Origin of the sequence: Actinoplanes sp. CA-030573 (assembly GCF_050951115.1) — a bacterium.
Lineage (GTDB): Bacteria > Actinomycetota > Actinomycetes > Mycobacteriales > Micromonosporaceae > Actinoplanes.
The window spans coordinates 5924907-5982577 of record NZ_CP192038.1 but is presented as its reverse complement, the minus strand read 5'-3'; the positions used below and the strand labels follow the sequence as shown (position 1 = coordinate 5982577).

Annotated in this window: 43 protein-coding genes (2 of these 43 cut by a window edge); 16 read left to right on the top strand and 27 right to left on the bottom strand. The window is 73.0% G+C overall.

Annotated features, from left to right (window positions below; translation table 11 throughout):
- The 8 genes from ACQP2F_RS27690 to ACQP2F_RS27655 form a co-directional block, all read right to left on the bottom strand.
- Positions 1-406, bottom strand: the start of a protein-coding gene (locus ACQP2F_RS27690) for a response regulator (protein ID WP_433292318.1). The gene continues 1586 nt to the left of window position 1, outside the view; 406 of the gene's 1992 nt are visible here — the first part of the coding sequence; it begins with the start codon at positions 404-406; its stop codon lies beyond the left edge, outside the window.
- Positions 403-1473 (bottom strand): chemotaxis-specific protein-glutamate methyltransferase CheB, encoded by a 1071-nt coding sequence (cheB, locus tag ACQP2F_RS27685; protein ID WP_433292316.1) that lies wholly within the window; start codon positions 1471-1473, stop codon positions 403-405. Before cheB ends, ACQP2F_RS27690 begins: the two co-directional genes overlap by 4 nt.
- On the bottom strand, positions 1470-3725 hold the full coding sequence (locus ACQP2F_RS27680) for a hybrid sensor histidine kinase/response regulator (protein ID WP_433292314.1): 2256 nt from the start codon (positions 3723-3725) through the stop codon (positions 1470-1472). The genes cheB and ACQP2F_RS27680 overlap by 4 nt, the downstream gene beginning before the upstream one ends.
- Positions 3725-5197: a methyl-accepting chemotaxis protein gene (locus tag ACQP2F_RS27675; protein ID WP_433292312.1), complete on the bottom strand. Its 1473-nt coding sequence runs from the start codon at positions 5195-5197 to the stop codon at positions 3725-3727. The genes ACQP2F_RS27680 and ACQP2F_RS27675 overlap by 1 nt, the downstream gene beginning before the upstream one ends.
- On the bottom strand, positions 5194-5790 hold the full coding sequence (locus ACQP2F_RS27670) for a chemotaxis protein CheW (protein WP_433292310.1): 597 nt from the start codon (positions 5788-5790) through the stop codon (positions 5194-5196). Before ACQP2F_RS27670 ends, ACQP2F_RS27675 begins: the two co-directional genes overlap by 4 nt.
- Positions 5787-7166 (bottom strand): CheR family methyltransferase, encoded by a 1380-nt coding sequence (locus tag ACQP2F_RS27665; protein WP_433292308.1) that lies wholly within the window; start codon positions 7164-7166, stop codon positions 5787-5789. Before ACQP2F_RS27665 ends, ACQP2F_RS27670 begins: the two co-directional genes overlap by 4 nt.
- Positions 7163-7657: a chemotaxis protein CheW gene (locus ACQP2F_RS27660; RefSeq protein WP_433292306.1), complete on the bottom strand. Its 495-nt coding sequence runs from the start codon at positions 7655-7657 to the stop codon at positions 7163-7165. The genes ACQP2F_RS27665 and ACQP2F_RS27660 overlap by 4 nt, the downstream gene beginning before the upstream one ends.
- A gap of 313 nt (positions 7658-7970) precedes the next feature.
- Positions 7971-8291 carry a hypothetical protein gene (locus tag ACQP2F_RS27655; protein ID WP_433292304.1) on the bottom strand — a complete coding sequence of 107 codons (321 nt, stop codon included), beginning with the start codon at positions 8289-8291 and terminating at the stop codon, positions 7971-7973.
- Between the two features lie 212 nt (positions 8292-8503).
- On the opposite strand from ACQP2F_RS27655, the gene fxsT reads away from it, so the two are divergent.
- From fxsT to ACQP2F_RS27640, 3 genes are read left to right on the top strand one after another with little or no spacing between them, the layout of a single operon-like run.
- On the top strand, positions 8504-11338 hold the full coding sequence (gene fxsT / locus ACQP2F_RS27650; protein ID WP_433292302.1) for an FxSxx-COOH system tetratricopeptide repeat protein: 2835 nt from the start codon (positions 8504-8506) through the stop codon (positions 11336-11338).
- A 36-nt stretch (positions 11339-11374) separates the two neighbouring features.
- Positions 11375-12595: an FxsB family cyclophane-forming radical SAM/SPASM peptide maturase gene (locus tag ACQP2F_RS27645; protein ID WP_433292300.1), complete on the top strand. Its 1221-nt coding sequence runs from the start codon at positions 11375-11377 to the stop codon at positions 12593-12595.
- Positions 12592-13857 carry an HEXXH motif domain-containing protein gene (locus ACQP2F_RS27640; RefSeq protein ID WP_433292298.1) on the top strand — a complete coding sequence of 422 codons (1266 nt, stop codon included), beginning with the start codon at positions 12592-12594 and terminating at the stop codon, positions 13855-13857. The genes ACQP2F_RS27645 and ACQP2F_RS27640 overlap by 4 nt, the downstream gene beginning before the upstream one ends.
- A 30-nt stretch (positions 13858-13887) precedes the next feature.
- Here the strand turns inward: ACQP2F_RS27640 and ACQP2F_RS27635 are convergent, their stop codons facing one another.
- The 5 genes from ACQP2F_RS27635 to ACQP2F_RS27615 all read right to left on the bottom strand — a co-directional run bounded on the left by ACQP2F_RS27635 (position 13888) and on the right by ACQP2F_RS27615 (position 19099).
- Positions 13888-15072, bottom strand: coding sequence for an ABC transporter permease (locus ACQP2F_RS27635; protein ID WP_433292296.1), 1185 nt, complete (start codon positions 15070-15072; stop codon positions 13888-13890).
- Positions 15069-15758 (bottom strand): ABC transporter ATP-binding protein, encoded by a 690-nt coding sequence (locus ACQP2F_RS27630; RefSeq protein WP_433292294.1) that lies wholly within the window; start codon positions 15756-15758, stop codon positions 15069-15071. Before ACQP2F_RS27630 ends, ACQP2F_RS27635 begins: the two co-directional genes overlap by 4 nt.
- Positions 15755-17104 carry an efflux RND transporter periplasmic adaptor subunit gene (locus ACQP2F_RS27625; RefSeq protein WP_433292292.1) on the bottom strand — a complete coding sequence of 450 codons (1350 nt, stop codon included), beginning with the start codon at positions 17102-17104 and terminating at the stop codon, positions 15755-15757. Before ACQP2F_RS27625 ends, ACQP2F_RS27630 begins: the two co-directional genes overlap by 4 nt.
- Before the next feature lie 86 nt (positions 17105-17190).
- Positions 17191-17949: a L,D-transpeptidase family protein gene (locus ACQP2F_RS27620; RefSeq protein ID WP_433292290.1), complete on the bottom strand. Its 759-nt coding sequence runs from the start codon at positions 17947-17949 to the stop codon at positions 17191-17193.
- 160 nt (positions 17950-18109) lie between these two features.
- On the bottom strand, positions 18110-19099 hold the full coding sequence (locus tag ACQP2F_RS27615) for a CAP domain-containing protein (protein ID WP_433292288.1): 990 nt from the start codon (positions 19097-19099) through the stop codon (positions 18110-18112).
- 226 nt (positions 19100-19325) lie between these two features.
- On the opposite strand from ACQP2F_RS27615, the gene ACQP2F_RS27610 reads away from it, so the two are divergent.
- A complete protein-coding gene (locus ACQP2F_RS27610) occupies positions 19326-20645 on the top strand; it encodes an acyltransferase family protein (protein ID WP_433292286.1) in 1320 nt (439 codons plus the stop codon).
- Here the strand turns inward: ACQP2F_RS27610 and ACQP2F_RS27605 are convergent.
- Positions 20642-22417: a GMC oxidoreductase gene (locus ACQP2F_RS27605; RefSeq protein WP_433292284.1), complete on the bottom strand. Its 1776-nt coding sequence runs from the start codon at positions 22415-22417 to the stop codon at positions 20642-20644. The two genes, ACQP2F_RS27610 and ACQP2F_RS27605, sit on opposite strands and share 4 nt — an antisense overlap.
- Positions 22418-22505: 88 nt before the next feature.
- Between ACQP2F_RS27605 and ACQP2F_RS27600 the strand changes: the two genes are divergently transcribed.
- The 5 genes from ACQP2F_RS27600 to ACQP2F_RS27580 are packed head-to-tail and all read left to right on the top strand — an operon-like array spanning position 22506 to position 31293.
- On the top strand, positions 22506-23594 hold the full coding sequence (locus ACQP2F_RS27600; RefSeq protein ID WP_433292283.1) for a hypothetical protein: 1089 nt from the start codon (positions 22506-22508) through the stop codon (positions 23592-23594).
- Complete coding sequence (locus ACQP2F_RS27595; protein WP_433292281.1) at positions 23591-26926, top strand: trypsin-like peptidase domain-containing protein; 3336 nt, start codon at positions 23591-23593, stop codon at positions 26924-26926. Before ACQP2F_RS27600 ends, ACQP2F_RS27595 begins: the two co-directional genes overlap by 4 nt.
- Positions 26927-27976 carry a trypsin-like peptidase domain-containing protein gene (locus ACQP2F_RS27590; protein WP_433292279.1) on the top strand — a complete coding sequence of 350 codons (1050 nt, stop codon included), beginning with the start codon at positions 26927-26929 and terminating at the stop codon, positions 27974-27976.
- Positions 27977-28031: 55 nt separating this feature from the next.
- Entirely contained in the window at positions 28032-29300 is a 1269-nt protein-coding gene (locus ACQP2F_RS27585) for a vanadium-dependent haloperoxidase (RefSeq protein ID WP_433292277.1), read from the top strand.
- A gap of 37 nt (positions 29301-29337) precedes the next feature.
- Positions 29338-31293, top strand: coding sequence for an acyl-CoA dehydrogenase family protein (locus tag ACQP2F_RS27580; RefSeq protein ID WP_433292275.1), 1956 nt, complete (start codon positions 29338-29340; stop codon positions 31291-31293).
- A 96-nt stretch (positions 31294-31389) separates the two neighbouring features.
- Here ACQP2F_RS27580 and ACQP2F_RS27575 read toward each other — a convergent pair whose 3' ends face one another.
- The gene (locus ACQP2F_RS27575; protein ID WP_433292273.1) at positions 31390-32409 is read right to left on the bottom strand and encodes a M48 family metallopeptidase; all 1020 of its coding nucleotides are present in this window, start codon (positions 32407-32409) and stop codon (positions 31390-31392) included.
- Between the two features lie 226 nt (positions 32410-32635).
- Here ACQP2F_RS27575 and ACQP2F_RS27570 point away from each other — a divergent pair, with 226 nt between their 5' ends.
- The 3 genes from ACQP2F_RS27570 to ACQP2F_RS27560 all read left to right on the top strand — a co-directional run bounded on the left by ACQP2F_RS27570 (position 32636) and on the right by ACQP2F_RS27560 (position 36288).
- On the top strand, positions 32636-34213 hold the full coding sequence (locus ACQP2F_RS27570) for a lysyl oxidase family protein (protein WP_433292271.1): 1578 nt from the start codon (positions 32636-32638) through the stop codon (positions 34211-34213).
- 87 nt (positions 34214-34300) lie between these two features.
- Positions 34301-35170: an EamA family transporter gene (locus ACQP2F_RS27565; RefSeq protein ID WP_433292269.1), complete on the top strand. Its 870-nt coding sequence runs from the start codon at positions 34301-34303 to the stop codon at positions 35168-35170.
- Between the two features lie 59 nt (positions 35171-35229).
- Positions 35230-36288, top strand: coding sequence for a diguanylate cyclase domain-containing protein (locus tag ACQP2F_RS27560; RefSeq protein ID WP_433292267.1), 1059 nt, complete (start codon positions 35230-35232; stop codon positions 36286-36288).
- On the opposite strand, the gene ACQP2F_RS27555 is transcribed toward ACQP2F_RS27560, so the two are convergent.
- Positions 36275-37309, bottom strand: a complete 1035-nt coding sequence (locus tag ACQP2F_RS27555; RefSeq protein ID WP_433292265.1) for a tetratricopeptide repeat protein — start codon at positions 37307-37309, stop codon at positions 36275-36277. The genes ACQP2F_RS27560 and ACQP2F_RS27555 overlap by 14 nt on opposite strands.
- 740 nt (positions 37310-38049) lie before the next feature.
- Between ACQP2F_RS27555 and ACQP2F_RS27550 the strand changes: the two genes are divergently transcribed.
- Positions 38050-38535 (top strand): hypothetical protein, encoded by a 486-nt coding sequence (locus ACQP2F_RS27550; RefSeq protein WP_433292263.1) that lies wholly within the window; start codon positions 38050-38052, stop codon positions 38533-38535.
- A gap of 1513 nt (positions 38536-40048) precedes the next feature.
- Positions 40049-40669 (top strand): hypothetical protein, encoded by a 621-nt coding sequence (locus ACQP2F_RS27545; RefSeq protein WP_433292261.1) that lies wholly within the window; start codon positions 40049-40051, stop codon positions 40667-40669.
- Between the two features lie 1711 nt (positions 40670-42380).
- Here ACQP2F_RS27545 and ACQP2F_RS27540 read toward each other — a convergent pair.
- The 6 genes from ACQP2F_RS27540 to ACQP2F_RS27515 all read right to left on the bottom strand — a co-directional run bounded on the left by ACQP2F_RS27540 (position 42381) and on the right by ACQP2F_RS27515 (position 48418).
- Positions 42381-42818, bottom strand: a complete 438-nt coding sequence (locus tag ACQP2F_RS27540; protein WP_433292259.1) for a hypothetical protein — start codon at positions 42816-42818, stop codon at positions 42381-42383.
- Between the two features lie 65 nt (positions 42819-42883).
- Complete coding sequence (locus ACQP2F_RS27535; protein WP_433292257.1) at positions 42884-43798, bottom strand: pirin family protein; 915 nt, start codon at positions 43796-43798, stop codon at positions 42884-42886.
- Positions 43799-43808: 10 nt separating this feature from the next.
- Complete coding sequence (locus ACQP2F_RS27530; RefSeq protein ID WP_433292255.1) at positions 43809-44207, bottom strand: pyridoxamine 5'-phosphate oxidase family protein; 399 nt, start codon at positions 44205-44207, stop codon at positions 43809-43811.
- Positions 44204-45619: a DUF2252 domain-containing protein gene (locus ACQP2F_RS27525; protein WP_433292253.1), complete on the bottom strand. Its 1416-nt coding sequence runs from the start codon at positions 45617-45619 to the stop codon at positions 44204-44206. Before ACQP2F_RS27525 ends, ACQP2F_RS27530 begins: the two co-directional genes overlap by 4 nt.
- A gap of 22 nt (positions 45620-45641) precedes the next feature.
- Positions 45642-46889, bottom strand: a complete 1248-nt coding sequence (locus ACQP2F_RS27520) for a DUF1501 domain-containing protein (protein WP_433292251.1) — start codon at positions 46887-46889, stop codon at positions 45642-45644.
- Positions 46890-46891: 2 nt separating this feature from the next.
- Complete coding sequence (locus tag ACQP2F_RS27515; RefSeq protein ID WP_433292249.1) at positions 46892-48418, bottom strand: DUF1800 domain-containing protein; 1527 nt, start codon at positions 48416-48418, stop codon at positions 46892-46894.
- A 116-nt stretch (positions 48419-48534) separates the two neighbouring features.
- Between ACQP2F_RS27515 and ACQP2F_RS27510 the strand changes: the two genes are divergently transcribed.
- Both ACQP2F_RS27510 and ACQP2F_RS27505 read left to right on the top strand, forming a co-directional pair.
- The gene (locus ACQP2F_RS27510) at positions 48535-49578 is read left to right on the top strand and encodes an ROK family protein (protein ID WP_433292247.1); all 1044 of its coding nucleotides are present in this window, start codon (positions 48535-48537) and stop codon (positions 49576-49578) included.
- A gap of 110 nt (positions 49579-49688) precedes the next feature.
- Complete coding sequence (locus ACQP2F_RS27505) at positions 49689-51668, top strand: pre-peptidase C-terminal domain-containing protein (RefSeq protein ID WP_433292245.1); 1980 nt, start codon at positions 49689-49691, stop codon at positions 51666-51668.
- A gap of 57 nt (positions 51669-51725) precedes the next feature.
- On the opposite strand, the gene ACQP2F_RS27500 is transcribed toward ACQP2F_RS27505, so the two are convergent.
- The 5 genes from ACQP2F_RS27500 to ACQP2F_RS27480 form a co-directional block, all read right to left on the bottom strand.
- Positions 51726-55337 (bottom strand): WD40 repeat domain-containing protein, encoded by a 3612-nt coding sequence (locus ACQP2F_RS27500; protein ID WP_433292244.1) that lies wholly within the window; start codon positions 55335-55337, stop codon positions 51726-51728.
- A gap of 5 nt (positions 55338-55342) precedes the next feature.
- Positions 55343-55675, bottom strand: a complete 333-nt coding sequence (locus ACQP2F_RS27495; protein WP_433292242.1) for an STAS domain-containing protein — start codon at positions 55673-55675, stop codon at positions 55343-55345.
- Between the two features lie 81 nt (positions 55676-55756).
- A complete protein-coding gene (locus tag ACQP2F_RS27490) occupies positions 55757-56965 on the bottom strand; it encodes a S1C family serine protease (RefSeq protein WP_433292240.1) in 1209 nt (402 codons plus the stop codon).
- A gap of 1 nt (position 56966) precedes the next feature.
- On the bottom strand, positions 56967-57623 hold the full coding sequence (locus ACQP2F_RS27485; RefSeq protein WP_433292238.1) for a MarC family protein: 657 nt from the start codon (positions 57621-57623) through the stop codon (positions 56967-56969).
- Between the two features lie 8 nt (positions 57624-57631).
- A protein-coding gene (locus tag ACQP2F_RS27480) for an arginine deiminase (protein ID WP_433292236.1) crosses the window boundary here: on the bottom strand, positions 57632-57671 show its end. It continues 1196 nt past the right edge of the window; the window shows 40 of its 1236 coding nt (coding positions 1197-1236); its start codon lies beyond the right edge, outside the window; it ends in the stop codon at positions 57632-57634.

The following is a 57671-nucleotide window of genomic DNA, read 5'->3' as shown; positions in this document are numbered from 1 at the left end:
TCACCAGGACCAGGGTGCGGTCGCCGCCCGCGGCCGGGCCGTCGCCGAGCAGCTGCCGGACCCGGGCCACCACGTACCCGGCGTCGTACGGCTTGCCCACGTACTCGTCGGCGCCGATGCGCAGCCCGGCCAGCCGGTCGGCGACCTCGTCCTCGCTGGACAGCAGCACGGTGGCGACGCCCTCCCGGCCCGGCGTGCGGCGCAGCTCGGTGAGCAGCTCCAGCCCGTCCGCGTCGGGCAGCATCACGTCCAGCACGGCGGCGTCGAAGCTCGCGCCCGCGAACGCCTCCCGCGCCTCGTCGCCGGTCGCGCAGAGCAGCGTGACGAAGCCGTCCGCGCTGAACGCGTCGTGCAGGTCCATCCGCACGGTCAGGCTGTCGTCGACGATCAGCACCCGGTGGTTCATCGGCGGCTCCCGGCCGGGTGCAGCTCGGCCAGGCGGGCCGCGATCCGGGCCGGCGGCAGCACGTACGCGGCCGCGCCGAGCAGCGCCGCCTCCCGGGGCATGCCGTAGACCACGCAGCTCGCCTCGTCCTGCGCGAACGTGACGCCGCCGTGGGTGCGCATCTTGAGCAGCCCGTCGGCGCCGTCCCGGCCCATCCCGGTGAGCAGGCAGCCGGCCGCGAACGCGCCGAGCTCGGTCGCCACCGACTCGAACAGGACGTCCACCGACGGCCGGCAGGAGTAGCGCGGCGGCTCGTCGGAGAGCCGCAGCACCCCGTCGCGCACGAGCAAGTGCCGGTCGGGCGGCGCGAGCACCACCCGGCCGGCGAGAGCCTCGACCGGGGTCCAGTCGCGGGCGTAGGAGATGTCGCGGCCGGTCTGCCCGGCCAGCCAGTCCGAGAACGCCTCGGCGAACGGCTCGCTGGCCGCGATGTGCTGCACGCACAGCACCGGCGGGCGGAACCCGGCGGGCAGCGAGCACAGCAGATCGGTCAGCGCCCGCGGACCGCCGGTCGAGGCGCCGACCGCCACCAGCCGCAGCGTGCCGGCGGTGGGCAGGGGAGCGGCCGGCGCCGGAGGCGGCGGCGCCATCCCGGCCGGGCGGCGGCGGTCGAGCCGGGCCCGCGGGTGGGTGATCACCCGGATGCGGGAGACCAGGCGTACGGCCGAGCGCAGCCGCCGCCCCCAGTCCGCGTCGGAGTCGTCGCCGCGCGGCTTCTCCAGCACGTCGACCGCGCCCGCGGCGAGCGCGTTGTAGGTGCTGAACAGCTCCTGCCGGTCGGCCGAGGAGACCACCAGGATCGGGGTCGGATGCTCGGCCATGATGTGCTCGGTGGCGACCAGGCCGCTCATCGTCGGCAGCATCATGTCCATGGTCACGACGTCGGGCCGCAGCCGCCCGACCATCTCGACGGCCTGGCCCCCGTCGGTCGCCTCGCCGACCACGTGCAGCTCCGGGTCGGCGGCCAGCGACTCCCGAAGGTGGCCGCGCATCGTCGCGGAGTCCTCGACCAGCAGCACGCGAATCATCGGACGATCAGCCTCCGGATGTGCGCGAGCAGCTCCTCCTGGTTGAACTCGCCCTTGACCACGTAGGCGGCGGCCCCGGCCTCCTCGCCGCGGCGGCGGTCCTCGGCCGACGACCGGGAGCTGACCAGGATGGCCGGGATCGACGCCAGCGCCGGCTCGGCCCGGGTGGCGGCCACGAACTCGAAGCCGTTCATGCCGGGCATGTCGATGTCGGTGAGGAACAGCCCGTACTCGCGGGCGGCCGCCTTCTCCAGCCCCTCCTCGGCCGAGGCGGCCAGGTCGACGTCGTAGCCGGCCGACTCGAGGATGCTGCGCTCCAGCATCCGGGTGGTGAGCGAGTCGTCGACGACCAGGATCGGCCGGCGCGGCGCGGCCGGCCCGGGCGGCGCGGCCACCCCCACCGGGTCGCGGCCGGCGGCGGCGACCAGACCGTGCGCGTCCAGCACCAGGCGCGGGTTGCCGTCGAGGTCGATCGCGACGCCGCCGATCACGGCGGCGGCCGGGGCGAGGTCGGGCAGCGGGCGGGCGACCAGCGTGGCGGTGCCGGCCAGGCGGTCCACGCCGACGGCGACCGTGCCCCCGTCGGCGTTGACCACCACGGCGACCCGGGCGGTCGGGTTGCCGGCGGCCGCCTGGAGGGTCCGCGCCAGCGGCAGGAACGGCACGACCTGGCCCTCGTGGGCGAGGCGCCCGCTGGCCAGCGCCGCGGCGGCGTCCTCGCCGGGCAGCCGCACGCAGCGCCGGACGGCGTCCATCGGCATCGTCACCACGGTGTCGCCGGCCTCGACGATCAGCCCGTTCATGCTGAGCAGGGTCAGCGGAAGGATCAGCTCCACGGTCGCGCCCCGGCCCGGCCGGTTGCGGATCAGCACCTCGCCGCCGTTGCTGACGGCGACGTCGCGGGCCACGTCCATGCCGATGCCCCGGCCGGCGACCTCGGTGACCGCGCCCGAGGTGCTGATCCCGCCGTGCAGCACCAGCCGCAGCAATTCGTCCGGGTCGGGCTCGTGGCCGGGCGTGAGCAGCCCGCGCGCCTCGGCCACCCGGCGCAGCGCCGTCAGGTCGAAGCCGCGGCCGTCGTCCGTACAGCGGAAATGGGCGAACCGGCCGCGCCGCTCGACATCGACGGTGACCGTTCCCTCGGCCGGCTTGCCGGCCGCCTCGCGCGCGGCGGCCGGCTCGATGCCGTGCACCACCGCGTTGCGCACCACGTGCAGCAGCGCCCCGTTGGCCGCGTTGAGCCGGCCCGGTCCCATCCGCACGTCGGCGCCCCGGGAGACGAACCGGACCCGCTTCTCCTCGGCCACCGCGGCGTCGTGCACGGCTCGGTGCAGGCCGGTGAAGATCGTGCCGGCCGGCACCAGACGCAGGCTCTCGGCCCGGCCGCGCACCTCGTCCATCTCCCGTTCGACCTGGTCGACGGCGTCCACGAGGCGGCGGCCGAGCGCGCCGAGCTCGGCCGCCAGGCGCTGCACGGTGGCCCGGGTGTCGGCCGGCCGCTGCTGGGTGGTGCGCAACCGGTCGGCGAGCAGCTCGGCGCCGCGCTGGATCTGGCCGAGCGTGCGGCCGCCCTCGCGCAGCGGGGCGATCCGGGCGTTGGCCTCGCCGATCGCGTCGAGCAGCTCGTCCAGGTCGGCCGTCGGCGCGCGCGGCGGGGGCTCCGCGGCCGGCTCCTCGTCCTCCGCGTCGGGGTTCTCCGCGGCCGGTGGCTCGTGCGCCGACGCCGGCGTCCCGCTTGCCGATGTCCCGCCGGCCGGCGGTCCCGCCGGCCCCGGTGGTCCCGCGGGTCCCGCCGGTCCCGCCGGCCCGGCCGGTCCGGCCGGGCCGGCCTGTCCCGCGGGTCCTGCTCGTCCGGCCGGGCCGGCCTGTCCCGCGGGTCCTGCTCGTCCGGCCGGGCCGGCCTGCCCGGCCGGTCCGGCCGGTCCGGTTCTCGCCGGGTTCTCCAACACCTCGACGAATCCGGCTATCTCGTCGTTGAGGCGCAGCAGCTCCCGCATCTCCCCGGCCGCGATCGGCCCCGGCCCGCCGCGGTGCGGAACCAGCACCTCCTCGAACTCGTGCGCGCGGTCGGCGATCTGGGTCTGCTTCACCACCCGGGCCGCGCCCTTGAGCGTGTGCGCGAAGCGCAGCAGCCGCGCCACCAGTTCCGGACCCGGCTGCTGGTCCAGATCGAGAACGGCCGCACTGATCTGGTCGACCAGCTCGCGCGCCTCGATCCGGAAGTAGCGCAGCGGGTCCCGGCCCTCGCTCATCAATGCTTCCCGGTTCCCACCAGGTCGAGCAGGTCGCCGGAGAGTGTGCTCAGGTGCGCGGCCGTCTGCTTGGTCTGCACCGCGCTGGCCTCGGTCTCGCGGCTGGCCCGGGCCGTGTCCGAGGCGGCCGAGTTGACCTGCTCCACGGCCGTGGTCTGCTGCTTGGTCGACAGCTCGATCTCCCGGGTGGCGTCGCTGGTGGTGGCCACGAGCTGGGCGATGCGGCGGAACGAGCTGGTGGCGTCGTCGAACTGCCGGGATCCGGCGTCCACCGCCTTGGCCCCGATCTCGGTGGCCATCACGGTCGTGTTCACCGCGCCGCGTACGTCCTCGATGAGCGCCCGGATCTCCTTGGCCGAGCCCGCCGTCCGGTCGGCCAGCTTCCGGATCTCCTCGGCCACCACCGCGAACCGCCGGCCCCATTCACCGGCGCCGCTCGCCTCGATGGTCGCGTTGATCGCCAGGATGTTCGTCTGCTCGGCGAGCTCCGACACCAGGTCGACGACCACGCCGATCTGCTGCGACTTCTCGCCGAGCGCAAGCATGTGCTGCACGATCTGGTCGACCTGGGTGCGGATCGCGGCGATCGAGGCCCGGGTCTGGTCGATCGTCGCGTCGCCGGTGCGGGCCGCGTCGGCCGTGTCCTCGGCGATCTTCGAGACCCGCTGGGCGCTGTCCGCGATCTGCCGCGAGGTGATCAGCAGCTCGCTGATCGTCGTGGTGATCTCGTTCATCGCGCTGGCCTGGTCCCGCCCGCCCGACGCCTGCTGGGCCGCGGCCGCCTCCAGCTGCGCCGACGAGCTCTGGATGTGCCCGACCGCGGCGCCCACCTCGCGGCGCAGGTCGCGGCTGAGCCGCCAGGCCACCGCCGCGGCGCCGAGGATCAACAGGGTCCCGATCCCGATGATGAAGATGATCGCGACGGTCACCCGGGTCGAGGACAGCTTGCGCGTTTTGTCGACGTGCTTGTTGACCTGGGTGACCAGGGCGTTGATCGAGCCGAGCAACGCCAGCCGGGTCGGCTTCACCCGGGAGGTGTCGAGCTGCGCGACGCTGACCAGAGTGTCGATCTTCTGGCGCTGGGCGATCAGATCGTCCAGTGCGGCCGAGTTGGCGGTCTCGTTCTGCGCCACCGTGTCGAGCAGCTTCAGCGAGGCGGGGTCGTCGCTGAGTGCCGCCCGGAGCCGGGCCAGCCGGTCGAGGAACTCGGCGCGGTCGGCGTTGGTGGCGTTCAGCCATTCCGCGTCCTTCGTCAGCATGTACGCGCGGTAGTCGCCGATCCGCCGTTCCATGGTCTTGCTGAGCTGCTCGGCGCCGACCAGCGCCTCGGACGCCGACTTGATCACGGCGTCCTTCGAGGTCAGCACGTAGCGCAGCGCGATCACCGAGGTCGCGGTCATGAGCAGGGTGAGCAGCAGGGTCAGTCCGAACCCGGCCGCCAGCTTGAAGCCGAACGTCCGTCCCGCCATCATCGTGCCGCCTCCTCGTCTCCTTGGGCGTGTCCGGCCATGGCGTGCACGGCCGCGCGGGCCGCGGGCACGTCGATGATGGGCCGGTTGAGGCCGTCGAGCTCGACCATGCCGCGCAGGATGTCCCGCCGGCTCGCCGCCGCGTCGTCGGCCACGATCACCCCGGCCGCGACCCGTACGTGCCCGTCCAGCTCGTGGAACGCGAGTCCGAGCGGTGGCGACCCGATGGCCAGCACGAGCCATCGGGGCCGGTCGGCGACCGGGTGGCCGAGCAGGGCGGCGAGGTCGTAGACCGGGACCACGGTCCCGGCGAACCCGGCCAGGCCGAGCAGGGCGGGCAGCGGTCCGGGCAGGGGGGTGACCGGGCGGTCGGGGTGCAGGCCGGAGGTCTGGGCGAGCCGGATCGCGTACGGGCGCCCGCCGGCCCGGATCGACAGCAGCTCGGCGTGCGCCTCGTCGTGGTCGCGGACCGGTTCGGTGAACGACCGGTCGAACTCCGACCGCAGCTCGTCGATCCGCGCCTCCACGCCGCGGCCGGAGGCGTGCCAGAGCTCGATCCGCGGCAGCCGCGACAGCTCGTCGATCGGCGTGGTCACGGCCGCACCCCGCAGGCGTCGAGCTCGGCCCGGCAGAGCACGGTCAGCGCGATCCGCCCGAACCCGCCACCGAACAGCAGGATCCGGGTGTCGTCCTCGCCGGCCAGCAGCCGCAGGGCCTGGTCGAGCTCGCCGGCCGCGGCCCGCCCGTCGCCCCGCCGCCGGGCCAGCTGACCCAGCCGCAGCCGGGGCTGCGCGAACCCGTGGTCGAGGAAGGCGGCCAGCCGGTACTGGGTGATCGCCTCCTCGGTCGCCGAGACGCCCTCGAGGCAGAGCCCGAGCAGCTGGTGCGCGTCGGCGTTGAGCCCGTCGTCGTCGATCAGCCGGCGGGCCGCGTCGGTGGCCTCCTCGAGGCGCCCGGCCTGGGCCAGCAGCACGCCGTGCAGCAGCCGGTCGCGGCCGGTCCGGGGCCCGGGCACGCGGGTCACCAGGTCGAGCGCGTCGGCGAAGCGCTCCTCGCCGAGCAGCACCAGGGCCCGGTGGTAGAGGTCGTCCCGGGTCTCGCGGACGGCCGGTGCGGGCTCGGGGCGGGGAGCGGGCCGCTGGGCCGGGGGACACCCGGCCGGTGGGCGGCGGTAGTAGAACGCGTGGTGGCTCTGCCGCAGCTCGAGCCCGGGCGGGGTGGTGCCGAGCGAGTCGGTGTGGCCGAGGAACAGGTAGCCGCCGGGAACCAGCGCCTCGGTCATCCGGGACACCAGCGACGACGCGAGCGCCGGGGTCAGGTACATCAGCAGGTTGCGGCAGAAGATCACGTCGTACTGGTCGGGGCGCCACAGCTCGGGGTCGGGCTCGGCGACGTTGCTCCGGCGGAACCGGGTCAGGCGTACGACGTCCTCGGCGATCCGGTAGCCGCCGCTCTCCTGGTGGAACCACCGTCGGCGTACGGCGTCCGAGGTCTCGCGCAGCGACCACGCGGAATAGCGACCCGCGGTCGCCTGCGCGAGCACCGCCGGGTTGGCGTCCACCCCGACCACCCGGACCAGCCAGTCGGGTCCCACCGCCTCGCGCGCCGTGATCGCCAGGCTGTACGCCTCCTCGCCCGACGAGCACGCCACCGACAGCATCTTGAGCACGCGCTGCCCCGACCGGGCCGCGATCCGCTCCGGCAGCGCCTCCTCGCGCAGGGCCCGGAACTGCTCGCCGTGCCGGAAGAAGTACGTCTCGGTGATGCTCAGCCGCTCGATCAGCGCGGTCAGCTCGTCCGGCCACGGGCGCGCGGCCAGCCGGTGCAGGTAGTCGTCACGGCTCAGCCGGTGCGCCCGCGCCCGCTCGTCCAGCAGCGGGCCGAGCTGTTCCGCGTCCCGATCGCTGAACGCCCAGCCCAGCTGCCCGGCAAGCTGCTCGCGGAACCGGCCGAGCTCCTCGCCGGGGGTCACGGGGCGCCCACCCCGGCGGCGGCTTCCCAGACCTCGTCGGGCACCGCGCGCATGCTCTGCAACAGCAGCAACGGCTCCGAGCCGACGGTGCCCACGCCCGCGACGAGCCGGCTCGACCGGGTGCCGAGCAGGGCCGGGTGGCCGCCGGTCGCGCTCGCGTCGACGTTGCGGATGCCGATCACCGGCCCGACGGCCAGGGCCACCGCGCCGCGCTCGGTCCGTACGGCGATGTAGCGCCGCGGCTTGGCGCCGTTTCCGCCGCTTGCGCCGTTCCCGCTGCTTGGGCCGTTTCCGCCGCTTGGGCCGCTTCCGCCGAGCAGGCGGGCGACGTCGATGACCGGCGTCGGCACGCCACGCAGCACGCTGATGCCGAGAACGAAGGCCGGCGTCCCGGCCAGCGGCTGGATCTCGAGCGGCCGCATCGTCTCGATCACCTCGTCCAGCCGCAGCGCGCACAGCAGCGGTCCGGCACGGAAAACGAGCGCCGCCATGGCAGCGTCGATCTCCGGTGCCAGTCCGTATTGCCGCACAAGCACACATTAGCGAGAGTTCGTGGGCTTTCCTCGCGTTTCATGGGATCGACCGGGATCGTTGCGGTGGCAGGCCCGACCCCGGGCGACGGCCCGCGCTGCGTCTGAGCGCCGGTCATCTGCCCCCTGGGACTGATCACAAAAGGGCAGTCAGATGACCGCGTCGCCAGCCGGTCGGATCGAAACCCCGATAGGGTGTCGGACGATGAACAACGAGGTTGAGGCCGGGCCCATCGCCGGCGCGGCGGACGGCGGCCTGTTGGATCTGACCGCGCTACGGGCGTCTGACGTGCTCGTCGCCGATGACTCCGCTCTCGCGCACGCCCTCCGGCGACTCGCTGCTGACCTCGGCGACAGCTCTGTCACGCCCATCCTTGCGGGCTTCGGCAACTTCGCGCCGCCGGACCCAGAGCCGTTCTGACCTCGGTCTGACCGCAAACGATCGGCAGGCCCGCCAGATCGAGTAGACCATGACGAGGTACGACACCGTGTCGACGGCGTTGACCACCTCGGCATCGGGGCGCAGCACGAACCACCATGTCAGCAGCGCGCCGGCCAGGGTTGCCTTGTCCGCATGCCGCACTGCTACCCGCATCAACCACCGCCAAAGCCGCATTGTCCGCGCCCTCCGCTCCCGCTGTCCTCCTTCTCCAGCGTGGAAGGCCGGTGAAGGTCAAGACCGCAAGCTGTCAGATCGCGACGCAAATTGACGGCTGTTGATCAGGAGGTCTTCTGTGCGAGGCTGAGGCTTGACGAAAGCTGACGCTCGCTGACGCATCGTCATGCGGGGCTCGCAGGAGGTCTTTCATGGCGGTGGCGGAGGAGCCGACGGCCCGTCTCGCCCAAGCCATCCGGGATCTCCACCGTGATGCCGGTAAGCCCGGGCTGAGGCGGATCAGCTCGGCGATCCGCGAGCGCGACGACCTCAAGGACACCGTCAGCCATCAGGCCGTCAGCGACATCCTGCGCGGCGGCAGCCTTCCGCGTTGGCTCAAGCTCGAATGCGTCGTCCGGCAGTTGGCCGCATGGTCCGTCAACCGGCCCGAACCCGACGCGGAGGTCCGTCGTTTTCATGCCATGTGGCTGGCGGCGGCCGACGGCAAGACGTCGGTGGCCACCATGGGTGACGCACCGGCCGCCGAGGGCGTTCCGGCCGTCGACAGCCCGCCGGCCGGTCCGTCGGGGGTGGCCGGCGGTGTCCTCAATGTTCCCGCGCGCAACAGCGCGTTCGTGGGCCGGAGGGAAACCCTGGCCACGATGCGGCGCTTGCTCGATGGCGTTCCCCGGCGTCCGCTGGTGATCCGCGGAATCGGCGGCGTCGGCAAGACGCAGCTGGCCGTCGAGTTCGCACACCGGCACGCCGCCCGATATGACGTGGTGTGGTGGGTCCCCGCGGCCGGACCGGCACAGGCGCGGGCCGCGCTCGCCTCGCTCGCCGAACGGCTCGACCTGCCGCGGGGCCGGGATCCCTACCAGACCGCGCTCACGGCGGTCGACGCGCTGGGCGAGAGCGCCCTGCGCTGGCTGCTTGTCTTCGACAACGCCGACGATCCGGCGGCAATCCGGATGATGCTGCCACCGGGCGGGGACGTGATCGTCACCAGTCGCGTGCACGGCTGGTCGTCGATGGGACACGTGCTCGACCTGGAGGTCTTCTCCCGGCCGGAGAGCGTCGAGCTGCTCTGCCGCCGCGGCGCGGGCATCTCACCAGCCGACGCCGACCCGCTCGCGGAGCGTCTGGGCGACCTGCCGCTCGCTCTCGGGCAGGTGGCGGCCGTGCAGTCGGCGACCGGCATGCCGGTCCAGGAGTACCTACGACTGTTCGCGGAACACCTCAACGATCTACTGGGTCCTCAGCCGCACGACGCGCACGCGACCAGCGTCGCGGCGTTCGTGATGGTCGCCATCCAGGCTCTTCGCGAGCGTTCGCCGGCGGCGGCGCAGCTGTTCGAGCTTTTCGCGTTCCTCGGTTCCGAGCCGGTGCCGGTCACCCTGTTCCGCCTCGGCCAGCAGGCCGACATCGATCCACCGCTCGGGCGCGCCCTGTACCAGTACGACTTCATCGAGCGGGTGGTGAATCCGCTGGTGCGCTACGGTGTTGCCCGCCTCGAGCCGGCCGGCCAGCGTATCCAGGTTCATCGCCTGATCCGGTCGGTGTTGCGCGAGCAGATCGGACCGGAGCGGGCGGAGAAGGTGCGCCGCACGACCCACCGGCTGCTCGGCGCGGCCAACCCCGGCGACCCCGACGACCCGCGTACGTGGTCGCTGCATGCGGCGATCGGGCCCAACCTGATCGCCAGCGAGGCGCTGCGCTCCGACGATCTGTCCGTGCGCCAGGCGATCGTCGACCAGATCAGATATCTCGAACGGCGCGGCGAGTACGAGGAGTCGTGGCAGCTCGGCGAGCTGGCCGTCAGCGAGTGGGGCCGGCCGCCCGGTACCGGGGGCGCGACGGCCGCGGACGACCTGACCTTCCGAGCCATCCGGGACACGGCGAACGCCCTACGAGCCCTCGGCCGCTACGAGGACGCACGCACGATGACGCGGGTTGCCTTCGACCGGCTGCGCGACGATCCGCAGTACGGCGAGGACCACCCGCTCACCCTGGACTTCGCCGGTGCCCTGGGGATCTACCTCCGGATCACCGGCGCGTACCGAGAGGCGCTGGAGATCGACCGCGCCGTCGTCGGCCGCCGGGACCGCCCCGGCACGGACGAGGCGGCGAAGCTGCGCGCCATGGGCAACCTGGCGGTGAGCCTGCGCATGAACGGTATGTTCGCCGAGGCCTACACGGTCGACCTGCAGACGCGGGACGGCTATACCCGGCGACTCGGGGCGGACCATCCCCGGACCCTGCTGGCGACCGCGAATCTGACCAAGGACCTCTATGGCCTCGGCCGGTTCCGGGAAAGCCTGAACCTTGTCGAGTCCATCCTGCCGGTGCAGGTCCGGCTGCACGGCGAGGGTCACGAGAACGTCCTGTGGTCGAGCCGGATGCGGGTACTGGGTCTCCGCCAAGCGGGGCGGGACGGCGAAGCGGTCAGTCTGGCCGTACTGAACCGCGATGCCGTCGACCGGCGCTTCGGTCCGTCTCATGAGAGCACGCTGCTGAGCATGATCACGCTGGCCAACACGCTGTGGCGGGCCGGCGATCTGGACGAGGCGCGAACCCTCGCGGACGAAACCGCATACCGGTGCCGCACCGCGCTGGGCCGGCGGCACCCGATGGCGCTGGCGGCAGCGGTGAACACGGCCGCGATCAACCGCCTCGCCGGCGCTCGTGACGACGTCTACCTCAGTGACCAGCTGACCGTGCGTGAGCTGACCCAGGTCGTCGGCGAGTCTCACCCGTACACCCTGGCGGCCTCCAACGGGCTGGCCATCGACCTGATGCTTCGCCACGGTTCCGGCGTGGCACTAGACATCTCGCGCTCGGTCGTCGAGCGGGCATACGTCGCCCTCGGACGGGACCATCCGTACACGCTCGCCTATGAGGCCAATCTTGGGACCTTCCTGACCGCAGCCGGTGACAGCGCCCAGGGGCACGCGCTTCACGCCGAGGCCCTTGCCGGCCTGGCGGCACAGGGCGTAGCGGTCTCCGGCGTACTGCTCGAATGTGAGATAGAGCCGCCCGAGTCGTGAGCCCTCTGCCGGGCCCACCCGCGCTAGCGTGCTCAGGTGCGTTTCACAGCTTCACCTGCGACGCGGCCGGGCCATCCGGACTGGCCGCACCGGCGCCTCGACCTGGACGAGCTGCGCCGATCTGGGTGGCGGTCCACGCCCTTCCACGACTTCGTGCTCAAGGTGCATCAACGTTGCAACCTCGCCTGCGACTACTGCTATGTGTACGAGTCGGCCGACCAGAGCTGGCGTGGTCGCCCGAAGCTCATGCCGGCGGAGATCCGGGAGGCGGCGGTACGCGCCATTGCCCGGCATGTGCGCGATCACGGCCTGACCCGGGTGAGCGTCGTTCTGCACGGGGGTGAGCCACTGCTGGCCGGTCCCGACATTCTCGTCGGGCTGGCGAGCGACTTGCGGAACGCGTTGCCCGGCTCCTGCCGGTTGTCCGTCGGGATGCAGACCAACGGCGTCGCGCTGACCCCACCGGTGCTCGAGCGGCTGGCCGCGGCCCGCATCAGGATCGGCGTGAGCGTCGACGGCGCAGCGGAAAGCCATGACCGGCATCGTCGCTTCCGGAGTGGCGCCGGTAGTCACGCCGCGGTCGCCCGGGCGTTGCGAGCACTCGCTGAGCCGAGGTTCCGCCACGCTTATGCGGGTCTGTTGTGCACGGTCGACGTGGCGGCGGACCCGATCGAGGCGTTCGAGTTCCTGCTGTCCTACCACCCGCCCGCGATCGACTTCCTGCTGCCCCACGCGAACTGGGAGAATCCACCGACGGTCCGGTACGCCGATTGGCTGACGGCGGTCTTCGACCGGTGGTACGGCGCGCCGCGGCGGGAGACCGGGATCCGGCTCTTCGACGACATCATCAGTCTTCTCCTGGGCGGGTCCAGCCGGTCCGAGCAGGTCGGTCTCAGCCCGGTCGCCGTTGCCGTGGTGGAGTCGGACGGCGACATCGAACTGGTGGACTCGCTCAAGACCGCCTATCCGGGTGCCTGCGGGACCGGCCTGACCGTGCTGTCCGACCCCTTCGACGCCGCGCTGGACCATCCTGGTGTCGCGGCCCGCCAGATCGGCGAGGATGCTCTCGGAGACGAATGCCGCGGCTGTTCCATACGGCGAGTTTGCGGTGGCGGCCATTTTGCTCACCGGTACCGGGCGGTCAGCGGCTTCCAGAACCCGTCGGTGTACTGCGCCGATATGCAGATCCTGATCCACCACATCGGCCGGCGGGTGGCTGCTGATCTAGGCCGTCTACGTCCAGGAGACCCGCGGTGACCGCGCAGATCGCTACGCCCCGCCACGAATTGGACGACGAAACCCTCGATGCCCTTGCCACCAGCCATGGCGGCCCTGGGGCGGTCGCGCAGCTGATCGCCGCGCAGCACAGCCGCCGGCTTCTCCTTCTACGGCTGGTGAGCGATCGCATCCGGCCGGTCGCCGACCGGGACGCCGCGATTGCGGCCATCTCCGCGGCCGACTACCGGGCGCCCGACGTCGTGCGGTCGATCGTGACCGGACCGATGGCCGGGCTGTGGGCCGCGCGCACGGCGCGCACCATGGTGGAGCGGGGCGACGCCGTCCCCGGAGCCGCCGGGCATCTCGGCGCGCTGGCCGCGGCCGTGGCGATGCGGACGGGGAGCAGCGCCGACGTGTGCGGCTACGTCGGCGACGGGTGGCTCGGCCTTCCCTCGATCGGCCGGGTCCGGCTCGCCGAGGGCAGCCGGCGGGTACGGCTGTCCGTAGCCGGTGGCCGGCTGCGGATCGACGGGTCGGATGTCGCGGAGTACGAGTGGCAGCGGCTGCGGGCGTTGACCCTCGATGACGGCTTCAGCGTGCTGTTCGACGACGTGGACCCGTACCGGGATGTCTTCCACGTCCCGGCGTCCGATCGCCTGTCCGGGACGGAGTGGGACGCCTGGCGGCGAAGCATGCGGGAAGCCTGGCGAGTTCTGACGGCGTACGCCCCCGAGCGAGCCGCCGAGCTGGCGGCGGGGCTGCATTCCCTCGTGCCGTTGCGCCGTCCGGCGGGCAACGCCGCGCACAGTGCGACGACGCGCGACGCGGTTGGCGTGGTCGCCCTGGACCTCCCGAAGACAGCCGCGGACTTCGCCGTGGCGCTCGTGCACGAGTTCCAGCATTCGAAACTGTCCGCCGTTCTGGACATGGTGGAGCTCTACCGGTCGTCGGACCGGCTCTTCTTCGCGCCGTGGCGTACCGACGCGCGGCCGGTCGGCGGCCTGTTCCATGGCCTGTACGCCTTCATCGGCGTCGCGGACATGTGGCGTTCGCTGAGCGCCGACCCGGAGAGCTTTCCGCAGGCCCGGCAGGAGTTCGCCGAGGCGCGGGCGCAAGTGTCGGACGCGTGGGAGACCCTCGCCGGTTCCGGGCTTCTGACGCCGGCCGGCGAACGTTTCCTGCGCGGGATGCGCCAGGCGGTCGAGCAGCTGTACGCCGTGGCCGTTCCGGCCGCGACCGAAGCGGCGGCGCAGCGGTTGCTCGCCGGCCGGCGGTCGACGTGGACCGTGGCCAACGCCTGAGCCCTACCCTTCTCCTGGTGACACCGCCGGCTACTCGGTGCGCAGGGCGACGACCGGGTCGAGGCGGCCCGCTCGCTGGGCCGGTACCACGCCGAAGACGATGCCGACCGCGGCCGAGACGCCGAAGGCCAGGGCCAGCGACCACCAGGTGATGGCGGCCGGCACCGGGGTCAGGCGGTCGACCAGCAGGGCGGCCGTGGTGCCCAGGGCCATGCCCAGCACGCCGCCGATCGTGGTGAGCAGGACGGCCTCCAGGAGGAACTGGATGCCGATGTCGCGCGGGCGGGCGCCCACCGCCTTGCGCAGGCCGATCTCCTTCGTGCGCTCGCGGACCGAGACCAGCATGATGTTGGAGACGCCGACGCCGCCCACCAGCAGGCTGATCCCGGCGATCGCGGCCAGCACGCCGGTCAGGACGCCGAGGATGTCGCCGAGCACGCCGAGGATCTGTTCCTGGGTGACGGCGCTGAAGTCGGTGTCGGGGTGGCGTTTGACCAGCGTGGCGACCACCGCAGCGCCGAGCTTGTCGATCGTGTCGCGGTCGGGGGCGCGGATCGCCAGGCCGTCGATGCGCTCGGTGCCGAGCAGGCGCTGGGCGGCGGTCACTGGGATGTGGATCTCGCTGTCGCGGTCCACGCCCAGGCTCTGGCCGAGGCGCTCGAAGGTGCCGATCACCCGGAACCGGACGCCGCCGATGGTGATCTGCCGGCCGATCGGGTCGCGGTCGCCGAAGAGCTGGGTGGCGATGCCGGCGCCGAGCACCGCCACGCGGCGGCCGGTGGTCACGTCCGTACGGGTGAGGTAGGCGCCGCGGTCGAGCCGGCGCACGAAGACGCTCGGTGTGGTCTCGAGGACGCCCTGCATGCTGGCGTAGGCCGACCGCGACCCGGCCCGGACCGTCTCGCCCGAGCTGATCGTGACCGCCACCCGGGACCGGTCGCCGACCACCCGGGTCACGGCGTCGACGTCGTCGAGCGTCATGGTCGAGGCGGTGGGCGCGGCGCCGGGGTCGAGGCGGCCGGGCACGACGATCAGCAGGTTCGAGCCGAGGCCCTCGACCTGCTGCTCGATCTGCCGCTTGGTGCCGGTGCCGATGGAGACCAGCGCGACCACGGCGCCGACGCCGATGACCACGCCGAGCATGGTGAGGATGCTGCGCAGCCGGTTGGCGCGCAGGGCGTCGACGGCGACCCGCCACGCTTCGGCGATCCTCACGCGACGGCCCCCGAGACGATCAGGCCGTCCTTCATCACGATCTGGCGGCGCGCGCGGGCGGCCACGTCCCGGTCGTGGGTGACCAGCACGATGGCGACGCCGTCGGCGTTGAGCGACTCCAGCAGCGTCAGCACCGACTCGCCGGTCGCCGAGTCGAGGTTGCCGGTCGGCTCGTCGGCCAGCAGCACCGACGGGCCCGTGACCAGGGCGCGGGCGATCGCCACCCGCTGCTGCTCGCCGCCGGACATCTGGTTGGGGCGGTGGTCCAGGCGGTGGCCGAGGCCGACCCGGATGAGCATCGCGTCGGCGCGGGCCCGCCGCTCGCGCCGGCCCACGCCGCGGTAGACCAGCGGCAGCGCCACGTTGTCGCGGGCCGACGTGCGGGCCAGCAGGTGGAACGACTGGAACACGAAGCCGATCGTCTCGTTCCGCAGGTGGGCCATCTCGGCCGGGCTCAGCGTCGCCACGTCGCGGCCGCCGATCAGCAGGGTGCCGCTGGTCGGGCGGTCGAGGGCGCCGAGCAGGTGCATCAGCGTCGACTTCCCGGAGCCGGAGGTGCCGACGATCGCCACATAGTCGGTGGCGGACACGGTCAGCGACACCCCGCGCAGCGCCGGCACCGAGACCCCGTCCAGCTCGTAGGTGCGGGTGACGTCGGTGGCGACGATCGCGTCGGGCGAGCTCAAGACGCCTTGTCACCCGCGTGGACCGCGTCCGCCCCGCCCACGACGATGCGCTCGCCGGGCGACAGGCCGTCCGTCACCTGCACCACGTCCTCGCCCTGCACGCCGACCGTCACGGCGGTCCGCCGGTACCGCCCGTCCCGGACCGCCCACACCGTGTCCTTGCCGTCCACGTTGACGATCGCCGAGGCCGGCACGGTCACCGCATCCGACGCCTGGCGTACCTTCAGTCGCACGACCGCGCTCATCCCGGGCCGGGGCACGGGACGGCCGGCCGTCAGGTCGAGGCGCACCCGGTAGGACACGCCGCCGCGCGCCGACGTGGTCGGAAGGAGATCGATCGCGCGTACGGTCGCCTGGTAGTCCGCGCCCGACGCCGCGTCGAGCTCGACGGCCGCCGCGACGCCCGGCTTCACCAGCAGCACGTCGGTCTCGTCGACCTCGGCCACCAGCCCGAGCCGGCTCACGTCCACGATCGTCACGATCGGCGTGCCGGCCGCCACGTAGGCGCCCTCGGGCAGGGCCGAGTCGACGCCCGGCAGCGACGACGAGTCCCCGGCCGCCGCGGTCGGCACCGTGCCCGAGGCGAGCAGCGAGCTCAGCGACGAGCCGCTCGCGCCCGCGGACGGGCCGCCGAGCTGCACGATCCCGGCGACCGGCGCCTTGAGGGTCAGCGCGTCCACGGCGGCGTCGGCCAGCTCGTACGCCTGCCGGGCCTGGAGCCGCTGCGCGGCGGAGAGCGCACCCACCGCGTCGGAGAGCGACGCCACCCCGCGCTGCACCGAGCGAAGGGCCGCGGCGGCGGCCGACGAGGCCGCCTGATACTGCTTCTCGGCCGAGTCGACCTGCTTGAGCAGCACGCCCCGCAGCTGGGCGTCGGTGACCTTGGCCGCCGCGCCGCGGGCCTCGTCGAACGCGGTGGCCGCCTGCTTGTCGGTGCGCCGCCGGACCGCCGTGTAGCCGGAGAGCCCGACCGACGGGGTGCCGCCCCGGGAGGCCTGGTCGAGGGCGTCGGCCGCCGCGTCCCGCCGGGCGGTGACGTCGGGCGCGTCGATGATCGCCACGACGTCGCCCTTGCGCACCTGGTCACCGGCGGAGACCCGGAGGTCGGCCAGGGTGCCGGCGGCCGGGGCACTGAGCGTGGCGGCGGCCCGGGCGGTCACCGAGCCGGGGGCCTCGACGATCTCGTCGACCGTGCCGCGGGTCGCCGTGCCGACCGTGACGCCGCTGTCGTGGCTGTCGCAGGAGGCCGCGGTGAGCGAGACCAGCATGACGATCCCGAGCGCGAGAACGCCCGGCCGGGGCCGGGCGCGGACGGGCCGGGTTGCGGAGCGCTGCACGCTCGCCACTCTATGCCTGCGATCGATGGGCGGCCGCGGAGGCGGCCGGGGAAACAGAAACGGCGCCCGGAGGCGCCGTTTCGCAGTACCGGGGATCAGGTGCCGGGACGGCGCCCGAACACCTTCACCGTGGAGCCGATCTTCCCGAGGCCGTAGTACGCCTTCGCGTCCTGCGGCAGCAGGTTGACGCAGCCGTGCGAACCGCGCCACTTGTCGTGGATGTAGGTGGTGGTCTGGTGGAAGCCGCGCCCACCGATGAACCGCTGCCAGTACGGCAGCCAGACCTTGTACGGGTCCGACCACTCCTTCTTGGTCCGCTTATTGATCTTGAAGGTGCCGGCCGGCGTGCGGTAGCCCTTCATCCCGGTCCGGGTGACCGTCGGCTTGAGGTACACCTTGCCGTTCTTCATCACCCACGTGGTCTGGTGGGTGAGGTCGACGCAGAAGGTGAGCCCGGACTTCTTCGCCTTGCAGGCCGCCGTGTTCGTCGACGCGAGCCGCTTGGCCACGTCGAACGTCGTGGGGCCCGCCAGCCCCTGGGCCGGCTTGATGCCGAACCGGTTCTGGAACTTCTTGATCGCCGCGCAGTCGGCGGCGGACTGCTTGCCGTCGACCGTGACGGCGCCGTAGCCGCCGATCTTCTTGAGGTAGCCCTCGACCTGCTTCTGGTATTTACCGGTGGCGCAGCCCGCGGCCGCCGCCTTCGTGACCACCGTGGTGGTCACGACCTTGGCCGCCGGGGTGGTGCGCGCCGCCGCGCCGGCGCCCGCAGGCGACAACGCCAGCGCGCCGAGACCGCCGCCCACCAGGGTCGCCAACGCGGCCCCGGCGAGGCGGGCGGAAACCCGTCTCACTCGCAACTTGGTCCTCCCCAGGACATGTGTTCGCACATCGAAGCACAACCGCGCTCGCCGCGGTGTATGGGGAACGACCGTGGCGCGAATCCGGGAGGAGAATCGGTTCGCGCCCTATCGAGTTGAGACTTTGCCCGCCACTTTCACGAAGCGGGGCAAATCAGGTCATCGGCGTGGCGAAGTCCTGCACCCAGTACGGAGTGTCATCCGAGATCGCGAGGCCGACGCCCATCTGCTCCAGCCGGCAATCCATGATGTTCTCCCGGTGCTCGGGGCTGTGCATCCAGCCGTCGACCACCTCGTAGGGGCTGTCGGCGCCACGGGCGATGTTCTCGCCGTAGCGCTTCCATTTATACCCATTGTCCCGTACGCGATCCCCGGCCCCGTCTCCGTTGGGCGACTCGTGGGCGAAGTAGCGGCGCCGCGCCATGTCGGCGGCGTGCTCGTTGGCGGCGTCGATCAACCGGCGGTCCAGCGACACCGAGTCGCAGCCGCCACGCCGCCGGTTCTGGTTGATCAGGGCGAGGATCTGCTGCTGGAACGGCGCGCCCGGGCTGGCCGAGACGTCGGCCGCGGTCACCTCCCGCTTGGCCGCGGCGACCAGGCCGGTGCCGGCGGCCGGTCGCTGGGCCGAGAACCCGGAGAACCCGGGGGAGGCCTGCGAGTCATGCGAGTCGTGCGAGTCGCCGGCGGCCGTGGCCGGCCGGCGCTGGGGTGCCGGTCGCTCGCGGACGGGGTCGCCGTCTGCCGCCGGGGCGATCGGGCCGACCCCGGCCGGAGCCTGGTGAGCGGTCGCGGACCCGGGGGCTGCGGCGTCGCCGGCCGCGGGCTTGCGGTCGTCGTCGGCGGTGACCGGCTGGTCCGCCGTACCGGAAAGGTGGTCTTGGTTGTCTCCGGAGCCGAAGGCCGAGCCGGAACCGAGGGAATCGCCGGCGCCGGAGGAATCGGCCTGGTCCGCGGAGTCGTCGCCGGCCCAGGCCGGATCGTCATCCGATGCGGAATCGGCGCCGGAGTCGTCGGCGCCCCACCCGAAGAACGGGAGCGCGAAGCCCGGAAAGCCCGGGATGTCGGGCGTCTCCCCGGCGTCGGCCGTGGTGGCCGCTATGCCGCCCGTGAGCAGCAGCGCCGCCGCGGCCGCTCCGACCACCACCAGACGCTTCCGCGCACCCTTCGCTCCCGTCCGTCGCCGTCGCCTGCCAGTTCGGTTCGCCTCCATGCCAGGGGTCAACGGCGCAGACCGGTCATGGTCACCATGGACGTCGCACAAGCGCACAGACAATTCGGACAGTTCATTCCTTCGGGGTAAGCCTGCGAGGCGTTCTTGCCGACCGGCCGGACGGTCCCGCCCAGGCAAGATCCGCCGCTACCGTCTCCCGGTGCGAAACCGCTACCTGGACCTGCTCCGTGCCGCTGCGATCGTCCGGGTGATCGTCTACCACCTGTTCGGCTGGCCCTGGCTGTCCATCGTGCTGCCCGCGATGGGCATCATGTTCGCCCTGGCCGGCTCCCTCACCGCCGCCTCGCTGGAGAAGCGCGCCGCCACCAAGGTGGTCACCTCCCGGCTGCGGCGGTTGCTGCCTCCCCTGTGGCTGCTCGGCCTGGTCGCCGTGCCGGTCATGCTGGTCGCCGGCTGGCAGCACGAGGTGGACGGCGAACACCCGTTCAGCCTCCCGCGGCTGGCGTTCTGGATCTTCCCGATCGGCGACCCGCCGGGCAGCGACGCCGGCATCGACGCCTGGGAGCCGCTCTGGTACATCCGGGCGTACGTCTGGTTCATCCTCCTCTCGCCGGCGATGTACGCGTGCTACCGCCGCCTCGGGTGGGCCGCCGTCGCCGCGCCGCTCGCGCTGCTGGCCGTGCTCGACGTGACCGGGCTGACCCTGCCCGACACCGCCGACGCCGCCCTGTGGGACTTCGTCACCTACGGCGCCTGCTGGATCGCCGGCTTCGCCCACCACGACGGCCGCCTGCGCCGGCTGCCGGCCTGGATCGCGTGGCCGGTCGCGATCGCGCTGGGCGCCGCCGCGCTCTACTGGCTGAGCGGCCACCAGGGCGAGGACCCGTGGGACCTCAACGACGTCTCCGAGTCGCAGGCGCTGTGGTCGATCGCGTTCGTGCTGATCGTGCTGCGCTGGCAGCCGCCGATGGGGTGGCTGGCCCGGGCGCGGCCGCTGGACAAGCTGGTCACGGTGCTCAACGCGCGCGCGGTGACGGTCTATCTCTGGCACAACCTCGCGATCGCGGCCGTGTGGCCGGTGCTGACCGTGGTCGCCCTCGACGACCTGGCCGGCGACCTCGGCGCCGCCGCCGACCTGACGACGGCGCTGGCGCTCACGCTGCTGGCGGTGCTGCTCTTCGGCTGGGTCGAGGACCTGGCGGCCCGGAGGGCGCCCCGGCTGTGGCCGGCGGGGGAGCGCGCGCTGCGCCCCGAGGAGCCGGTGGCGCCGCCGCCCGCGCCGGTGGTGCCGCCATCCCGGGCCGATGCGCGGTCGTACAGCGCCGCGGCCGCGATGAACCGCCTGCCGTCGTCCTGGCCGCCGCCCGCGCCGCGCACGGCCGAGCCGTTCGCCGGGCGGCACGCGGCGGACGCCGACACCCGGCTGGACCTGCCGGTGGTCGGGCGCCGCCCGGCCGACGCGATAACCGGCGAGATCGTCGAGTTGGAGCCGCCCGACCGGTTCCGCGACCGCGACTAGTTTGCGGTCAGGTGGCGGGCCAGGCGCAGGCTCAGGGCGGCCAAAGTCAGCGTCGGGTTGGCCGCCGGCGACGTCGGGAAGACCGAGTTGTCGCAGGCGTAGAGGTTCTCGTAGGCGAGGAACCGCAGATCGGCGTCCACCACCCCGCCGGCGCCGGCCGTCATCCGCAGGGTGCCGACCTCGTGCGCGACCCCGCCGAGCTTGGCCGTGGCCAGCTCGAGGTTCTCCCCGGTGATCGCCTCGGCGCCGAAGCCGTCGAGGACCTGCTTGCCGATGGCGCGCACCTCGTCCTGGACGGCGCCGCTGAGCGGGGCCGGTCGCACGTCGACGCTGACCGGCAGGTGCGGCGGCCCGGCCAGCTCGACGCGGTTGCCGTCCACCAGCGGCGCGTGGAAGAGGAACACGACCTCGCCGAGCGTGGCGTCGTGCTTCTCGGCCCGGTGCCGGGCGAGGTTGTCGGGGTCGATGTAACGGCCCTGGTTGAAGTCGGCGCCGAGCTCGAGCACCACGTTGTACGGATGCTGCTCCGCGCTCGTCTCGCGGTGGCGCGACCAGACCTTGGCCGACGCCTGCACGGCCGACCACGGCGAGCCGGCCGGGATCGAGAAGTGCGTGTAGAGGATCGGATGGTCGGTGATGCCGCGCCCGATGAGGCCGGCCGGGTCGGTCAGCCCCGACTGCAGGGCGATCTTCGCGGACTCGATCGTGCCGGCCGACAGCACCACCTTGTCCGCCCGGTACTGCCGCTGCACCCGGCCGAGCAGGTCGTAGCAGTCGACCCCGGTCGCGCGGCCGTTGGCGTGCCGGACCCGCTGGACGGCGTGGTTCAGGTTGATCTGCGGCGTCCGGCCACCGCCGCCGACGACCAGCCGGTCCTCGGCGAGCAGGTCGGCGGTCGAGAACATGCCGCCCGGTATCGACAGCGGCGTGTACCCCTCGTACTGCACGGCGACCGGCGCGTCCAGGTGGTCGTAGTCGGGCAGGATCTCGCCCAGCCGCTTCTTGGTCGCCTCCTGATAGGGCGAGCCGAGCGGCCCGTTGCGGTTGAGCGCGTCCTCGGCGAGCCGGTACCCGGTGGACAGCAGGTAGTCGCGCACCGGCTGCGGCCAGGTCGCCAGCTCCCAGGACCCCATCCGGGGGATCAGGCCACCCCAGAACACCGAGCGCCCGCCGAGGTTGAACGCCTGCGCGCCGCCGAAGAACGAGCCCGGCACATTCACGTAGTTGGCGAAGCTGAAGTCGGGGAACAGCCCCCAGACGTTCTTGTCGAACTTCCCGATCCGCAGCCGCCGCGGCAGGTTGGCCACGTGCGTCGGGAACAGATAGGACCCCGCTTCCAGTACGAGGACGTCCGCGCCCGCGTCGCTGAGCTGATCGGCGAGCAGGCCGCCGCCCATCCCCGAGCCGACCACGATGACGTCGTAGAGGTGGTTCTCGTCATGATCGGGCCGGAAGAACAGCTGCTGCACACGCCCGTTCTCGGTGACCACGGCCGGCATCGGGCTGAACCGTACGGCCGCGTCGTCGAAATCGAACCGCCCACCCGGCGCCGGACGCACCACCAGATCGGGACCGTCCATCCAGGTCCCGTCGAGCACGAACTTGAACGTGAACGCGCCCTGCGCGTCGACCTCGTCGTCGTCGAAGCCGAACCGCCACGCGCCGTCGTCGAAAACGCCCGCCCGGTCCGCCGTCCAGCCGTCGCGGGCCGTGCGCACCACCACCGACTCGTCCGGTGGGTGAAGCTCCGTGCGGAAACGCAGCTCGAACATGTGGTCACGCTATTCGGTTCGTCCGGCCGGGCGCTGTCGTTGATTTGCTGCTTTAGGCTGTCCATCCCAGATCCGGACGGGAGAGTCGATGCCGGGGAATCATCCGTTCTTCGACGCCGCGCGCTTTCCCTGGGACCGTCCCGACGCCCGAGCGTTCCACGATGTCCTGCCCACGCTGGTCGCCAGCCAGGCCGACATCGGCCGCCTCTACCACTCCAGCGCACCCGGCCTCGAGCCGCTGGTGCCGGACGCCGCGCATCGCATGTGGAAGGAGGCGCTGGACCGGCTCGCCCCGGCCGGCGGCCTCGGCGCCCTCTGTGAGCTGCTGCTCGCGCGGCAGCTCAACCCCGCCGTCCGGTCCCGCATCGAGGCCGTCCGGCAGGCCCGGCCCAGCGTCGACAGCCTGGTCGGCCCGCCCGGCGGCGGCGTGGTCATCCTCGACCGGGCGGTGCTGCGCGGCCACATCCGCCAGCTGGCGCCCGCCGGCAACCCGCTGAAGGTGATCGTCGTGCGCGGCGGGCCGGACAGCGGCAAGAGCCACGGCCGCTACCTGTTCGAGCTGGCCGCCCGCGACCACGGCGCCGACGTGATCTATCTGAGCGCCGACATGGTGGCGACCGTCGAGGAGGTGGTCGAGGAGCTGTTCGGCGCGCTCGACGCGTTCGGCGAGATCCCGCCGCCGGGGGAGACGACCACCAGCGCGTACTACCGCCAGGTCTGGCTCAAGCTGCGGGCCGTCGTCTCCCGCCGCCAGCGTCAGCTCTGGATCGCCATCGACGACCTCGGGCTGGCCGAGGACGAGGCGCCGCTGCTCGACCCCGAGGTGCGCGACCTGCTCGACCAGCTGGTGCTGCGGCTGCCCAACCCGGTCTACCGTCAGTGGTTCCGGCTCATGCTCATCCACTACCCGGAGGGCAAGCTGCCCACCAAGTGGAGCCGGGACGTGGTCGCCGAGGAGCGCACGGCCGAGGCCGACGTGACCGCCGACCACGTCGTCGAGGTGCTGCGCTCGTGGACCGCGAGTGCGGGCCGCACGGTCATCGACGCGGAGATCGAGGCATTGGCTCAGCACATCGTGGCCGAGTCGGACGCGCCGCCGGCCGGCTGCTGCCGCCTCCAGCGCCTGCACGACCTGGTCAGCGACACGCTGGAGAGCCTGGTGGGTGAGCGCCCGTGAGCTTCCATGATCTCGCCGGCGTGCTCGACGCCCTCCGGGACGCGGCCGCCGGGGTCGTCAAGGTCTACGGCGGCGGCTGGCACGTGGGCACCGGCTGGCTGATCACCGATGAGCTGGTGGTGTTCCCCAAGGGGTCGATCAGCGCCCGGAGCGGGACGCACTACTTCTGCGAGGCCGACGGCGCGGAGGCGCCGCGCGTCGGGGCCGACGTGGTGTTCGAACCGCCCGGGGAGAGCACGCTCGGCCTCTCCGAACCGGCTCTCCTCCGGCTGCACGAGCCCATTCCCGGTGGCCGCCCGTTGCCGCTCGTCGAGGGATCCACGCTGGGCCACAGCCTCTTCGTGCTGCACTACCCCTCCGGCTCGGCGCGGCAGCAGGTCAGCTTCGGCCGCTGGGAGAACATCGAGGCAGGTCTGCTCACGCACGACGGAGCCACCACCTCCGGATCCAGCGGCGGCCCGATCGTCAACGTCGGCGGCTCGATCGTGGCCATGACCACGCTCCGCATCGACAACCGATCCTGCGGACCGACGCTGGCCGCGATGCTGGAGGTGCTGCGTACCGCCGGGGTGTGGCCGGAAATCGCCGCGTACCACCGGCTCGCCGACATCGCGGCGGCCCACGAGCGCCTGAGCGGTCCGCGGCCGACGGGCGACGACGGCGGTCTGCTGTGGGCTGCCGTCCGCTGGAGCTTCGACCCCACGCTGGCCGGCGACACCGACCGCGAGCTTCTGGCCAAGCGGGTTCACGACATCGGGGCATCGCGGTGGACTCTGCGATCCCGGGAGCGCCGGGCCCTGATCGAGGCCGCGACCGTCGAGCGGCTGCGCGAGGCCCGCGGTGACGAGCCCGAGGACGACCCGCGCCAGGCGGTGATCGACCGGATCCTCTGCGGCCCCCCGTTCGCGCCGGACGAGGCCGAGCTCCCGCACTGGCTACAGGCCGTCCGCTGGTTCGGCGGCGTCGTGGACGGACTGCCCACGCCGGCCGACATCACCGAGTCGCTCGAACGGCGTCGCCTGCGCGGTCGCCTCACCGCCGTGGCCGGCCCCGACTTCGAGGGCCGCGCGGACGAGCTGCAAACGCTTCAGCGGTGGTACGGCGCGGAGCAGCCGCCGCCGCTGGTGGTCACCGGCATCGGCGGCATCGGCAAGTCCGCTCTTCTGGCCCGCTTCGCCTTGACCCTGCCCGAGGAGACGCCGCTCTTCTGGCTCGACTTCGACCGGGCCGACCTCTCGCCCGACGACGCTGATTCGGTGCTGGCCCAGCTCACCCGCCAGGCGGCCGTACAGTTCGACGGCTTAGAACCCGGCGGATTCGCCCGCGCGCTGGCCCACGCCGCCCGCGACCGCCCCGCCCCGCTTCTGGTCCTGGACGGCTTCGAGGTCGCCCAGCACGTCCGCCGCCACGGCGAGCTGTGGCTGCTGCTGGAGGAGATCCTGCGCGAGGCCACCCGCCTGCGCGTGGTCGTCAGCGGCCGCGCCGCCGTGCCCGGCCTGAGCCTGCTCGGCCGTGACGCCGGCCGGCTCGCGCTGACCGGCCTGGACCGCACCGATGCCGCCTCCTGGCTGCGCCGCCATGGCATCATCGACGACCGCGTGGTCGACCTGGCCGCCGGCATACCACTGGCCCTGCACCTGGCCGTCCGCTTCGTGGCGACCGGCGGCCGCGTCGAGGACCTGCCCGTCCACCTGCCGCAGGCGATGATCGAGGGCCTGTTGTACACCAGAATCCTGGAACGCGTCATGGACGCCGACCTGATGCCGATCGCCCGCGACGCCCTGGTCCTGCGCCGCCTGAATGTGGACATGGTGGCGTCGGTGCTGGCCGGCTCGATCCCCGAAGGTATGGACGCCGCCGGCGTCTTCGAGCGCCTCAGCCGCGAGCTGTCCCTGGTCGATGACAACCTCGACCTCACCGTCGGCGACGGTCAGGAGGAGTTGCGGCTGCGCCCGGACCTCCGCGCCGCCGCCCTCACCCTCCTCGAGCTCGACGACCCGGCCCGGGTCCGGGCCATCGATCACGGCGCCGCCATCTGGTACGAGATGCGGGAGCCGACCGCGGTCAACACCGCCGAGCTGGTCTACCACCGCCTGCGCCTCGGCGACGTGGAACGAGCCGCGACCGCCTGGCGCGACGAGTGCGCGCCGATGCTGGCCGACGCCGGTAACGAGCTGCCGCCCGGCGCGCGCCTCTGGCTGCACGTCCGCACTACCGGGCAGGCGGCGCGGCATGCCGAGTGGGAGACCGACGCGGTCGTTCGCATTGAGCGGGCGCTCTCCCGCGGACGCGGCGAGCAGGCGGTCGCGAAGATCCTCGACGAGCGCCGGGCCCGCAACCCCGGTGGCCCGCTGACGTTCTACGACGCCTGGCTGCGGTGGCGGCGTGGTGACGCGGCCGGCGCGGCCGACATCCTAGCCCGGTCCGCCGGACTGGGGCGGAACGAAGCCATCCTCTCCGCCCGGCTGGCGTCGGAAGCCGGCGATGTGCCGTCCGTGGACCGGCTGCTCGCCGCCGTCCAGTCGCACGAGAACCGGGATCCGTTACGTCCCGACCTGCTCAGCCTGCTCGCCTGGGCCGCCCGCGTGCGCCTGACCGTCGACCTGCCGGCCGAGCGTGCCGTGGCCGAGGCGATCGGGACGATACCGGGGCTTCGCCGCGCACTCGAGGGCTATCTGCAGCCGGCCGACGCCGTGCTGGACGATCTGGGCGCCGCGATGGGGCCACAGTTTCAGTACGCCGCCCTCCGCATACCCCGGACTCCGGCGGGGCTCGAGGCCTTCGCCGACGGCCTGCGGGCGATGCAGTACGCGGAGGGCGGGTACGTGCGGCGGCGCGACCAGATCGAGCGCTGGGCGGCCTCGCCGACCGGGTGGGGCGCTCCCGACGGTTCCCGAGTCGCGTTCGGACTGCCGGATCTGCCGGGCCGGCCGATCGAGCGGGCACTCGACCTGGCCGTGATGAGCCAGCGACGCCGGAACCTCGCCACCGCGGACCTCATGATCCACGAGGTGTGCTGGGAGGCGAGGCATGTCGACGCGGGCCGGGCCCCGATCGGGATCTCCGTCGTGGCTTCGCTGGCGGCGTACCGGTGCCTGCCGGTCTCGTTCGAGGACGTCGACAGCATCGACGAGCTCCTGGCGCACTTCCTGCGCGCGCTGCCGTTCCGGCTGCCGGAACCGACCGACGACTTCAGCGCGAGCCTGCTCCGCGACCTGGCCACCAAGCCGAACCCGAACGAGTGGCGTGCCATCGGCCTCTATCTGCTCAGCCGCGATCCGCTGGAGCGCCTGGTCGAGCTGGCCGCGGGCGTTCCGACCAGGACGGCGTGAATGCTCGACGACATCCGGTATCCGTGGACCGAGGATTGGGCGCAACAGCTTCATGCGACGCTCACGCAGCTTTACCCGAGCCGGCAGCGGCTTGCGGCCGTCGCGCAACGGGCCGGGATCGAGATGACCGAGATCAACAGCGAGCAGGCGATCGCGTACGTCTGGAGCGAAGTCCTTGATCTCGCGGCGCCGCACGGGTTGCTGGAAGCCGTCGTGCGCACCGCCCGCGACCTGTTGCCGGAGACCAGCCCCCGGCGGCCGTTCCTGACCGGCCTGCTCGCCGGCGCGGCCCCGGAGACCGACGGCGCGCCCCGCGGCCCGGACGGCGCCCCCCGCTTCATCAGCGGCACCGACGAGGTCTACGAGCGGGAGGCCCTGCTCTACCACGACGACCTCACGATCGGGATCGGCGAGGTCCCGGCGCTGATCGCGGCGCTGACGCACGTGGTCCGGTGGGCGCCCAGCGTCTGCAAGCTGACCGTTCGCCTGCCCGGCGCGCGGCGGGCCGGCACCGGGTTCCGGATCGGCCCCGACCTGCTGCTCACCAACTGGCACGTGCTCGATCGGGCGACCGCGGTGACCGCCGACTTCGACTACGAGGACGGGAGCGTGGCGGCCACGACGGTCGGCACCGACCCGGGCTCGATCGTCGGCGACCGGGAGGACGACTGGGCGGTCATCCGGACGAGCGAGCCGCTGCCCGGCCGCTGGCCGATCGTGCGCCTGGACGCTGCGGCGGCGCCGGTGCCGGGGGAGCGGGCGTTCATCGTGCAGCATCCGGACGGGCAGCGGAAACGGCTCGGCTTCGTGCGCAACCAGATCTCCGACGTGGATGAGCGGGTGGTGCACTATCTGACCGACACCGAGGCCGGCTCCTCCGGCGCGCCGGTGTTCGACGCCGCCGGGCGGCTCATCGCGCTGCACCACGCGGGTGGCCGGCCGCAGGAGGTCTTCGGGCGGCCGCCGACCGTCAAGAACGAGGGCATCCGGATCGAGCGGGTCGTCGCCGGGCTGGCCGAGTCCAAGATCTGGCAGTCCGGGGGGCCGTAGGGACGAGGCGGTGGGCGCCGCGGCGGAGAAGGGTCGGGCTCGAAAGGAGTGAGCCATGATTCGTCGCATAGTCTCCACCGCCGCCGTCATGACGCTGGTGATACCGGCCGTCGCCGGCACCGCGCAGGCGTCCTCGCGAGCCGAGAACGCATCGGTGATCTCCGACTGGAACGCGCTCGCCGCGCCGACCCTGCTGGGCGACACGACCAAGGCGCCGCAGGAGATCTTCCTCTACCTGGCGTTCCTGCATGCCGCCATGTACGACGCGGTCGTCGGCGTGCACCCGCGCTACGAGTCCTACGGCCGGCACGCGCCGGCTCCCCGTCATGCCTCGGCCACCGCGGCGGCGGCCGCGGCCGGGCACAAGATCCTCGAGACCTACTCGCCCTACGCGCAGGCCGCCCTCGACAGCGCGCTGGCCGCCTCGCTGGACACGGTGCCGGACGGTGCCGCCAAGACCGCCGGGGTCGCCTACGGTGAGCGCGTCGCGCAGGACATCATCGACCTGCGCGCGGACGACGGTCGGTACGCGCCGGTCTCGTACACCAGGACGCCGGCGCCCGGCGTGTGGCGGCCGACCCCGCCCGCGAACCTGCCGATGGCCGTCCCGTGGCTCGGCGGGGTGACCCCGATGCTCGCCCGCAGCACGGCCCAGTTCGCGCCGCCCGCCCCGCCGGCGCTGACCTCGCGCCGATACACCCGCGACTTCGCCGAGGTCAAGGCGCTCGGCTCGGCCACCTCGACGGTCCGCACCGCCGGGCAGACCGCGACCGCGCTCTTCTTCTCCGGCAACGCCGCCGTGCAGATCAACACCGCGTTGCGCGACCAGGCGTCGGTGCGGGGGCTCGACATCGTCGACGCGGCCCGGATGTTCGCGGCGGTCGACATGACCGCGCTCGACGCGCTGATCGTGTGCTGGCAGGCCAAGCTCGACCGCGCGTTCTGGCGGCCGATCACCGCCATCCAGCTCGCGGACACCGACGGCAACCCGGCCACGACCGCCGACCCGGCCTGGGCCCCGCTGCTGACCACGCCCAACTACCCCGACTACATCAGCGGGTACAACGTGGTGATCGCCGCCTCCTCGCGGGCGCTCGAGCACGTCGTCGGCCCGCGGCTGAACCTCACGCTGACCTCGACCGCCGTGCCGGGCGCGACGCGGCACTACGACAGCGGCGCGGTGCTGCGCGGCGACGTGGTCGACGCGCGTATCTGGCTCGGCATCCACTTCCGGACCGCGGACACGGCGGCTCGCGCGGTGGGCGTCGACCTCGCCGACTGGGCGAGCCGGCACTACTTCCGTGGCACGTCTCACAGCGGTTGACCGCTTCACCACCAGCCCGTCGGGTAAATTCCTACTCATGAGTAACTTGGCGCTGCAGGAGCTGCTCGACGGGCGGTGGGGGCACGTGCGCCGGGCCGCGCGCGAGCAGCTCGCCGGCTCGCACTTCGTCACCGTCCCGGGCGAGACCCTCGAGGAGGCCCGCTCGCGCGTCTCCAAGCTGCTGACCGAGCTGCCCACCGAGCCGGGCGTGGCGGCGGGCTTCCCGATCGAGTACGGCGGTGGCGCCGATCCCGGTGGCTCGGTGGTGGCCGCCGAGATGCTCGCCCAGATCGACCTGTCGCTGATGGTCAAGGCCGGCGTGCAGTGGGGCCTGTTCGGCGGCGCCGTGGTCGCGCTCGGCACGAAGCGGCACCACGACGCCTACCTGCGCGACATCATCTCGGCCGCGCTGCCCGGCTGTTTCGCGATGACCGAGACCGGCCACGGCTCCGACGTGCAGAACCTGCGGACCACCTGCACGTACGACCCACAGACGCGCACCTTCGACCTGCACACCCCGCACGAGGCCGCCCGCAAGGACTACATCGGCAACGCGGCGCGCGACGGCCGGATGGCGGTGGTCTTCGCCCAGCTCGTGACCGGCGGCCAGAGCTACGGCGTGCACGCGTGGCTGGTGCCGATCCGGGACGGGAACGGCGACCCGATGCCGGGCGTCACGATCGGCGACGACGGTCACAAGGCCGGGCTGCTCGGGGTCGACAACGGGCGGCTCTCGTTCGACCACGTCACGGTCCCGCGGGAGATGCTGCTCGACCGGTACGGCCAGGTGGACGAGGACGGCACCTACCGCAGCACGATCGAGAACGACACCCGCCGGTTCTTCACCATGCTCGGCACGCTGGTCCGCGGCCGGGTGGTGGTCGGCGGCTCCGCCTCGGCCGCGACCAGGAGCGCGCTGACCATCGCCGTCCGCTACGGCGACATCCGCCGCCAGTTCACGGCGCCCGGACACGATCGCGAGGTCGCGCTCAACGACTACCTCGCCCATCAGCGCATCCTGCTTCCGGCGCTGGCCACCACGTACGCGCTGAGCTTTGCGCAGGAAGAGCTGGTGACCGCCCTGCACGAGGTGCAGACGGCACCCGCGGGAGCGACGGACGAGCACCGGCAGCGGGAGCTCGAGTCGCGCGCGGCCGGCTTGAAGGCGGCGCAGACCTGGCACGCCACCCGGACCATCCAGGCCTGCCGCGAGGCCCTCGGCGGCGCCGGCTACCTGGCCGAGAACCGGCTGGCCGGGCTCAAGGCCGACACCGACGTGTTCACCACCTTCGAGGGCGACAACAAGGTCCTCCTGCAGCTGGTTGCGAAGGGGCTGCTCACCGGGTACCGCGACGCGTTCGGCTCGCTCGACGGGTGGGGCCGGGCGACGTTCGTGGCCGAGCAGGTGCGCGCGATGGTGCTCGAGCGCACCGCGGCCCGCGCGCTCATCCAGCGGCTGGTCGAGGCGGTTCCGGGCCGCGACGAGGAGGTCGCGCTCACCGACCGCGGCTGGCACCTGCGGATGTTCTCCGACCGCGAGGAGCACCTGCTCGACGGCGTGATCCGCCGGCTGCGCAAGGGCGCCGCGCAGAAGAAGGACCGGCCGTTCGACATCTTCAACGACGTGCAGGACCACGTGCTCGCGGTCGCTTCCGCACACATCGACCGAGTGGTGCTGGAGGCGTTCGTGGCCGGCGTCGACCGGGCCGCGGACCCGGAGACGAAGGCGCTGCTGTCGAAGGTCTGCGACCTGTACGCGCTGAGCACGATCGAGGCGCACAAGGGCTGGTTCCTCGAGCACCAGCGGCTGACCCCGGCGCGGTCCAAGGCCGTCACCGCGATGGTGAACGACCTGCTCCGCCAGCTCCGGCCGCGGATGCGCGAGCTGGTCGACGCGTTCGCCGTACCGGACGAGTGGTTGAACTGCGCCGTCCTGCGCGAGGAGCCGGCCCGCCAGGAGGCGATGGCTCAATTTGATGGCCGACTGAGCTAGCTGGCTCCGCTTCGCTCCGCGGGCAATCGCCCCCTCCTCACCGGCGGGGCGATTGCGGGCAGTCCCGTGTGTTGTGGTCCACGGAAATCGGCGGGGTCAGCGTCCCCTGGCCCAGCGGGCGGTGGACCCGGCCAGGTCGGCCGCGCCGCCGGCGGCGCCGCGCAGGAGCTTCACCAGCGGGTCGGGGGAGGTGGTGAAGGTGTCCTTGTACGACGAGGCCGCCGCCTTGATGTCCGCGGTCACCGAGGCGTCCCGGTCGTCGTCGCGGCGGGGGTAGTCGCCGCCCAGGATGCGGGCGTAGTCGCCGGCGTCGATCCAGCGGTTCAGCTCGGCCGCCCGGGCCACCGGGAACGGCTCGGCGCTGAACGCGGTCATGCCGATCTTGTGAATGCTGTCCCGCAGGTCACCGCCGCCCTCGTACTCGGCCGCCTGCTCGAGGAAGGCCGCCGTGTCGATCTGCGACAGGTCGCCGCCGCCGGCCGTCTTCATGAACAGCCGCAGGGAGGCGGCCGGGTCCTGGGCGGCGAGCAGCCCGGCCCGGTCGGCCGAGAGCTCGGCCTTGCGCCACCACTCGTACATGCCGGCGATGACCGCCCGCAGCGCGATCGCGCCGACCGGGATCCAGGCCACGTTCGTCACCCAGCGGGTCAGGATCGTCATGATCGTCTGGTAGACGGCGTGCCCGCTGCGGACGTGGCCGATCTCCCGGCCGAGCATCGTGCGCAGCTCGTCGTCGTCGAGCTTCTCGACCGCGGCCGTGCTGATCACGATGAACGGGCGGTCCATGCCGATCGCCTTGCCGTCGATCACCGGCAGCTGGCGCACGTACAGCTCGGGCAGCTCGGGCACGTCGAGCGTGCGGGCGGCGTCGGCGAACAGGTGGTGCACCCGGGGATATTGCCGGTGGTCGACCCGGATCGCGCCGGCCAGGTACGACAGGCGGAACCCCCGCTCGTTCCACATGCCGAACAGCGCGCGTACCACGTCGTCGAAGCCACGAAGCTCGCGCAGCGCGGTCAGCGCGCCCCGGTCCGCGGGGTGCTCCCAGGCCCGGGAGCTGATGCCGGTCAGGGTCACCCGCTGCCGCTCCGGCCGGTTCTCGTCGTCGATGGTCATAGCTCTCCCTCTCGTCGGGGTCCGAGCTTCGCGGATCTTCGCAAGCCGGCACATCCGCTCCGGGCCGGAAAGCGGGAAACCCGGACTGCGACTTTCGGCCGATGTCAGGCGACCCTCCCGAGTTTGTGCCAAGTCATGGAGAACTCACAGGGATCTCACAAGTGTCCGCATTGGATGGTCCCGCCATGGCCGGGCTGCCACCGGCCGGACCGACGGGAAGGATCTCATGACAGACCCGAAGAACCGCCGAAACCGCTTGATCGCCCGGGGTGCCGCGGCCGGCGTGCTCGCGCTCACCGCGGGCGGGGTGGGCGTCGCCCAGGCGGCCGCCAACCCGCCGCCGCTCTCCTTCGTGGCCGCGACCCAGAGCGTGACCGCCACGCGGTACCACTACGGCGACGAGGTGTGGCTCGACTTCGACCTGGGCTTGCACGTCATCGCGGGCAACGACCCGTTCGAGATCCGGGCCAAGCGCACCGGCTACGACAAGCCGATCGCCGCCGAGCAGCGGATCACCAAGAAGGGCAGTACCAGGACCGTCCCGCTGCCGGCCGGCCTGGTGCCCGACTTCAACGGCCTCAAGGACTTCACCAAGTTCACGATCGCCGACGCCTCGGGCGCCACGATCAGGCAGTACTCGACGCCGTTCTGCGCCAATTCGTGGTCGTCGGCCCGCACCCGGCCCGACGCGCCGGCCACCACGCCGTACCCGACCCAGTGCGGCGGCTGGAACCCGTTCACGCTCGGCGCCGTCTGGGGCATCCAGGCCGGCTGGGACTCGGCCGTGCAGACCACGCCGGTGACCGGGGAGTTCGACCTGCAGCCCGGCAAGTACCAGGTGACCGCGGTGCTGAACCCGACGTACCAGAAGCTGTTCGGGGTCCAGGCCGCGCAGTCCACCGTCAAGATCGCCGTCACCGTGGTCGACGAGGACATCAACAAGACCAGTCTCGCCAAGATCAAGGCGGCGAAGGCGGAGGCCGCCGCCTCGCCCGGCGAGCTGCAGGCCGACCGGCAGGGCGGTCAGCAGGTGTCCGAGTTCGTGCCCGGGCTGCGCGCTCCGGGCAAGCGCCCGGCCACTCTCAAGGCCGCGCCCAAGAGCGGGCCGCGTCCCGACCTGCGCTCGCTGCCGGCCTGGGGCATCTCGCTGGCCCAGGGCCAGAACGAGGAGACCGGCGAGACCGACGGCAAGTGGTACATCAACTTCGGCGCCACGGTCTGGAACGGGGGTACGTCGCCGCTGCTCGTCGACGGGTTCCGGCGCAGCGGCACCGAGCTGATGGACGCGTACCAGTACTTCTTCGACGCTCACGGCAACCAGGTCGGGTCGCAGCAGGCCGGCACCATGCAGTGGGACGACCGGGTCGGCCACAAGCACTGGCACTTCACCGACTTCGCCCAGTACAACCTGCTGGCGGCGGACAAGAAGCTGGCCGTGCGCAGCGGCAAGGAGGCGTTCTGCCTGGCCAACACCGACGCCGTCGACTACACGCTGCCGAACGCGAAGTGGCGGCCGGACAACACCGACCTCTCGACGTCGTGCGGCGCCAACACCGTCGTCGCCGTCCGTGAGGTGCTCGACATCGGCAACGGCGACACCTACAGCCAGGACCGGCCCGGCCAGTCCTTCGAGGTGACCGACCTGCCGAACGGCACCTACTACATCCAGGTCCTGGCCAACCCGGTCAAGAAGCTGGCCGAGCTCGACACCACCAACAACTCGGCGCTGCGCGAGGTCATCCTCGGCGGCACCCCGGAGAACCGCACGCTGACCGTCCCGCCGGTCAACGGCATCGAGGGCTGACTGCTCCTCGTGCTCCTCGCGTGAGGTGGCCCACCCGGACGGCAACCGCCGCCCGGGTGGGCTTCCGGTCTGAGAACACTGGGGGTCATGAGACGTCCCGAGGCGCCCGCGCCGCTGCTGGTGATGATGTCGATCGCCTCGGTGCAGTTCGGCAGCGCGGTGGCGCGCACGCTCTTCGACGACCTCGGCGCGGCCGGGGTGACGCTGCTCCGCCTGTCGATCGCGGCGGTGATCATCGCGGTCGCCACCCGGCCGCGGCTGCGGTCGTGGTCCGGCGCGGCGTGGCGGGCGGCGGCGGTCCTCGGCGTCGTGATGGCCGGGATGAACCTGATCTTCTACCTGTCGCTGCGCACGGTCCCGCTCGGCATCGCGGTCACCGTCGAGTTCCTGGGTCCGCTGCTGCTCGCGCTGGTGCAGACCCGCAAGCTGATCGACCTGCTGTGGGCGCTGCTGGCCGCGGCCGGGGTGCTGCTGCTGGGCACCGCGCACGGCGGTTCGGCCCCGATCGGCGGGCTCGTGCTGGCCTTCGTGGCCGGGCTCTGCTGGGCCGGGTACATCGTGTTCAGCGCCCGGCTCGGCGGCCTGGTCCCGGGCACCGGCGGCCTCGCCGTCTCGCTGGCCGTGGCCGCACTCCTGGTGCTTCCCTTCGGCTTCGAGGGCGCTTCGGCCGTACGGGATGATCCGTCGCTCTTGATCGGGGGCACCGCCGTGGCGCTCCTCTCCTCGGTGTTGTCCTACGGCCTGGAGATCAACGCCCTGCGCCGGATACCGACCCGGGTCTTCGGCATCCTGATGAGCCTCGAGCCGGCCGCCGCCGCGCTGGCCGGCCTGCTGGTGCTCGGCCAGCGCCTGGACGCCGTGGAGATCGTCGCCCTGGTGCTGGTGATGCTCGCGAGCGCCGGCGTCACCCTGACCGCGCGCTCCCGTCCCCGGTCGCCAGAGCCGATCGCGGTCTGAGAAGCCTCAGGTGCTTGCCGCCGCAACCGAATGTGCATATCGACATGAGGAGGCGGCAGGTGACCTTTCAGCTGCGTGACGAGACGGGGGCGTCCCGGTCCGTCGCGTACCTGCTGATGGCCGCCGGGCCCTTCATGTTCCTCACCGGCGTGATCCTCCCGGCGCAGCGCACGGTGCCCGGCGTGTCGATCTTCATGCTGCTCACGGTGGTGGTGAGTGCCCTAGGCGCGCTCTGCCGCTGGCGTCCCGAGCGGGTGCCGCGGATCTTCTGGTTCCTCGCGCCGTTCCTCGGCATCGTCCTGCTCACCACCATGAACCTGGCAACCTGGGACGCGAGCACCGGCGCCCAGCTCTTCTACCTCTGGCCGGTGCTCTACACCGCGAACTTCCTCAGCCGCCTGGCCAACTACCTGGTGCTCACGCTCGTCTCGGCCGGCAACGCCGCGGTCGTGTTCGTGATCCTGGACCCGAGCCGCGCCGTCACCGACTGGGCGTCGCTCACGGTGGCCATGACGCTGACCGGGGTGGTCGTCTGGTCACTCCGGGGACGCAACGAGCGCTTGCGGGAGGTTCTCGAGACCCAGGCGTACGCGGATCCGCTCACCGGGGTCGCCAACCGCCGGTCCTTCGACGGCGAGCTCGCCCGCGCGGTCGGCTGGGCGCAACGCCACCATGGGTCGGTGGCGCTGATGACCCTGGACATCGACTACTTCAAGAAGATCAACGACACGTGGGGCCACGGCGTCGGCGACCAGGCGTTGCAGCTGGTGGCCGACGCCCTGCGATCGGTGGCGTCGGGCGACGACGACGTGGTCGGCCGGCTCGGCGGCGACGAGTTCGTGGTGCTGCTGCGCACCGACCGGATGGGCGCCCGGCGGGCCGCCGACGAGGTGCGGGCGGCGGTCGCGGCGATCACGTCGCTGCCCGGCGGGCCGCCCGGCCTGAGCATCGGCGTGGCGGTGCTGCCCGACCACGCGCTCACCGCGGTCGAGCTCGGCGCGGCGTCGGACGCCGCCCTCTACGAGGCCAAGGACGGCGGGCGCGGGCGTACGGCGATGGCCCACCCGCCCGGGGCTCGGCACAACGTGGACCAGGTCCCGGCGCCTACCGTGGTGTGACGGTCGGATGCTCGGCCGTGATGTCCTGCTTCGCCGGCCCGGTGATCTCCTCGCGCGCCCGCGGATACGGTCCCCAGCCGTCGCGCAGGACGTGGATGTAGACGGCCTCGAGGCACACCCCGATCCGCTGCGCCAGCTCCTGGTCGTCGGGCTTCCCCAGCCGTACGGCCCGGGCGAAGTGATCGAGAGCCTCCATGTGCCGCCCCTGGTCGAAGCAGCACCGCCCCGCGTTCTCGTGCACCACGCTGCGCAGCGTCGCCGGCACCGGCGCCGCCGAGGCCTTGGCGAAGAGCCGGTCGGCCTCCTGGAAGTCCCCCCGCAGCCGCAGGATGTGCGCCAGCTCGGCCTGCGCGATCACCATCGACTGCGTGTCCCGCGCCGACTCGGCGTGCGCCAGAGCGAGCCGGCTGGCGGCCGCGGCCATGCCCAGCTCGCCGAGCAGGCGGTAGACCTCCGCGCGTACGCTGAGCAGCCCCGCCTTGGCCACGTTGTCGACCTCGTCGGCGAGCGGCCCGTCGAGCTTCTCGCCCAGCGCCCGCAGCGCGTCCTTGTCGTCGACGACCTCGCGCAGCGTCCCGCCGTCGAGCCGCCACCGGATCGCATCCAGTTCCGCCGCCGGGTTGGGCGCGGCGGGTCCTTCGCTCTTCGCCGGCGCATCGCCCGGGTCGAGGACCGGCTCCGGCCCCGGGATGAGCGACGGCGCCGCCGTTTCCGCCGGTGCGCCGTTCTGCGCTGCACCGCCGGTCGCCGCATCATCGTTCTCCGGGCCGCCGCCTGTTGCAGCTCCGGCGTCCGGCTCGGTCGCGATCGCCACGCCGTTGAACAGCCCCGCAAGATCAAGGTTGAGCACAAGCCCGTCGCCGCTCCCACCCGAAGCGTCCGCCTGCGCGTCATCCACCTTCGGGGCGAACCACTTACCGCCGAACTCGGTGTCCGCAACCCGCCGCGGCTCCTGATCGGGCCCGGAGACCGCAAGGCGCCCGATCGGCTTGAGGTTGTGCAGAGTCCCATCCGGATCCATGTAGGGCGCCGCATGCGCTCCCAGCCGTTCCCCCGCCGCGGTCTGGCCGGTCCCGGCGTCGCCGGCCGTTCCCGTGCCTCCGGTCCCGGCGGTCCCAGCCGTTCGGGATCCGGTGGTCCCGCGGGTCCCGGCGGTCCCAGCCGTTCCGGATCCGGTGGTCCCGCGGGTCCCGGTGGTCCCGGGCGTTCCGGCGGTCCCAGCCGTCGCGGTGCCCGCCGCACCTGCGTTCCGAGCGGCACCGCCAGCCGTGGCAGCCGGGTTGCCGGCCACCGAATGGTCCCCGGCCTGCTCAGGCGCACCATGCCGGCCACCGCGCCCGCCGACCGGCGCCGGTGAGCCGGGCGCCGGTGAGCCAGACCCGGTCGCCCCAGTGGTCGTCGCCCCAGTGGTCGTCGCCCCAGTCGTTGTCGCCCCAGTTGTTGTCGCCCCGTCCGGAGCCGCCGCATCAGCGGGAGGCCGCTGCGCCGGCAGGTAGCCCACGCGTGCGTTCGGCACGGCGCCGCCCGCAGCCGGCGCGCCCGGCTGAGGCCGAGCCATCGGTTGCGTAGGCACGTCCTGCCTCGATCGCGCCGCAGCGGGCGAGCTGACCGGCGCGGAAGCCAGCGACGTAGGCCGGACCCCCGGCTGAATCGGAGCTTTCTCGCCCGGCCGAACCCCAGAAGCGAACGCAGCAGGCTGCGCGACGTGCCCAGCGTTCTGCGTCCCTTGCACCGTCCCCGCCGGAGCCGGAGCCGGAGCCGGTGCCGGTGCCGGAGCGGGAGTCGGTGCCGGAGCGGGAGTCGGTGCCGGAGCGGGAGTCGGTGCCGGAGCGGGAGTCGGTGCCGGAGCGGGAGTCGGTGCCGGAGCGGGAGTCGGTGCCGGAGCGGGAGTCGGTGCCGGAGCGGGAGTCGGTGCCGGAGCGGGAGTCGGTGCCGGAGCGGGAGCGTGTGCCGGTGCCGGTGCCGGTGCCGGTGCCGGTGCCGGAGCGGGAGCGGGTGCCGGAGCCGGAGCCGGAGCCGGAGCCGGTCCCGGAGCGGGAGCTGGTGCCCGAGCGGGAGCCGGTGCCGGAGCGGGAGCGGGAGCGGGAGCTGGTGCCGCAGCCGCAGCCGGTGCCGGAGCCGGAGCGGCAGTGGGAGCCGGAGCCGGAGCTGCCGGTGCGGGAGCCGGAGTTGCCGGAGCCGGAGTTGCTGGAGCCGGAGGCGGCGGCCAACCGGCCGGCGGTGGCGAAGCCTGCGCAGGCGGCATAGGCGCCGTCCCACCCGGGCGACCCCCGGCCCCCGGAGCGGACATGGGCATAGTCGGACGGCCCGCGGCGGGGGAGACCGGCGCGCCCTCGGTCCGGCCGGCCTGCTGACCCGAGGTGTACGGACCCACCACCTGCCCACCCGACGCGGGAGCCGGCGGCGCGGCACCGTGCACGGCGGCGGGTGGCATGGCCGCCGGAGGCATCATGCCGGGCTGGCGGGCCGCGGGCGGAACCGAAGCCGGCGGCATCGCACCCGGGGGGATCTGGCCCGGATGCTGCGGGTGGCCGGCTGCCGGAGGAACCGACGTCGGGCGCGTCTCGCCCGGGTGGGCCGGGGTCGGCGGGCGGTGCTGCTCCACGCCGGGGCGGGGCAGGTTGGGCGACATCGGCCGGGAGAGGCCTACGGGCTCGGCGGCGGGCGGCGCGTCGTCCGGAACCATCGACCACGGGCCGTCGCCGTCGTTGAACACGACGTGCGCCGTCCGCGGGGACCGCCGGGATCGAGGCGAACCGTCCGGGTAGGCGCCGAGCCGTGAACCGGATTCCGAAGGCTGCTGCGGCACCCCGAGCCGGCTGCCGGTCTCCGCCGGCGACCCCGGCGTACCCAGCCGGCTGCCCGTCTCGGACGGTGATCCAGGTCGGCCGAGGCGTGTGCCGCTCTCTGCGGGGGTGCCGGGCATGCCGAGGCGGCTGCCGGTGTCGGAGGTTCCGCTACCGGGGCGGTGGAGGGCGGCGGGGTCGAGGCGGTCGGGAGCGGAGGTCGCCGAGCGTTGATCGGGAACGGACGGGGGCGGCATGTGCGGGCCGGCAGCCGGGGCGATCGGAGCGGAAGGGACCGGAGCGGGAGGGACCGGAGCGGGAGGGACCGGAGCGGGAGGGACCGGAGCGGGAGGGACCGGAGCGGGAAGGACCGGAGCGGGAGGGACCGGAGCGGGAGCGTTGGGACCCGGGGATACCGGCGTGGGAGCGACCGGGGGCGGGGTGACCACGCGGGCGGCGGGTGTCGCGGGGCTGCTGCCGACCACGCGAGGGGTAGCGGTGGGCTCGGCCTTCTTGACGACGCGCGGCGTGGGCGGGGGCTCCTCGCGGCCGATCACGCGCGGTGGGGTGGGCTCCGGCGCCTTGCTGATGATGCGTGGGCCGCCGTCGGTCTCGGGGCGGGCTTCGTCGGCGTCCGGCCCGGACCGTTCGGCTGCCTTCCGGGCAACCTCGCGGTCGTCGCGGACGTCGGTGTCGCGGCGGTCGCGGTCGGTGTCGGTGTGGGCGGTGAGGGCGGCGGGCTCCACGGGCTCGTCGGTCCAGGTGGCTTCGCCGTCTATGTCCCAACTTGTCACGCGCGCGCCGGTGTCGGTCCAGCCGGTGTCGGCGGGCCACGCGGGCTCGGCGGCGCGCTCGTCGGGCCAGGGCTCGGCACCGCGCCGGCTGGAGGGCCGGCCCGGGCCATCCACCGGGCGGAAGCCCTGGTCGTAGTCGCCGATCGCGGGTGCGGGGGGAGCGTCGGGGAAGCGGCCGCGGTGGGCCGGGTCGGGGGACTGGTCCTCGCGGTAGCCACGCCGGGCGGCCAGGTCTTCGGCGTCGGCCGGGTCCCAGAACGCGGTTCGCTCGCCCATCCGGCCCGCCGGACGGCGGCGCTGGTCGGGGTCGGACCAGGCGGCGGGCTCGCCTCTCCTCGTGCGGGGGTCGCCGACCGGGCGCTGCAGGCGTGGATCGGTGCCGCCGAGGTCGGAGCGCGAACGGCGCATGCCGCGGTCGTCGGCGGGGCGGCGCATCCGCGGGTCGGTGATGTCGAGCTCGGCGTCGATCGGGCGGCGGCCGCGTGGGGCGTCCGCACGCGGGTCGGCCGCCCACCGGCCGCGCTCGTCGCCGGGACCGCGGTAGTCGCCATCGCGGCGGCCGTAGTCGTCGGGGCGGCGGTACAGGTCCATGGGCTCGGCAGGCTGGGCCTGCGGCACCCGGGCCCGCCCGCTGGCGGCCGGATCGATGTCGCGGCGCGCCGGCTGGCGGGGGTCGCCGCCGCGGGCTGGCGAGCGGGGGTCGTCGGCGCGGGCGGGCTGGCGGGGGTCGCCGCCGCGGGCTGGCGAGCGCGGGTCGTCGGCGCGCGCGGGCTGACGTGGATCTCCACCGCGCGAGGGTGAGCGGGGGTCGTCGGCGCGGGCGGGCTGGCGTGGGTCGCCGCCGCGGGACGGCGATCGCGGGTCGTCGGCCCGGGCGGGCTGACGTGGATCCCCACCGCGCGAGGGCGAGCGGGGATCGGCGATGCGCGGGTCCACGTCGCGGCCCGGACGCGGATCGATCTCCGGAGCCGGTCGCCGGCCACGCGGGTCGGACGGTGGCGGGGGCACCGGTGCGGACGCCGACCGCCGCGAGCCGCCGCGTGGGTCCGGCTGCTCGGCGGGGCGCGCGGGCTGCTCGGCCTGCTTCCGCCGGCCGAGCCAACCCTTCCGGGCGGGCTTGGCGGGGGGTTCCTCGACCGAGCCGGCATGCGTCGTCGTCTGCGGGCCGTGCCCGTACGCCTCGAGGTCGCGATGGTCGAAAGGCTCGTCGATGTCGTCGGGGAAGTCGCCGAAGCGGTCGTCGTGGCGGACCGCGTCCCCGTTGCTGCTGATCGGGTAGTCGGGCGCGTCGAAGTCGACGCCCAGCTCGGGGCGGTTGAAGTCGACGTCGGCGAACGCGGAGCCCGCGAGGTTCGGCTGCGACGTGTCCACCGGCGAGAAGTCCGGATCGTCCAACCAGCTCGGTCGCTCCGAGTCGAACGCGGCCTGCGGCTTGCGGGTCGCGGCGCGTCGCTGCCGCCGGGCGGCCAGCTCGTCGACCGGCTCACCGGGCGCGGCGGCGGGCCGTTTGGTGGGAATCACCGGATCGGGCGCGGTCCGCCTGGTGTATTGGCGTTCTTGAGCGACCGCCGAATTCGGCATGATGGAATACTCAGAGTATTCGTCGTCCCAGTATTCGTCGTCCTCGAAGCTCATGCGGCGGCCCCGCGGGCGGGCAGGCGGCGGCCCGGGGTTGGTGGTTCGCCCCTGTGCCGCATCGTGCCCCCGTTCTCCCTGACTCGAGCCCGGGGGTCCCCCTCCCACCGGTGGATGTGGAAGGTTAACCACGCTTTTGCAACGTGCGCCAGCACCCTCGTGAGCGCGTCACCGGCCCGTGGGGCGAGCCGGTGACCGAGAGTCGGCGCGGCCGTCACCCGGGCCGCATGCGTTTCCTCACGGGACAGTACGGGTGGCCCCGCCGAACAGTTCAAATGCGGCCGACGGATCAACGGATCGCAGGGACGAATTGACGCCACGTCACGACGGGTCGAAATGTCGACTTAAGCAATTCTTAAACCTGTTCTGAGGATCCCCACGGATTGGCCGGCGACCCGAACGGGCGACCCCGGTGTCTCTCAGGTGACATTCAGGTTTCGGCGGGGTGGCGAATGCCACTCTCGCTTAATGCGGATCAAGGTGCTAAGGCATGTCACGGTGGTGGAGCGCCCAGGACAGCGTGGTCCCAGGGCTCCGGACGCGGCACCGGGTCGACACCCGGGCGGCCGCACCGACGAACGACACCGATGCGAAAGGATGCGGACATGCCGCGCCTCGAACTCGGCGCCGTACGCGCCACCTGGCGGGTGGCCTTGCGCCGCCTCGACCACTGGACTCTGGAGACCCTCAATCCCCCGGCCGGCGGCCGCCGCCCCCGTATCTAGCGGCCGCCACCCGCGCCACACCCCAGCGACGACCACACCGCTCTGCCCCCCATTGCCGGTGTGGACAGTCATGGCGGCGCGGGCCCGGGAGAGGAACGGCGGCGGGGTGCACACCGCCGCCGTTTCGCACCGACCGGGCGCACCGGTCACCCTCAGAGGCGACCGTCCGACGTGAACGGCCCGACCTCGGCCGGCAGCACGAGCCCCGCCCGCGACAACCGGCGGAGCAGCGACAACAGCTCGTCCCGGCGCAACGCCCCCGGCGTCTCCGGCTCCCGGTGCGGGATGTCCAGCGCGCGCGCCGCCTCGACGGCCCGCACCGCGATCGCCGCCTCGACCGCCCACAGCCGGTGTGCCCGCATGGCGACCGCCGCCGACTCGGTGAGCGCGCCGTGCAGCCGTAGCAGCCGGCGCAGGTCGGCGGCGAGCTGTTCGATCGGCGGCCCGATCGGCCGCGGCGGCTGCGGCCGGTGTGCTTCCCAGTACGTGGAGGTCAGCTCCCAGATCCGCGGCGCATAGACGGCCGCCGCCCCGAGCAGCGTGGGCGTGGCCACGATCAGCGCTAGTTTCCCCACATCCCAGAAGTTCACGACTGGCTCCCCGCGACCGAGATGACGGCCGTCACTTCCGACGATCCGCCGGGCGGGGGAGGCCGTCAAGTGCGAATCCGTCCCCTGGGTACCAACCGCGTCAACGGCATCGGGGGTGCGGGCAGCGGCGGCCCGTCGTAGCCGAGCACCTCGCCGAACCGGGGCGTCCGCGACTCCCAGTCCGCGCGCATCTGGACGACCTCGTCGTGGTCGCGGGCGACGAAGTTCCACCACATCACCAGGCGCTCCGCGAACGGCTCGCCGCCGAGCAGCAGCACCCGGGTGGGCGGGCCGGCGCCTAGCCGCACCGACGAGCGCCCGGACCCCAGATAAAGCAGCGGTCCCGGCTTGACCTCCGCATCGTCCACCGTGGCCGCGCCGTCGAGCGCCAAGATCGCGTATTCGAACCCGGGGTCGAGGGGAATCGCCGCGGAAGCCCCGGCCGCCAGCGTGAGCTCGGCTCCGACCAGGGGCGTATGGGTCCGGGCGGGCGAGGTCGCGTCGCCCAGCGTGCCCATCAGGACGGTCGCGGTGACGTCGCCCAGGGCGACCACCGGAAGATCGGCGTGGTGGGCGAAGGCCGGGGGCACGTCTCGGTCCGCGTGCGGCAGGGCAACCCATAGTTGTACGCCGTGAAGCACCCCCGAGTTGACCCGCGGGCTCTCCTCGGAATGGCTGATCCCGCGCCCGGCCGTCATCAGGTTCAGCTGCCCGGGCCGGATCTCCTGGCGGTTGCCGAGGCTGTCGCGGTGCAGCACCTCGCCGGCGACCAGCCAGGTCACCGTCTGCAGGCCGGTGTGCGGGTGCGGACCGACCCGCATGCCCGCCGTGTCGCCGAGCTCGTGCGGCCCGTACGCGTCGAGGAAGCACCACGCGCCCACCATGCGCCGCTCCCGGTTGGGCAGTGTCCGCGTCACGGCGAAGCCGCGCGGACCGCCCAGCGCGACCGGCGCGCCCTCGAGCAACTCGAAATCGCTCACGAAGCCGACGCTACGCGGTGAACGGGCTCGAGCCGAGAACCTTCGTCACGCCGATCTCGATGACCACGCGCAGCGGGTTGGGCCGCGGCGTCCGGTAGCGCTTCGCGTAGAGCTCCTCCGCGTGCCGCACCGAGGCCGGGTCGTCCTTCACCACGGCCAGCCCCTCGACCGTGGTCCAGCGCGCCCGATCGACCTGGCACACGGCGACGCGTGATTGGCCATTTCGGATATGCCGGACGTGGGCGGATGTGGACGACGAGATCACGCGGCAGACACCGTCGGCGAGCGTGGCGCCGACCGCCACCACGTGCGGCGACCCGTCCTTGCGCAATGTCGTCAGCGTGCACAGATGGCGCTCGGACCAGAACTCCGCCAGCACCAGGCTGGCGAGCGAGACGATGCCGCTCACGCGAGCGTCTCCGCCGGCAGCACGCCCCGCCGCACCGCGCCCACGAGCGCCGCGTGGTCCCGCTCGACCTGATCGGCGTACGCCCGCGCGAACCGGCACAACGAGTCCGCGAGCTTGTCGCTCCCGCCGATGTATCCCGCGATCATGGAGGCGCCGCTCGTGCGCGCGTGCGATTTCGCCAGCAGGAACCCGCAGATGCCGGCGTAGTCGCCGAGCGCGTCGGCGTCGATGTCCTCGACCACGATCGCGCCCTTCATGTCGCGGAATTGGCGGACGTAGAACTGGGTGTCGCCGACCGTGGTCCAGCCCAGCAGCGGGTCACTCACGGTCTGCAGCGCCTGCTGATACTCCACGACCCGCTGGCCCTGGTGCCGGTGCCACGCCGCCTCGCCGTGCTGGTGCACCGCGATCACCGACCGGCGGGCCTGCTTGAGCTGGAGGAACACCACATCGTCCGGGTTGCTGCCCTCGCAGAGCGCCACGTACGCCCGGAGCCCCACCGAGCCGACCCCGACCACCTTGTGCGCGATGTCGACGATCCGGTAGCCGGCGAGGATGCGGGCCCAGTGCGGCGGCAGTGTGTTGAGGTAGCCGTCGAGGGACTCGGCCAGCGCCTCCCACTCGGCCTCGCTCGGCCGGGTGATCACCGGTGGCTCCTCGACCAGCTTGAAGGTGCCGTCCCGCCGCTCGGTGAAGCGCGGCAGCGCCCGGTCGCTGGTCCGCCGCCGGGCGCGCCGGGCGGCCCGCTCGATCTCGTCGCGGAAGCTGGCCCGGGACGCGGCCGAGCGCAGCTGGTCGACGTCGAGCCGGTCGAACGAGCGGCCCAGCAGCGGCCGCTCGGCGAGGTGGGCGAGCTGCTCCCGGTACTCGGCGACGCAGTGCTGGACGGCGTCGGCGCAGGCGCTCTCGCGGAACCCGTTCTGCCGGCCGGCCACGTAGACGCTGACCGTGAGCCGGCGCAGGTCCCACTCCCACGCCCCGGGGTGGGCCTCGTCGAAGTCGTTGAGGTCGAAGACCAGCTCCCGCTCGGGCGAGGCGTAGAAGCCGAAGTTCCCGAGGTGGGCGTCGCCGCAGATGACCGGGGTGATGCCGGTGGCGGGCAGGGCCGCGAAGTCGTCGGCCATGATGTTGGCCGAGCCGCGCAGGAACGCGTACGGCGAGGACACCATCCGGCCGATCCGGAGCGGGACGAGCCACTCCTGCCGGCCGGCGTTCTGCTCGATCACCTGCCGGACCGGGTCGGCCCGGTCGTCGGGCGGCGTCCAGTACGCCATATCCGACCGGTGGGCGCGCTCCCGCAGCGAGCGGCCCAGCTCGTAGCGCTCGGCCCGGGGCCGGGCCGGGCGCCGCAACGACGTGAAGCCACCGTCCCCGCCGATGTCGAGGACGCTGTGGTTACTCGCTGGTTCCATCACCGGCCAGCCTAAACGCCGTTCATGAACGGAGGGTGGCCAGCCCGAACGTGGACGGCTTGACGCCGGGGAACACCTGATCGAGCGACCCGAAGCCGCACCGCTTCTGGAGGATCTCGCCGATCACCGAGCGGTAGTCGGTGGTGGCCGCGAGGTCCCCGTCCAGGAGCGCCGCGGGGGACAGGCCGGGCCAGTTCGCGTACACCTTGCCGCCCTTGATCCCGCCCCCGAGCAGCAGCATCGCGTTGCCGTGCCCGTGGTCGGCGCCGTGCGAGGCGTTCTCGGCCACCCGCCGGCCGAACTCGCTGATGGTCAGCACCGTCACCGACTTCATCGCCTCGGGGCCGAGGTCGGCGGCGAAGGCGGCCAGGCCGGCGGCCAGGTCGGTGAGGTTGTCGAACATCCGCTGCCCCTTGGCCGCGGTGCCCAGCGCGTTGTGCATGTCCCAGTCGCCGCTGTCGACCGCCGCCGTCACCAGGCCGGACCTGGCCTTGATCAGCCGGGCCACGTCGCGCAGGGCGGCGCCGAGGTCGCCGGCGGGATAGGCCGCGCCGTTGGCGGCCTGGTACGTGGCCGACCGCATCGACGCGCTGGCGGTCAGCGCCTTGCCGGCGGCCAGGGCCGGTCCCGCCTGCAGGATCGGCGCGTCCGCGTACATCGTGCGGAGCGCGGCGGCGATGGGCCGCTTGTCCGATTCCCCGGCCAGCGTGAACTTGTCGATCGCGGCCATCGAGACGGCCGGCGTGGGCCCGGCGAACAGGCGGGCCGGCATGGCGTGGCCCATCGAGACGCCGGCGAGCGGGGCCGTGGCGCCGGTGACGCCGAGCATCCGGTCGAGCCAGCCGCTGCGGATCGAGGTGCCGGGCGCCGCGTTCTCCATGGCGTCCATCGCCGCGAAGTGCGAGCGGGTCGGGTTGCCCTGGCCGACCGCGTGGACGGCGGCGAGCTGGCCGGCCTTCCACAGCGGCAGCAGCGGGGCCAGCGCCGGGTGCAGCCCGAACGTGCCGTCCCCGGCGATGACCTGGGACTTCGGCAGGGCGATGGTGGGCCGCGCCCGGTAGTAGTCGGTGTCGCCGATCGGGGCGATCGCGGAGAGCCCGTCGAAGCCGCCACGCAGCGAGACCACGACCAGGGTGTCGCCGGTGTAGCCGCCCTCGGCGTGACCGGGCTCGGCGAAGACGAGGCTGGTGGCCACTCCGGCGGCGCCGGCGGCACCCAGAAGCGTCCGCCGGCTGATGGCGGCGTGCTCGGAACATCCCGGGAACTTCATGATCACCTCAACTGGAAGGTCGGCGAGTCGAGAACGAGCGCGATCAGGTAGGGCGCGCTCCCGGCCAGGGACTTGTCGGAGCTGGTCAGAGGACTCGTCGGCAGCTTTCCGGCGACGCTGAGCACGGCGGCGGTGTGCGCGGCCGGCAGCTTCGCGCCGGTCAGCCGTACGGCGAGCGCGTCGACCAGCGCGCCGTAGGTGCCCGGCAGCGCCGCAACGAGCGACCGCAGCAGATCGGCGGGACGGGTGAGCTGGCTGGGGTACCAGCCGGTGGCCAGGTTCAGGTGCAGGTTGCAGCGCAGCAGGAAGGAGGACGGCGACGCCCAGGCCGCGGCCACGTCCGGGAAGCCGTTCGGCGGGGCCCACCGGAACGGCGCGTTGCCGGCGTCGACCATCGCGTTGTAGAGCGCGTCGAGCGCCTTGATCCCCGAGGTCTCGGGGCCGAGACCGAGCGCGCGCACGGTGGCGATCATGTCCTCGAACGGGGTGCGGGTCTTCTGAGCGCGGGCGGCACCGAACTCGGCCGAGGTGAACAGCGCCCGCAGCACCGGCACGATCGCGGTGTCGTTGTCCAGGTAGATCTTGGCCAGGCGGGTCACCAGCGAGGCCGGCGGCTCGTCGGCCACGAACCGCTGGCACAGCCGGGCGGCGATCCGCTGGGCGGTGGCCGGGTGCCGGGCCAGGTGGTCGGCGAGCGCCATCGCGCCGGCTTCGCCGTCGGCGGGCGAGGCGTTGGGGTGGGTGAAGCCGAGGACCTTCACCGCGCCGGTGGCGTGCTTCGCGGGGTCGTACGCGTACGCGCCGGCCTTGGTCACGGTCAGGCCGGTGAGCAGCCGGGCCGCCTGCTTCACGTCGTCCTCGCCGTAGACCAGGCCGACCGTGTGCAGCTCCATGAGCTCGCGGGCGTAGTTCTCGTTCGGGTGGGTCTTGGTCGAGGAGCGGTTGTCGAGGTAGGTGAGCATCGCCGGGTGCTTGACCGACGCCTTGAGCATGTCGGCGAACTTCCCGAACGTGTGCTTGCGGATCACCTGGGCCTCGTAGTCGGGCCGGCTGTCCCACACGCCGCTGGACGGCGCGGTGATGTGCAGCAGGTTGCCCCAGAACTGGGCGACGACCTCGAACAGCTGGCGGTTGCTCCACGCGGCGCGGGCCACGACCGAGCGGCCGAGCTGGCCGAACGCCTCGTACGAGTGCACCTTGATCGCCGACCGCACGGTGGCGATCGGCGCGGTGGCCAGGGGCAGCCGGGTGAGCAGCGACTCGACCCGCGCGTCGTCGATCGCGGCCGGGTTCAGCTGCCGGTCGAGCCAGCCGGTGACGCCGAGCTTGGTCGCCTCGGCCAGGGTCGCCGGGGTCGGCCCGAAGGTGGCGCGGCGCAGCAGGTGCGCGATCGGGTCGGCGGCGACCAGCGTGGCCGGGTCGAGCGCGGCGGCCGGGGCGGCCTCGGCCGGGGCGGCGGCGAGCAGACCGGCGGCGGAGGCGGTGGCGGCACCAGCGGCGGCCAGGAGCGTACGGCGCGTCGTCGTCATGCCTGACCGTTCGACCCGTACGCCGGGACGCGTCGCCGCTGCAACCGTGACTAACCGAGCCGCAATCCGCTCGCACCCGTATCACCCGAGGCGGAACCGGACGTACGCTCACCCATGTGGATCAGTCAGAACCGGTACGCACCCCCGCCTCCTGGGTAGTCGTCGGCCTCGACAACGGCGGCACCTGCAACAACGCCACCGTCCTCGACGCCACGGGACAGTTCCTCGTCGATCACCTGGTGGAGAATCCGAGCCTCGTGCAGGACGGCCCCGAGTCCGCGGTCGAGGCCCTGGCCGAGGCCTTCCACAACATCATCGAGCTGACCAGCACGCCGCTCACGCTGGTGCGCGCCGTCGGCCTGGACACGCCCGGCCCGGCCAGCGCCACCGGGGTGATCTCGTCGAAGGGCTCGACCAACTTCAACCAGGTCTCCTGGCACGGCTTCGACATCCGCGGCGCCCTGGAGGCCAAGCTCGGCCTGCCGGTCATCTACAACAACGACGCCAACGCCGCGGCCCTGTACGCGCATCACCGTCACTTCGGCGACCAGGCGATGAACCGCTCGTCGGTCGCCGCGATCGTCGGCACCGGGCTCGGCGGGGGAGTCGTGGAGAAGGGCAGGGTCGTCAGCGGCGCGGCCGGGATGGCGGGCGAGCTCGGCCACGTGCAGATCCCCCTGCACGGCGTGCTCGAGGACGACCAGCCGGTGCCGGTCTGCAACTGCGGCTTCGAGGGTGACGTCGAGAGCATCGCCTCGCTGACCGGCATCAAGAACAACCTGTTGCCGTACTGGCTCGCGAAGTTCCCGGACCACCCGCTCGCCGCCGAGCCGATCGGCAAGGCGGCCAAGCTGCTGCGCGGCTACGGCGAGAAGGAGGACCCGCTGGCGCTCGCGGTGTTCGGGCAGCAGGCCAAGGCGATCGGAAAGCTGTTCACCATCGCCGCCAACTTCACCGACCCCGACGCGTACCTGCTCGGTGGTGGTGTGGTGGAGGCCGCGCCGCGCTTCCGGCAGTGGTTCCTCAACTCCGTGCGGGAGCACACCCAGCTGCGGCAGGAGCAGCAGGCGGCGTCCGGCTTCGCGCTCTGCGCCGACCTCGACATGGCCGGCGCCCGGGGTGCCGCGGTCGCCGCGCTGGAGCGTGTGCAGGCGGCGTAAGCGGATTGTTACGGCATATCGACAACTCTAGATATTGACGTTCGTCGTGAGTAACGTCCCTTCTACCATCCGTGACCGGGGGGTCCGGATGAGCCGAAGGGGGACCCCTGATGCGACGGAGCATCGCAACCATCTCCGCGGCCGTGCTGGGCCTGGCGCTGATCGCGCCGGGCGCCGCGCACGCCGCTCCCACCGCAGGCACACCCACCAGGGACGGCGGGCTCAGCCCGGCCGACAAGGCCTCGCTGGCCGCCGGGGTCGGCGTCGCGCCCAAGGCGCCGTACGGGACGAAGCCCAAGGGGCCGAACCCGTTCCTGGCCGACGTGCCGGACGCCTCGAAGGTCGACTACGCGGGCTGGGCGAACTACATGAAGGCCCAGTCGGCGGCCAGGTCGGCGGCCCGGTTGAAAGCGCTCTCGTCCTCGTCGAAGGCCGCCGCCGCCACGCCGGCCGTCGTCGTCGACGAGGACGAGATCGACGGCACCTACGGCGGCAACGACACCCCGGCCAACGCCCAGCGCGTGACCGGGTTCGGCACCGGCTCCGGCCAGTACTCCAAGATCCGGGTGCTCGGCAGCCTCGACAACGAGGCGGTCAGCACGCCCAGCGTCCCGGCCCCGGCCGAGGACAACGGCTCGATCCCGCTGGCCGGCGACACCGGCATCGGCGACATCCGCAACGGCGCGGTGATCAACGCACAGATCGGCGACGGGCCGCACGGCCACACCACCGGCGACGGCAGCAACGACTTCGACTTCTACAAGATCAGTGCGGTGGCCGGCAAGGTGCTCAAGCTGACCACGGCCACCCCGACCGGGCCGCTCGACACCGTGCTCGAGCTGTTCGCCCCGGACGGCACGCTGCTCGCCGTCAACGACGACTTCACCGGGCTGGACAGCCAGATCACGTACAAGGTGACCGCCGGCGGCGACTTCTACCTGGCCGTCGCCGCGTACAGCGGCCTGCCCGCCGACCCGTTCGACTCCGGTTCCGGCGGCGGGATCGGCGACCCGACCCCGCCGACCGAAGGCCCGTACACGCTGATCCTGACCTCGGGCGGCGTCGACCAGGACTTCTTCGCGGTCAAGCTCAGGCCCGGCGACGTGCTCGGCGCCTCGGTGAAGGGCTCGCCGTCCTACCTGACCGTCTACGACACCGCCCCGCGCGAGGTGCACGGCTCCGAGCAGGACGCCTCGTTCATCTACCCGATGGCCTCGCCGCTGCCCGGCGGTGGCAACGCGGTGACCGACTACGTGGCGACCAAGGCCGGCTGGCACTACGTCGCGGTCGAGGCGGGCTCCGGCGCGTACGACATCACGGTCGAGGCCTACCGTCCCGCCCTGCAGGGCAGGACGCCGAACCAGACGCTGTTCCTCGACTTCGACGGCGAGCGGGTCAACACCGGCATCTTCGGCGGTTCCGGCCAGCGCGACCTCAGCCCGTTCGCGGCGTTCCTGGCCAACTGGGGCCTCACCCGGGCCGACGAGGACGCGCTGATCGACGCCGTCACCGCCGGCGTCACCGAGAACCTGAAGAAGGACCTGGTCGCCAGCGGCCTCAACACCAAGTTCAAGCTGAAGATCAAGAACAGCAAGGACGACGCCGACCCGTGGGGCAACGCCAACACGAGCCGGATCATCGTGGGCGGCACGATCGACGAGTCCGGTGTCGACACCATCGGCATCGCCCAGAGCATCGACCCCGGTAACTTCGAGACCTCCGAGACCGCGCTGGTGCTGCTCGACGTCCTGAGCGCGCCGGCCGGCGACTCCGAGGCGTCGCTCAACACGTACCTGACCTCCTCCAGCGACCGCATCAAGTTCCTCGGCCAGGCGCTGAGCAACGTGATCTCGCACGAGGCCGGGCACTTCTTCGGCAACTTCCACACCGACAACCAGGACACCCAGGCCAACCTGATGGACGCCGGCGGCACCGGCTTCGCCACCCTCTTCGGCGTCGGCCCCGACGGCATCGGCGGCACCGCCGACGACGCGGACGTCGACTTCGGCGACAGCCAGTTCCTCCCGTCCGAGGGCTTCACCGGCACCGAGGACACCCTCGGCCGCGTGGTGTGGGGCCTGACCAGCTAGACCGATCGTGCGATCCCGGGTGGCCGCTCCCGGTCGGGGGCGGCCACCTCGTCGTCCTCACCGGTCCTCGATGCGCAGCAGCTGCACGCCACCGCCGAGATCGCCGACCGCGAGCCGCATGTCCTCCGCGATCGGGCTGAGACACCAGAGGACGGTCTCGAGCCCGACCCTCGACCGCAGCCGGCGCGTGGCGAGGTCCCAGATCGCCAGCGTCCCGTCCTCGGAGACGGAGAGCAGACGACCTCCGCCGGGACCCGGTGCCAGGCCGAGAACCCAGCCGTCGTGCGCCTCGATGTGCCCGGCGTCGTCGCCCGAGGCCGCGGACCAGAAGCGGATCACGCCGTCGTCCCCACCGGAGGCGACCAGGTCGCCGTCACCGGTGAAACAGACGGCGAAGACGGGCACGTCGTGCGCGGCGACCCGGTGCTCGAACGTGTTCAGGTCCCAGATCCGCACCGTCCCGTCCTGTGACGCCGAGGCGAGCATGCCGCCGGCCGGCGACAGCGCCAGCGTGTTGACGGCGTCGGTGTGCCCGGTCAACGGGCCGCGCGGCGTCCAGTCGCCGTCCAGCAGCTGGTAGACGCGGCCGTCCTCGGCGCCCATCCAGAACGACCTGTGGTCGGGCGCCGCGGCCAGGCATCGGATGCCGTCCACCCCCGGCACCGGCCGCCGGAAGGCCAGCCGCCCGTCATCGACGTCCCAGACGTAGAGCTGGCCGAGGGAGCCGGTGATGGCATACCGGCCGTCCGCGGACAGCGCGAGGCTCTGCGCCCAGCCCTGGTGCGGGCAGGTGTGCAGCAGCGTGCCACCGGCATCCCAGATCCGCAGGGTCCAGTCCTGCGCGACCGACAGCACCCGGTCGCCGGCGGGGGTGCGGGCCACCGCGCTCACCCGCCGGCTGTGCGCCATGGGCGGGTCCGGCGCCGCCGGTCCCGGCCGAAGGCTCCAGACTTTCACCGTGCGGTCCTGGCCGCCGGTCACCACCGTCGCGCCGTCGCCGGACACGTCGACGGCGAAGACGGTGACCGCGTGGCCGTCGAGACGCTGCGCCGCGCGGTCCGCGGCGATGTCGATGACGTGTCCGGCCGCACCGGCCACGACCACGGCATGACGACCGTCCGGCGTGACCGCGACGTCGTCGGTGTTCGGTGGACCGGCGAACTCGCCGACCTTGGCCGGTGGGTCCACCGACCAGACCTCGCCGAGGCCGCCCTGCGAGCCGGAGACCACCCGCCCGCCGTCGGCCGTGACGGCCAGCGCCGTGATGCCGGCGCCGGGCTCGTCGAGGCGCCGGAGTGCACCGGTCGGCAGATCCCACACGGCCAGCGGCCCACCGTCGGCCACCGCGACCCGGGACGCCGAGCGACCGCCCACCACGTCGCGGATCGGTCCCAGCCCGTCGGCCTCGCCCCGGACGTCACCGGTGGCGACGGCCCACAGGCGCAGGGTTCCGTCGCGGCTGCCGCTGACCGCGTGCCGGCCGTCGAGGACGATCGCGACGGCCACGACGCGATCCCGATGCCGCACGGGCAGGACCCGGGACTCACCGGAGTCCAGGTCCCACCACGTGATCCGGCCGGTCTCGTCGCCGAGCACCGCCCATCGACCGGCGGCATCGACGGCGGCACAGCCGAACTCGGCGTCGTGCCGCAGGCTCCGCACGTTCCGCCCGGTCGCCGTCCGCCACAGCCGCGCCGTGCGATCGGAGGAGGTGGTCACCAGGGTCCGACCGTCCGCGCTGAGCGCCGTGCCGGTGACCCACCCGGTGTGCCCGATCATCGTCAGGCGCAGATCCGGGGACGCGGCGCGCCGGTCCCAGACCCGGTGCAGGAAGAGGCCCGCGTGCCCGGCCCGCGCCCGGTCGATCTCCTCCCGCAGCCACGTCACGCCCAGCGCCCCGGCCCGCAGGTGCAGCTGCTGTATCGCCGACATCCCGCTCCCGGCCCCGGCTGCCCGCCGGAGGTGATGGGCCTCCAGCGCGCAGAGTCGTTCGACGTCGTCGATCCGGGGTGACGAGACGACCGAGCGACCGTCCCGCAGATCGGCGAGCAACTCGTCGACTCCGAGCCGGGTCACCTTCTGCGCGATGAACTCCACCGAGGTCAGCAGGTCGATCAGCGCGGCGGTCAGCCGCCGCTGCCGGCCGGGCTCGGGCTCGTCGCCGGAGCGAAGAGCGTCACTCAGGTGGGCCACGACGTGGGCCAGGGTGTAGCCGTCGACCGTGGACGTCCAGTCCGGCTGGTGCCGGCGCAGGGCGTTCCCGGCCACCCGCGCCTGCCAGTCAGCCCGGGGCACCGCCAGGTCCGGGTGCTCGCGGGCCGTGTCGTCGCTGGTCAGGAACGCTTGCATGGTCGCGTGGAACAGCCGGTACCGGCCGTCCTGTCGCAGGAGGAAGGGCCGCATCCGGCCGATGGCGGACGTCGTCGTACCGTCGTCGCCCCGTATGCCTGCCAAGATCCTGATCTCCGCCGGGGAAACCGGTTCCCGCGCCGTGGCCAGCATGCCCAGGACGGGACGGTAGAGCGCCTCCCACGCCGGAACGAGCACGTCCTCGCCGAGCCGGTCGCCGGGGACGGAGAGGTGCTCACCGCCGACCTCGTGGCGGAGCAACGTGAGCAGGAGGGCGTAGAGCTCGTCCAGCTCGTGCGGCAGCCGCCCGGGGGAGAGCAGCTCCTCGACCCGCCGGGCGGCGCCGGGCTCCGTCGCCGCCTGCTCGATGGCGTCGAGCACCGTGCGCAGGTAGAGGAAGTTGCCGGCGGCGGCCGGGACGACCTGCCGCACCGCGGCGGCGGCATCGTGCCGGCCGCGGGCCAGGAGCCGCTCGACGGCCGGACGAGCGAAGATGCGGCTCGCGTACGCGGTGAGGTCGGCGTCGACGTCCTCGACCACGTCGTCGAGGGGCAGCTCTCGCAACCACCGCTGCTGCCGTCGGCGGAGCGGGTCGAGCAGCACGTCGTCCGGCCGGGAGGTCAGCACCAGGCGCACGTTCGCCGGCAGCTCGTTCACCGCGGCGAGCCAGTCCAGGACGGTCTCGGTGGGCAGCTGATGGCGCAGCTCGTCGAGCCCGTCGACGACGATGACGATGCGCGCACCCGGGTCCCGCGCGGCCAGCTCGTGCGCCGGGTCGAGGAGGGCCAGGTCCTGCAGGTCGGGCAGCGGGATGAGCCGCTCGTCGCCGACGACGCGTTCGAGGTCCACCCCGACCACCCGGCCGGACACGCCGGTCGTGTCCTGCACCACCCGGAGCGCGACGGTCCGGAACGGCGACGCGACCAGCTCACCGATCCGGGCGCCGACCATCTCGCCGGTCTCGTCCACCCGGCCGGCCGTCTGCCGGACGTCGATCTCGACGCCGGAGGTGAACAGCTCCGGCCGCCGGGCGGCCAGCTGATGCCCGATCGCGGTCAGGAAGGCCCGCGCCCCGCCCGAGTTGAGCGGCTGCCGGCTGTCGCGCCGGATGAAGTAGCGCAGACTGCCGGCGTGCCGATCCACGAACCAGGCCGCGAACGCGGTCTTGCCCCAGCCCGGTCGTGCGGTCAGCAGGAGGCAGCGGCATTCGTCGCCGGCCAGGGCGGATTCCACCCGGTCCCGCAGCCACCGTCGTTCGACGAGGCCGGCGCGTAGCTGGTCCTCGACGAGATCGGCGGCGAACAACCGCGCGACATCCACCGCGCTCAGTCCTTGAGGGCGGTCGCCACGTCCGGGAACAACGCCAGATACTCCGTCAGCCCCAGCGTGTCGAACAGCCGGCGCAGGAAGCCGCTCGGCGCGGCCAGCCGGACCCAGCCGCCCCTCTCGGTGGCCCGCCCGTGCGCGGTGACCAGCACGCCGACCCCCATCGAATCGCAGAAGTCGAGGCCCGACACGTCCACCACGACGTGGGGGCTGGGTCGTTCGACGAGCCGGTTGAGGTTCGCCTTGAGCGAGGGAGCGGTGTCGATGTCGAGGGAACCGCGCAGCACCAGCACGGCCGTGTTCGGCGGGTGGTGCGCGACCGAGACCTGCATGGCGATGTCGCTTTCGGTGGAGAGCGGGGGTGCCGAACAGCCTATCGACCCCGCCTCGCGAGCGCGCCCGGTGGATCTTCCCTACGCCAGCGTCACCGTCGTCGTCGCCTGTTTGCCGTCCCGGGTGTACTCGACGCGTACCTGGTCACCGGGCTTGCGGCCGACGGTGGCGAGGAACTTGGTCTCCGGCCCGCTCATCTGCCGGCCCTCGATCCCGGTGATGATGTCGCCCTCGCGCAGCCCGGCCTTCCCGGCCGGCCCGCCCGGATCGACGGCGCGCACGTACATCCCGGCCGGCACCCCGAACCGCTGGGCGACGGCGGGCGGGACCGGCGCGGTCTCCAGACCCAAGGACGGCGGCGTGTACGACCCATGCGTGATCAGCTGATCGGCGACCACCGTGGCCACGTCGACCGGGATCGCGAAGCCGATGCCCACGCTGCCGCCCCCGGCCTGGCCCGCCGCGTTCGGCACCGTGGCGATCGCGGTGTTCACCCCGACCAGGTCGCCGGCGCAGTCGACGAGCGCCCCGCCCGAGTTGCCGGGGTTGATGGCCGCGTCGGTCTGCACCGCGCCCGGTAGCACCGCGGTGACGCCGTCGTCGGCCGGCACCGGCACGTCCCGCCCGAGCGCGCTGACGATGCCGCTGGTCACCGTGCCGGAGAGCCCGAGCGGCGCGCCGAGCGCCACCACCGGCTGCCCCACCCGCAGCGCCGACGACGTGCCGATCCCGATCGTCGGCACGCCGGCCGGCAGCTCGGTCTTGAGCACCGCGAGGTCCACGCGGGGCGCCCGCCCGACGATCCGCGCGGGCGCCGACTGCCCGCCGCTGAACAGCACCTCGATCGCCCCGGAGGCGCCGGCCGGCGAGATCACGTGGTCGTTGGTGAGGATGTACCCGTCGTCCCGGATGACCTCGCCGCTGCCGTTCCCGGCGCCGGCCCCGGTGGAGACGCCGACCGTCACCACCGAGGGCAGCACCTCGTCCGCGATCGTGGTCGCCACGCACGCGGCCGCCCCGCCACTGGCCGCCGACGCCGAGCCTCCGGTGTCGGCCGCCGCATGCCCGATGAGCCCGCCGGCCAGTCCCGCGACCAGCGCGACGATCACGCCGGCGGCGACAAGCGTCCCGGCGGAGTGCCGCGAGCCGGGCGAGGCGGCGCCGGCGGGCGAGGCGGCGCCGGCGGGCGAGGGGGTGCCCGCGGGCGAGGGGGTGCCGGCGGCCGGGGGAGCGCTGGCAGGCGGCACGGGTGCGCCGCCGACTGGGGCGGGCTCGGGCGTGCTGGTCATCTCAGCCCCTTCCGGCGCGGGCGAGCACCAGGTCGGTGAACCCGTTGCTCAGCAGGATCACGGCGATGGCGGTGAGCAGGATCCCGGCGATCCGGTCGAGGAACTTGCTCGCGGCGGGCGAGATCCGGCGTTCGACATGGCCGGCGGCGTAGAGCGTCACCCCGGTCACCAGCCCGTACGCCACGGCCGCGATCGACAGCAGCAGCCGGCCGTGGTTGTCGCCGACATCGGCCGAGGCCGCCGCCGAGATGGCGAACGTCGCCCCGCCCACCGTCAGCGGGAACGTGATCGGCGTGAACAGAACATTCCTTTTGTCGGCAACCGGAGGCGCCGGCGCCGACGCGGCGGGAGCGACCTCCTCCTCGACGTCCGCGGCCGTGCCCCGCATCATCGGCACCGAGGCGAAGATCAGCGCGATGCCACCGGTGGCCGTCAGCGCCGCCGGGCTGATGCCCAGCAGCTCCAGCAAGGGGTCGCCGATCCAGATCGCGGCCAGCACGAAGACCGCGACGTTGAGCACGAGACCGATCGCCAGGCGCATCTGCCGGCCGTGGTCGAACGGGCGCACCACCGGCAGGTAGGACGACAGCGCCGCGACGGGGCTGTAGAGGCCCACCAGCGCCAGGAAGAGCGCCAATGCCTCGTACCTGATCGACATGGTTTAATCTAGAAAGTGACGGCGTCGCGGCTGATCGGGCAGGTCATG

What these genes read in the sequence shown, in the direction of transcription:
- cheB (WP_433292316.1), bottom strand. Translation starts at nt 1,473, where the DNA reads ATGATTCGCGTGCTGCTGGTCGAGGACTCCGCGACGATGCGCGGCCAC.
- ACQP2F_RS27680 (WP_433292314.1), bottom strand. Translation starts at nt 3,725, where the DNA reads ATGAGCGAGGGCCGGGACCCGCTGCGCTACTTCCGGATCGAGGCGCGC.
- ACQP2F_RS27675 (WP_433292312.1), bottom strand. Translation starts at nt 5,197, where the DNA reads ATGATGGCGGGACGGACGTTCGGCTTCAAGCTGGCGGCCGGGTTCGGA.
- ACQP2F_RS27660 (WP_433292306.1), bottom strand. Translation starts at nt 7,657, where the DNA reads ATGGCGGCGCTCGTTTTCCGTGCCGGACCGCTGCTGTGCGCGCTGCGG.
- ACQP2F_RS27655 (WP_433292304.1), bottom strand. Translation starts at nt 8,291, where the DNA reads ATGCGGGTAGCAGTGCGGCATGCGGACAAGGCAACCCTGGCCGGCGCG.
- fxsT (WP_433292302.1), top strand. Translation starts at nt 8,504, where the DNA reads ATGGCGGTGGCGGAGGAGCCGACGGCCCGTCTCGCCCAAGCCATCCGG.
- ACQP2F_RS27605 (WP_433292284.1), bottom strand. Translation starts at nt 22,417, where the DNA reads ATGTTCGAGCTGCGTTTCCGCACGGAGCTTCACCCACCGGACGAGTCG.
- ACQP2F_RS27600 (WP_433292283.1), top strand. Translation starts at nt 22,506, where the DNA reads ATGCCGGGGAATCATCCGTTCTTCGACGCCGCGCGCTTTCCCTGGGAC.
- ACQP2F_RS27590 (WP_433292279.1), top strand. Translation starts at nt 26,927, where the DNA reads ATGCTCGACGACATCCGGTATCCGTGGACCGAGGATTGGGCGCAACAG.
- ACQP2F_RS27585 (WP_433292277.1), top strand. Translation starts at nt 28,032, where the DNA reads ATGATTCGTCGCATAGTCTCCACCGCCGCCGTCATGACGCTGGTGATA.
- ACQP2F_RS27580 (WP_433292275.1), top strand. Translation starts at nt 29,338, where the DNA reads ATGAGTAACTTGGCGCTGCAGGAGCTGCTCGACGGGCGGTGGGGGCAC.
- ACQP2F_RS27575 (WP_433292273.1), bottom strand. Translation starts at nt 32,409, where the DNA reads ATGACCATCGACGACGAGAACCGGCCGGAGCGGCAGCGGGTGACCCTG.
- ACQP2F_RS27570 (WP_433292271.1), top strand. Translation starts at nt 32,636, where the DNA reads ATGACAGACCCGAAGAACCGCCGAAACCGCTTGATCGCCCGGGGTGCC.
- ACQP2F_RS27565 (WP_433292269.1), top strand. Translation starts at nt 34,301, where the DNA reads ATGAGACGTCCCGAGGCGCCCGCGCCGCTGCTGGTGATGATGTCGATC.
- ACQP2F_RS27555 (WP_433292265.1), bottom strand. Translation starts at nt 37,309, where the DNA reads ATGGATCCGGATGGGACTCTGCACAACCTCAAGCCGATCGGGCGCCTT.
- ACQP2F_RS27525 (WP_433292253.1), bottom strand. Translation starts at nt 45,619, where the DNA reads ATGGAACCAGCGAGTAACCACAGCGTCCTCGACATCGGCGGGGACGGT.
- ACQP2F_RS27520 (WP_433292251.1), bottom strand. Translation starts at nt 46,889, where the DNA reads ATGAAGTTCCCGGGATGTTCCGAGCACGCCGCCATCAGCCGGCGGACG.
- ACQP2F_RS27515 (WP_433292249.1), bottom strand. Translation starts at nt 48,418, where the DNA reads ATGACGACGACGCGCCGTACGCTCCTGGCCGCCGCTGGTGCCGCCACC.
- ACQP2F_RS27505 (WP_433292245.1), top strand. Translation starts at nt 49,689, where the DNA reads ATGCGACGGAGCATCGCAACCATCTCCGCGGCCGTGCTGGGCCTGGCG.
- ACQP2F_RS27495 (WP_433292242.1), bottom strand. Translation starts at nt 55,675, where the DNA reads ATGCAGGTCTCGGTCGCGCACCACCCGCCGAACACGGCCGTGCTGGTG.
- ACQP2F_RS27490 (WP_433292240.1), bottom strand. Translation starts at nt 56,965, where the DNA reads ATGACCAGCACGCCCGAGCCCGCCCCAGTCGGCGGCGCACCCGTGCCG.
- ACQP2F_RS27485 (WP_433292238.1), bottom strand. Translation starts at nt 57,623, where the DNA reads ATGTCGATCAGGTACGAGGCATTGGCGCTCTTCCTGGCGCTGGTGGGC.